Source organism: Pseudomonas sp. B28(2017) (assembly GCF_002113025.1).
Lineage (GTDB): Bacteria > Pseudomonadota > Gammaproteobacteria > Pseudomonadales > Pseudomonadaceae > Aquipseudomonas.
This window is the reverse complement of record NZ_NEJH01000001.1, coordinates 974,808-1,017,072: the sequence shown is the minus strand read 5'-3', so window position 1 is coordinate 1,017,072 and position 42,265 is coordinate 974,808. Positions and strand designations below refer to the sequence as shown.

Sequence of the window (42,265 nt, the reverse complement as noted above, 5' to 3'; positions counted from 1 at the left end):
TTTGCTTACTTTTTTTTCGACTGAAAAAAGTAAGGCGCCGTAAGGGCGCAAAGGTGATTCAGCGTCACCTCGGCAAATGGATAAGCTCACAACTCACAAAACCAACGCCAACGCCAACGCCAACGCCAACGCCAATCTTCCCCGGTAATCCGTGATGAACCAAAAAAAAGCCCTGCGACCGAATGAGACGCAGGGCAAGGAAATTGGTTGGTTGTGGCCAACCAAAGGAGCGCTTTAAAACATCGGGTCAGTTGCTCGCGATCGTCTCCGGTTGCCAGCCACCACCGAGGGCCTTGTAGATCGCGACGATGCCGCGATACAGGTCCACTTCGGCCTGGGCCTGGGTGTCTTCGGCCGCCAGGCGTTCCCGCTGGGCATCGAGCAGCACGAGGAAATCGGCCGTGCCTTCGCGGTAACGAATTTCCGCCAGGTCGGCAGCCGAGCGGCTGGACTCGCTCTGACGAATCAGCGAGATCAGGCGCTGTTGGCGTTTGCCGTAGTCGCTGAAGGCGTTTTCCGATTCTTCCAGGGCCAGCAACACCTGCTGCTCGTAGGTCGCCAGGGCGCCTTCGGCGTCGGCGTCGGCACCGCGTATGCGGGCTTTAACGCTGCCCAGGTCAAACGCGGCCCAAGTGATGCTAGGACCGAGAGCCCAGGCGTTGGCCGCCGAAGAACCGATCTGCGAACCACGTCCGGCGGTCCAGCCGAGGAAGCCGCTGAGGCTGACCCGCGGGAAAAGATCCGCCTTGGCCACGCCGATGCGTGCCGTGGCCGAAGCCAGTTTGCGTTCGGCACTGAGAATGTCCGGACGGCGTTGCAGCAGTTCACCCGGATCGCCGATCGGCAATGCCTTGGCAATCGCGGGCAGGTCTTTGGGGCTCAAGTCCACGGTCAGCTTGTCCGGACGTTCACCCAGCAGGGTGGCGATACGGTTTTTCTGCCGCACCTGTTCGGCCTGCAGTTGCGGCACGCTGGCTTCAACCGACGCCAGTCGCGCATCCGCACGCTCCACATCGAGCTGGTCACCGACGCCGGCATCACGCAGGCTGACCGTGATCTTGCGCGACTCCCGCTGGTTTTCCAGGTTGGCCAGGGCGATTTTCTCCCGCAGCTGCGCGCCGCGCAGTTGGCCGTAGGAATCCACCAGTTCGGCAATCATGGTGACTTGCAGTTGGTACAGATCAGCCTCAAGTGCCTGCTGCTCGGCATCGGCCGACTCCAGGTTGCGCTGGATGCGACCGAACAGATCAATCTCCCAGGCCATGTCCAGGCCCAGGTCATAGCGTTCGCTGTTGACCCGCTTGGTGGTCTGGCCCGGGATCTGCCCTTTGCCCAAATCACTGCTGACGCGGCTGGTGATGGTCGGCATGGCGTCATTGCTGACGTCATCGCGGATTGCCCGTGCGGCTTTCCAGCGGGCGAAGGCGACGCGCAGATCACGGTTGCCCTTGAGCGACTCGGTCACCAACTGGTTGAGAGTCGGATCTTCGAACTGTTGCCACCAGATGCCTTCGAAACGCGAACGGTCAAAGTTCTTCTGGCCGGCGGCGCCATCGGTGGCGGCCGTGATGTTGGCCGCCTCGGTGGTTGGGGTCTTGTAGTCAGGGCCCACGGCACAGGCACTCAGGGCCAGTGCCAGCAGGCTCGGCAGGAACGCTTTCAAACTCATCAGTGCGACTCCAGCTTCAGGTTGGCCTTGGCAGCTTTGCGTGCCTGGCCGCGCTCGACAAAGTTACGAATCAATACGTAGAACACTGGCGTCAGCAACAGACCGAAGAAGGTCACCCCGAGCATCCCGGAGAACACCGCCACACCCATGGCATGACGCATCTCGGCACCGGCACCGCTGGAGAACACCAGCGGCACCACACCCATGATGAACGCGAAGGAAGTCATCAGGATCGGCCGCAGACGCAGGCGGCATGCTTCCAGGACCGCAGCCAGCGGGTTGAGGCCTTCGAGCTGTTTGTCCTTGGCGAACTCGACGATCAGGATCGCGTTCTTGCAGGCCAGGCCCACCAGTACGATCAGGCCGATCTGGGTGAAGATGTTGTTGTCACCGCCGGAGGCAATCACACCGGTGATGGCCGACAGCAGGGTCATCGGTACGATCAGGATCACCGCCAGTGGCAGGCTCCAGCTTTCGTATTGCGCAGCGAGCACCAGGAACGCCAGCAGCACGCAGAGCGGGAACACGAACAGCGCGGTGTTGCCGGACAGGATCTGCTGGTAGGTCAGGTCGGTCCATTCATAGGTCATGCCGTTGGGCAGTTCTTCCTTGAGCAGTTTCTCGATGGCTTTTTCGGCCTGGCCGGAGCTGTAGCCAGGGGCTGCCGCACCGTTGATTTCAGCGGTGATGAAGCCGTTGTAGTGCATCACGCGGTCGGGACCTGAGGTGTCGCTGACCTTGATGAAGGTCGCCAGCGGGATCATCTCGCCCTTGTTGTTACGCACTTTCAGCTGGCCGATCTGGTCGGACTCCAGGCGGAACTGTTGCTCGGCCTGAACGTTGACCTGATAAGTGCGCCCGAAACGGTTGAAGTCGTTGGCATACAGCGAACCCAGATAGATCTGCAGGGTGTCGAAGATGTCGCTGACGGCCACGCCGTGGGTCTTGGCTTTCTCGCGGTCGATGGCGGCATCGACCTGCGGCACGTTCACGGTGTAGCTGGTGAACAGGTTGGCCAGTTCCGGAACGTTATGGCTCTTGGCGATGACGTTCATGGTCTGCTTGTACAGCTCGTCGTAGCCCAGGTTGCCCCGGTCTTCTATTTGCAGACGGAAACCACCGATGGTGCCCAGGCCTTGTACCGGCGGAGGCGGGAAGATCGCCATGTAGGCTTCCTGGATCCCGGCGTACTGGCCGTTCAAGGCACCGGCAATGGCGCCGGCGGACATGCTCGGGTCCTTGCGCTCGTCGAACGGTTTGAGGGTCACGAACACAATGCCGGCGTTCGGACTGTTGGTGAAACCGTTGATCGACAGGCCAGGGAAGGCTACGGCGCTTTCCACGCCCGGCTGTTTCAGGGCCAGGTCGGACATGCGCTTGATCACGTCTTCGGTACGATCCAGGCTTGCGGCGTCCGGCAGTTGCGCGAAGGCCACCAGGTATTGCTTGTCCTGGCCAGGTACGAAACCGGTCGGGGTGCTGGAGAAACCGAAGAAGGTCAGCACCATCAGGCCTGCGTACAGCAGCAAGGCAATGCCGCTGCTGCGGATGACCCGGCGCACGGTACCGACATAGCCATGGCTGGCCTTTTCAAAGAAACGGTTGAAAGGACGGAACAGCCAGCCACCGAAGATCTTGTCGAGGATATTCGAGAAACGGTCTTTCGGCGCGTCGTGGCCCTTGAGCAATACCGCAGCGAGTGCCGGCGACAGGGTCAGCGAGTTGAAGGCCGAGATCACGGTCGAAATCGCGATGGTCAAGGCGAACTGTTTGTAGAACTGACCGGTGAGGCCGGAAATGAACGCTGCAGGTACGAACACCGCACACAGCACCAGCGCCGTGGCAATGATCGGGCCGGTTACTTCACTCATGGCTTTCTTGGTGGCTTCGAACGGATCAAGCCCCAGTTCGATATTTCGCTCGACGTTCTCCACCACCACGATGGCGTCGTCCACCACGATACCGATCGCCAGTACCAAACCGAACAGCGACAGCGCGTTGAGCGAGAAGCCGAACAGGTGCATCACGGCGAAGGTACCGATCAGCGATACCGGCACCGCCACCAACGGAATGATCGAGGCGCGCCAGGTTTGCAGGAACAGGATCACCACCAGCACCACGAGGATCAGCGCTTCGAAGAGGGTGTGAACCACCGCCTCGATGGAGCCGCGCACGAAGATCGTCGGGTCATAGACGATGCTGTAGTCCATGCCTTGCGGGAAGTTCTTCTTCAGCTCTTCCATCTTGCCCCGAACCTCGTTGGAGATTTCGATGGCGTTGGAGCCTGGGCGCTGGAAGATCGGGATAGCCACGGCCGGCTGGTTGTTCAGCAGGGAGCGCAGGGCGTATTGGCTGGAACCCAGTTCGACGCGGGCGATGTCCTTCAGGCGGGTGATTTCACCGTTGTCGCCGGCACGAATGATGATGTTCTCGAACTCTTCCTCGGACACCAGACGGCCCTGAGTGTTGATCGACAACTGGAAGCTCTGGGCATTCGGAGCAGGCGGCGCACCCAGTTGACCGGCGGCCACCTGGCGGTTCTGTTCACGGATGGCGGTGACTACATCGGTGGCCGTCAGGTTGCGCGAAGCGGTCTTGTTCGGATCGAGCCAGACCCGCAGCGAATAATCGCCCATACCGAACAGTTGCACGTCACCGACACCGCCCAGGCGAGCGAGCTCGTCCTTGATGTTGAGGATCGCGTAGTTGGACAGGTACAGCATGTCGTAGCGTTTGTCCGGCGAGGTCAAGTGCACAACCATGGTCAGGTCGGGCGACGCCTTGTCGACGGTGATACCGATACGCGTCACTTCTTCGGGAAGCTTCGGCTCTGTCCGGGTGACACGGTTCTGCACCTGCACTTGCGCGTTGTCCAGGTCGGTGCCCAGCGCGAAGGTGATGGTCAGGGTGATTTTGCCGTCGGCGGTCGATTGCGAGGACATGTACAGCATGTTCTCGACGCCGGTGATGGCTTGCTCCAGCGGAGCGGCCACGGTTTCACCGATGACTTTCGGGTTGGCGCCGGGGAAGTTGGCACGGACCACTACGGTCGGCGGCACGACTTCCGGATATTCGCTGATCGGCAGCTGGAACAGCGAGATGGCGCCGGCGATCAGGATCAGCAGCGAGAGCACCGCTGCGAAGATCGGCCGCGTAATGAAGAATTTGGAAAAATTCATCGGATTCGTTATCCCTTAACCGCGTGGAGTCACGGCAGCCACTTTCACAGCCGTACCCGGCGCGACCTTGGCGGGCGCGACTTGGGGCAGGTTGCTGGCTTCCAGTGCTTGTCGTTGTTGTGCCAGAGCCGCGAGGGTCTGCTCGCTGGCCATCGGGATCACTTCAGGGGTCACCGGCGAGCCAGGACGTACCCGTTGCAGGCCCTTGACGATGATGGTGTCGTCCTTGTTCAGACCATTGCGCACGATGCGCAGCCCTTCGATTTTCGGACCCAGTTCGACGGCGCGGTAGGCGGTCTTGTTGTCACCATCCATCACGATCACGAACTTCTTGCCCAGGTCGGTGCCTACGGCTTCATCGTTGATCAGCATGGCGTTGTAGGTGCCGCTACCCACCAGTTTCAGGCGTGCATACAGGCCCGGGGTATAGCTGCCGTCGCTGTTGTCGAACACCGCGCGGCCACGAATGGTGCCGGTTTTCGGGTTGACTGCGTTGTCGACGAAATTCATCTGACCCAGGTGCGGGTTGCCGTCTTCGTTGGACAGTCCCATGTAAACCGGGGTAGTGGCGCCGCGCTTGCCCTGGCGAGCGAGCTCCGTGTACTTGAGGAACACACGCTCGTCCGCGTCGAAGTAGGCGTACACCTTGTCGGTGGAGACCACACTGGTCAGCGGGGTAGTATCGGCGGTCACCAGGTTGCCGGCGGTGATCTCCGCACGGCTGACGCGGCCGCTGATCGGTGCGGTGACACGGGTGAAGCTCAGGTTCAATTTAGCCAGATCAAGCTGCGCTTGCAGGGCACCGACGGCGGCGCGGGCTTCCTGGGCTGCGCTGGTACGCGAATCAGCCAGTTCGGCGGAAATGGCGTTGCTGGTGCGCAGGCGCTCACCGCGCTGGGCTTCATTTTCACTGCGGGTGGCATTGGCGCGCGATTGTGCAACCAGTGCTTCGAGGCGGCGGACCTCAGCCTGGAAGGGACGCGGATCGATCTGGAACAGCAGGTCACCCTTCTTGACCAGGGCACCTTCAGTGAATGCCACTTCATCGATCTGGCCGGAGACCCGTGGACGAATCTCGACGGTTTCCGGCGCTTCGAGGCGGCCGGTGAATTCGTCCCATTCGTTGACCGGTTGCTCCAGCACCTTGGCCACGCTGACCTTGGCTGCGGGCATGCTGGCGGCGGTTTCCGGGGCCTTGCCGCAAGCGCTGATCACCACTACGGCCAACAAAGCCAACGGGAAGCGCAAATGTTTGAGTGACTGTTCCATGGATGCATCCGCCAATGTGTTGAGATTGGCGAATGATGCGCGGAGGGTTTGTATCTCACGAATCGAATGGGGCGAAGGTAACTATCATTCGGAATGATATGAGACCCCAGCCAGCCCTCTAGCCTGCGCCTTGTGTTCGGTCGTCATCAACTGGATTGATGACAATTGTGTGTTGCATTGGATGCAATAGTCAGACTTGGAATCGTGTTGCGGCTTTCGCGAGCAGGCTCGCTCCTACAGGGATCTTCGTCGTTTCCAAATGCCTGTGGAAGCAGCGGTACGGCGATCCGACTTGCCTGCGCTGTGCCAATTTCGTCACCGCCAATGCCCAAACCCATCAAGCCATAACGCCTCGAATGGACCAGTCTGACCGGTCTGTCCAAGGAGATGACCATGATCCGACTGACCCTGATCGAAGCCCGTGAGTTGGCCGAATCGATCTTGTTGCACAACGGTTTTAATCTGGCCCATGCACAAGCGGTGGCGGCGACAGTGATTGCTGGCGAACGTGATGGCTGTGCCTCCCACGGTTTGTACCGGATTCTGGGGTGTGTGAATTCCCTGCGGGCCGGCAAGGTGTCAGCCGATGCCGAGCCACAGGTGTTCGACCAGGCACCGTCGATTGTGCGGGTGGATGCTGGCGGTGGGTTTTCGCAGTTGGCGTTTCAGGCGGGGTTGCCGTTGCTTGCGCAGAAAACCCGGGCCAACGGCATTGCGGCGTTGGCAATCAACCGCTGTGTACATTTCTCGGCTCTGTGGGTGGAGATCGAGCAGCTGACTGCTGCCGGTCTGGTGGCACTGGCGTGTAATCCGAGCCACGCCTGGGTGGCGCCGGCTGGAGGTCGACTGCCGGTGTTCGGCACCAATCCCATTGCCTTTGGTTGGCCGCGTGCGGGACAAGATCCGTTTGTGTTCGACTTCGCCACCAGCGCGATTGCCCGTGGTGATATCGAACTGCACCGGCGTGCCGGCAAGGCGATTCCAGAAGGTTGGGGTGTCGACGCCCAGGGCCAGCCGACCACCGACGCCAACGTGGTGCTCGACAGCGGTGCGATGCTGACGTTCGGCGGGCACAAGGGTTCGGCGCTGGCGGCGATGGTGGAGTTGATTGCCGGGCCGCTGATTGGTGACCTGACCAGTGCCGAGTCGTTGACTTACGACGGGGGCAGCAAGTCGTCGCCGTACCATGGTGAGTTGATCATCGCCCTGGACCCTCGGCGCTTTCTGGGGGACGCCACTGAAGAACATTTGGCCCGGGCCGAAACGTTGTTCCAGGGCATTGAAGGGCAGGGCGCACGCTTACCGTCGCAACGGCGTTACGCGGCGCGGGTACGCAGCCTGGTGGAAGGCGTGCAAATTCCCGAGGCGCTGTACAACGACCTCAAGGCCCTGCTTGCCTGATTGAATCAAAGTGCTCTGTGGGAGCAACTGTCTGAACCCTGCCATTCGTCACCGCCATTCGGTGCCGTCGCGCAGCATGGCATTCCGCCTGATCAGTAGTATCCGCATGCAGGCAAGAGCGCGACTTTCGCGCTCTTGCAAGGGTAAGGGCTGCGATCTTTCAGGGCCATCAAGCCAAAGAGCCACCCCGGCGCGGGGTGGCTGGCACGACTGCGTCCACGGCAGCAACCCGCGCCGCCGACTCGGCATCCACCTGGCGCAATGACTTGCCACGAGTCTCGCGGGTCAGGCCGACAGCCACCACGGAAATCAGCGCGGCGCCCACCAGATACCAGGAGATCGGAGTCGAGCTGTGGTACTTGTTGAGCAAGGTGATGGCGATCAGCGGTGCCAGGGAACCGGCGAAGATCGGCGCCACCTGGTAGCACAGGGACAGAGCGGTGTAGCGTACGTGGGTCGGGAACAGTTCAGCCATCAGCGCCGAGTAAGGCGCGTAAGTCATCGACTCGATGGCCAGGCCCAGAGTGATGGCGGCCATGATCAGCCAGTTGTTGCCGGTGTCCATCATCGGGAAACCGATGAAACCCCAGAACGCTGTGAGCACCGCGCCGGTCAGGTACACCGGTTTGCGCCCTACGATGTCCGACAGATAGCCCATCAGCGGGATCAGGAAAAAGTGCACCAGGTGCGCGCCGAACATCAGCAGCAGAATTTGCGAAGTGTCCTTGTGCACCACCAGTTTCAGATAGGTAATCGAGAACGTCACCACGGTGTAGTAGAGGATGTTCTCGGCAAAGCGCGCGCCGATTCCCACCAGCACCGAACGCCAGTGATGACGCAGCACTTCCACCACACCGAGCTGTTGCTGTTTGGTCTGTGCCTGACGGGCCTGGGCTTGCTTGAAGATCGGCGCGTCATCGACGCTGGTGCGAATCCAGTAACCGATCAACACTACTACCGCCGAGAACCAGAACGCCACGCGCCAGCCCCAGGCAAGGAACTGTTGCTCTGACAGGTTCGACGACAACAGCAGCAGGGCGACCGTGGCCACCAGGTTGCCGGCCGGCACCCCGGCTTGCGGCCAACTGGCCCAGAAACCCCGACGATTGTCCGGGCAGTGTTCGGACACCAGCAGAATCGCGCCGCCCCATTCGCCACCGAAAGCGAAGCCCTGGATCAACCGCAACAGCACCAGTAGCACCGGCGCTGCGTAACCGATCTGGTCGAAGCCAGGCAGGCAACCCATCAGGAAGGTGGTGATGCCGACCACTACCAGGCTCAGTTGCAGCAGGCGTTTGCGGCCGAATTTGTCACCGTAGTGACCGAATACCAAACCGCCCAACGGCCGGGCGAGAAAGCCGACCGCGTACAAGGCGAAGGCGGCGATGATGCCGTCGATGGGGCTGTCGGTCTGGCGGAAGAACAACTGACCGAAGACCAGTGCCGAGGCGGTGCCGTAGAGAAAGAATTCATACCATTCGGCGACGGTGCCAGCCATGGCGGCGGCCACTACGCGTTTGAGTCCCGAGGGTGTTGTTGCGCTTTGCGTGTGTTGAGGATTCGACATGCTGACGTACCTTGTTAAGGCGCAAAAAAACGGGCATCCGGGCGGGGCCAGTAAAGGCCCGTTCGGCAATCACTCAGAGACCGACGTCCGGTAGTTCCGGGCGGTTGGCCAACGCTTTGGCCATGATCTGCTCGACAAATACGCGGTCGGCTTCCGGCAGGGCCAGGCGTGGCGGACGGGTCAAGGCGCTGCCGCGACCGGCGATGGCTTCACACAGCTTGATGCACTGCACCAGGTCGGCACGGGCATCGAGGTGCAGGATCGGCATCAGCCATTCGTAGATCGGCATGGCTTCGGCGAAACGACCGGCCTTGGCCAGGCGGAAGATGGTTTCTCCTTCTTTCGGGAACACGTTGGACATGCCCGAGACCCAACCTTCGGCACCCACGGCGATGCTTTCCAGCACCACGTCGTCGAGGCCGGCGAACAGCACGAAACGGTCACCGACTTCGTTGCGCACGTCGATGAAGCGGCGGGTGTCGCCGGAAGAATCCTTGAAGCACACCACGTTGTCGCAGTCGGCCAGGGAAATCAGGATGTCCGGGGTGACGTCGTTCTTATAGATAGGTGGGTTGTTGTAGACCATCAGCGGCACGTCGGCGTTTTTCGCCACGTAGCGGTAATGCTCGGCGGTCTCGAACGGCTTGGAACCGTAGACCAGCGCCGGCATCAACATCACGCCATCGACGCCGACCCGGCGTACGGCATTGGCGACCTTGGCCGCTTGAATGCTGGTGAACTCGGCCACGCCGCAAATCACCGGTACGCGTCCACGAGCGGCATCGACAGCGACTTCAGTCACGGCGATTTTCTCTTCGGCGGTCAGCGAGGTGTTTTCACCCACCGAGCCGCAGACCACCAGGCCCGACACGCCGTCGCGAATCACGTTGGAAATCACCTGATGGGTTTTTTCCAGGTTGATAGAGTAGTCATCGTTGAATTGAGTGGTCACCGCTGGGAAGACGCCACTCCAGTTAATGCGTTTGCTCATTGTTGTCTCCGATTCGTTAATTGTATTTCGTATACGGTGTTTAAAATGACAATGCTCGGCTAGTGCTTCTTATGGTTTTCAGGAGGGGGTTACTGGCCGATGGTCTGGGGGCAGGGATTGCGTGATCAGGCGCCGGGCCAAGTGTCGGACAGGCGATAGCCTTGTGGCCACGGATCGCTTGGGTCGAGCAGCAATTGATGGGTGCCGGTGATCCACGCCCGGCCGGAAATGCACGGGTAAATCGCGGCGCGGCCGGCGACTTCGGTCAACGAATCAATGCGGCAGTGGAACTCGGAGCCGATGATCGAACGGCCGACAAAGCGCTCGCCAACCTGCATCAAGCCTTTGGCCTGCAACACCGCCATGCGCGCCGAGCAACCAGTGCCGGTGGGGGAGCGGTCGATCTTGCCCGGTTGAATCACCACCGCATTGGCGCCGGTGGCGATCCCGTTCTCATGGACGATCGGCGCGGCGATCTGGCAGAAGGAAATGTGCGACCACTCGGGATTCAGCGGATGCACGAAGCCCAGTTGTTCGTTGGCCGCTCGAGTGATCTTCAGCCCGACCGCCACCAGATCGGCCGCTTCATCCGGGCGGATGGAGAAACCCAGGCCTTTGGCATCGGCAATCACAAAACTGTCGCCACCATAAGCGGTGTCAACCTTCAGCGAGCCGATGCCTTCGACTTCAATCCACGCATCCAGTCGATCAGCGAAGGACGGCACGTTTTTCACTTCCACCCGTTGCACCTTGCCATCCCGGCAGTCGGCCACGGCTTCGATCAGGCCGCCGGGCGCTTCCAGCACCAGGCGGGTTTGCGGCTCGGTCATGGGCAGGATGCCGCTGTCGAGCAATACGGTGGCGACGCACAACGAGTTGGAGCCGGACATCGGCGGGGTGTCCGCCGGCTCCATGATGATCCAGGCCATCTGCGCCCGTGGGTCCTTGGCTGGAACCAGCAGGTTGACGTGGCGGAACACGCCGCCGCGGGGTTCGTTGAGGACGAAGTTGCGCAGGGTTTCGTCCCGGGCGATCCAGCGCGACTGTTCCCACACTGTGGCGCCGGGCGGCGGGGCGACACCGCCCACGATCACGTCGCCGACTTCGCCTTCGGCGTGGCAACTGACGACATGAATGACTTTTGATGAACGCATGGTTTGCTCCTTGTTTCGCCTGTGAAGGCCTCAGTCGCTATTTCACTGATTTCAGAAACTCTGCAGTTTCCGCACGCACCGGATTGCCAATCACCTGATCCGGGGAACCAATCTCATGCACCAGGCCATTGCGGAAGAACGCCACACGGTCGGACACGTCCCGGGCAAAGCGGATTTCGTGGGTCACCAACACCATGGTCATGCCGTCTTCGGCGAGCATGCGCATGGTGTCCAGCACTTCACCTACCAACTGCGGGTCGAGGGCTGAGGTGGCTTCGTCAAACAGCATGTAGTCCGGTGACATGGCCAGGGCGCGGGCGATGGCCATGCGTTGTTGCTGTCCACCGGACAGCTTGCCAGGGAAGGTCTTGAGCTTGTCGCCCAGACCGACGTGGGTCAGTTGCTTCACCGCTAGCTCTTCAGCTTCAGCCTTGCTTTTACCCAGCACTTTGCGCGGCGCGAGCATGACGTTTTCCAGCACCGTCAGGTGCGGGAAGGCATTCCATTGCTGGAATACAATGCCGATTTTCTGCCGCAGGCGATTGAGGTCGGTGGCGCTGTGATGGACCTCGACGCCGTCAACGCGGATGTTGCCTTTCTGGATCGGTTCCAGGCCGTTGATGCACATCAGCAAGGTCGATTTGCCGGAGCCGGAGCCGCCGATGATCGACACCACTTCGCCCTTGTTCACCGTCAGGTTGACGCCCTTGACCACTTCGAGGTTGCCGAAGGATTTATGTACGTTGTCGATCTCAATCATTTTCTTGCCACCTTCTTTCCAGACGAGCGCCCAGGCGTGCGACCACCAGGCTCATGACGTAGTAGATAAGGCCCGCGATGCACAGCACCAGCAACGGTTCCTGGATGCGGGTGACGATGGTTTGCGAGGCGCGCAGCAGTTCGACGATGCCGATCCACATCACCAGCGCGGTGTCTTTCATTACACCGAGCACCAGGTTCAGCCAGCCGGGGAACGCTATTCGGGTGGCCATCGGCAGGACGATCCAGCGCAAGTCCTGCAAGAAGCTCAACCCCAGCGAACGGCTGGCCCGGCGTACGGTGAACGGCACCGCCAGCACGCCGGCACGCACGATCTCGGTGAAGTACGCCGCAGCGTAAACCCCCAACACAATGCAGCCGACGCCAAAGGCGCTGATGTTCAAACCGATGATGCTTTTGAGTGAGTTGAACAGTACGAACTGGATCAGCAACGGCACGCTGCGAAACACGTCCAGCACCCAGGCCAACGGCCAGCTGGCCCGTGGCAACAAGGCCCGCAGCAGGCCGAAGAACAACCCGGCCAAGGAGCCGAGAATGATCGACCAGAACGTCAGTTGCATCGTGACCCACGCACCGTTGAGCAGGAACATCAGGTCATTCGAGGAAAAATCGGTGGAAAACATGGACAGCTCCTCAGTAACGGAACAACCGCCAGGCCATCAGCCGGGCTGCCGCGACGATCGCCTTGGCAATCAAGTAATACAGCACCGCTGCGATGGCGAAATACTCGAAGGTGCGGAAGGTTTTGACGTTGAATTCCTGGGTCACACCGGTCAGGTCATTGTTTAGCCCGACGATCACCCCCAGCGACGTCATCAACACCGCCCAGACCATCTGATTGGTCAGCGGGTAGAACACGATCCGCAGCAGTTGCGGGACGATGATCATGCGGTAGGCCTGGAAGGCACTCATGCCGAGGGAACGCGCCGCACGCACCTGCGTGTCTGGCACGGCCTTGAGGCCGCCGCGAAAATTCTCCGCCAGATACCCGGCATTGTTGAAGGTGATCCCGGCCAGCAGGGCGAACCAGGAACTGACGTGCAGGTTCAGTGAGCCGAGGCCGAAGTAGAGGATGTAGATCTGGAACAGCGATGGGGTGTTGCGGGCAATCGACACCCAACCGTTGCCAAACCCGCGCAGAAATGGGTGTTTGGCCTCGCGCATCACCGTCAGGGCCAGGGCGATCAGCACGCCGAAGATCATCGACAGTGCGGCGGTTTCGAAGGTGACGATGGCACCGGCAAGCATGTCCGGCAGGGCGCGCAAGGCGGAACGCCATTGGAAGCTGTAGTCAAACATGCGCAGGGCTCTCCAGTAGGGCAGCAGGTTGTAACCAGGCCGGCAAACGTCCGCTGGCCATTGCGGTACAGGCCGTGTCGACGCATTCGGCAAGGCTGGCGAAGTGCACCTTGCGGCCGACCAGGCCCGGTGCGTAGTGGGCGTATTTGCCCGAGTTGGTCATCAGGGTTTTAGCTGCCGGAGGGATTACGGGTTCGCCGAGCATGCACCAGCAGGTGTCGGTGACCAGGGTCGCGCCAAAAGCTTCGATCACGGCGATGTGCCCGGCCTCGCGGGCCTGCTCCAGAACGGCACGGCCGCAGGTGATGGCAAGCACCACATCCGGGTGTCTTTGTCGTCCGCGGCACAGTCGTGCCAGGTGAGCGAACTCGCTGAGGGAAAAGTGCGGGTTACCCAGCGACACCACATCCACCCGGTTATCGCGAGCACTGTTGAGTTCGCGCCAACTCGACAGCAGATCCTTCAGGCGGATTTTTTCCACGGGAATGGAAGTGTCCACATCCAGCACCTGCGCCGGGTCAATGGCTTCCGGGGTGACCCCGGCGATGTGGAACAGTGGCGCCGCAGAGGTGGTGGCGAAGGCCGCACCAAAGGCTTTGAGGTCGTCCAGGCTCGGCTTGCGGTTTTCCAGTCCCAGCACCAGCGGCACGCGACTGCCGGCCAGGGCACCAATGTGGTAACCCAGCAGCGGGTAGAAGGCATCGTCCAGTTCACCGAGGGAAGGCAACTCGAACTGCAACCGGGCCTTGCGTTGCGCGTCCAGGTGGCAGCCGATCAGCGGGGCGCGACCGGTGAGGGCGATGCTGATGTCCAGGTAATCCGGGTATTTCAGGGTGCGTGCACCGAGCACGCTGTTGGCGTAGACCACTGCGTTGGATTCCGCCCAGACGATTTGCTCGCCAGCCTTCGGTGCAGTGTCGAGCAGGTACGGCGCGCAAGTGAAACTGAGCTGTGCACCCATCGCCATATAGGCATCGCCCAAGGCACTGGCCGGTTCACCCAGTGCCGGGTCGATACCCAGTTCGCGCCAACGGCGCTGGTCGACGGAAATTGAATTGAGGGTGGTGGGCACTCGCACTTTTGCTCCCCATTGCACCAGTTGCCCGGCAAAGCGCAGGCTCGCCGGTCCGGTGTAAATGCAGCCGTCGATGTGTGCTTGAGTGACATCCACCAAGTGCTCGGCACCCTGCAGTTCGGCCATACGCAGGACGATCTGCATGGCCATTTGCGCGGCCTTGCCATGCCGACCATCGAGCAGCGCCCGATCGTGCTCGGTGAGCCTGATCGAGGCGGTGCTGTCAGTGTTTGGTAATGGGCTGTCGAGCGCCTGCCAGGCGTCGCCAGGCAGGTGATCGAACAGGCTCAGCGTTGTATTTTCGACCCGGGCGAAGGCCTGGCCGCGCAAGGCGGCGAAGGCCTCCCGACCGATGCACAGCACCGGCAGGGAACGGGCAAAAATGGTCTGCGCCACCAGCACGCCCAAGGTCAGGATCTCGTCGGCTTCGGCCAGCACCAATGCCGCCGGTGCATGGCCGTTGCTGATCAGTTCCATCAACACACTGCTGCCGGTGCACGAGCCGCGACCACTGGGAATCGCCAGCACGCGGCCGGCCAGGTGTTGGCCACTGAGCGGGTGATGGCGGTCGATGACTTCACCCGTGCAGGGATCGACCCCACCCCAGAAACTCAAGCCGACATCGGCGAACAGCAGGGCGCCTTGCGCGGCACCCGCCACCAGGCTGCGCCCGGTCAGAGAAATTGGCCTAGGCATGCCGGACATCTCAGTAATAGACCTGAGGCACGGTCAGGTTGGTCGGCGAGATCTCGGTGCCGACCCATTTAACGAACAGCTCCTTGTAGCGACCGGTGCGCACTTGTTGGTTGACGAACAGGTTGAGGTAGTTGAGCAGGCCGTACTCGCTGCGCTTGGCACCCAGGGACACGTAGTCGATGACGTACGGGGCGTTACCGGCGACTTTCAGGTTTTTGTATTTGCCCGACTTGAGGGTGGCGGCGGCCACGGTGTTGGTGACCACAGTGGCATCGATGTGGCCTTGGGCAACGGCTAGCAGGGTATCGCTCTGCGACTGGTAGGCTCGGAAACTGCCCGAGCCCCAGTTCTTCACGTCTTTCTCCAGGGCGATGGCCTCATAGGTGCCGCTGGTGTTGCCCACTGCTTTGCCCTTGAGGTCGTCGAAGCTGTTGATGCTGGTGTCGTCGCGGGTCAGTACCACCATCTGGAAGGCAAAGTAGGGCACGGTCAGGCCAACGGTCTTGGCGCGTTCGAGGGTGTCGGAGGTGGACGCGACGATCACGTCAGCCCGTCCGGAGACCAGTGCCGGAATGCGATCCGGGAACGGCGTTTCCACCACTTCGGCCTCGACCCCGAGGATCTTCGCCAGGTCGCGGCAATAGTCCACATCGAAGCCGGCCGGCGAGTTGCTGGCATCGCGAAAGCCCATGGGCGGGAAGTCCAGGGTCACGGCGCAGCGCAGCTTGCCCGAACCGATGATGTCGTCGAGCTTGTCGGCTTGGGCAGTGGCGATAAAGGAGGTACTGAGAACAGCGCTGAGGGCTACGGCAAATGCGGGGTTTTTCATAGAGGCCTCGTTGATGTGAAGTGCTGTTGAATATCGTATTGGGGATTTCGTATACGATATTAACAATAGCAATCAGCGTGCCTATTTCCAGTCCGAGGGGTGAATTAGTTGTCAGGCCTTGGCTTAGAGCTTTTGTAGCGCTGCAACCCGTAGCGCGGTGACGCCAAGGTAGTGAGGACAGGTGTTACATATGGGAGCAGCTGTAGCGCGGGCGCCCCTTTAAGGAACACTGGCAGGCGTTTTAATCGCGGGTGTACGCGGTCGGCGCAGGAGCTGGCGCAGCCTGCGATCTTTTGATCTTCAGCGCTGGTTATCGCGATACTGACTCGGCGACAAACGGGTCAGCACCCGAAACTGCCGGCTGAAGGCACTGTGGTCGGTGTAACCACAGCGCAAGGCAATCTCGGTAATCGGCAACTCGGTGTGCAGTAACAACCGCGAACCTTCTTCCAGGCGCGCCTTGTGAATCATTTGCCGTGGGGTGTGTTGGAACACCCGTTTGCAGTGCCGCTCCAATTGCGCTACGGAATAGCCAGCGATGGCAGTCAGTTCGGCGAGGCTGATGGAGCGGGCGAAGTGGCGGTGGATATGGGCATCCACGGTGGCGAGTTTCTGGAACGCCGGATGGTTGGACTGCGGCGATTGCAGGTCGCGGGAGATACTCCTGACAAATGCCCATGCCGCACAGCGGCGCACGGCGCTGACCGCTGACTGAGGTGCGCGTGCAGCCGTCACTGGCCAACGCCAGGGCAGCGGCAACGCTGGTGCCTTCGGCGACTTTCAGGGCGTGGCCGTCCAGCAACAATTCAGGCATAGACCGGTTCTCCGAGAAAACGCTGGGGCAGATAAGGTTGTGCGGCCAGTGGCGCGGTTTCGTTGAACAGTTGCGCCACCAGTTAATCGGCGGTGCCGGGGGGCGGTGGTTACACCCAGTCCTTCGTGACCGACTGCCAGCCACAAGCCTTGACGTTGTGGATGTTGGTCCACCAGCGGCAAGCCGTCGGGGTTGGCGGCACGCAAACCGGTCCAGGCACGGATGCCATTGGGCCGGGCCAGCCCTGGCATGTGCGAGCGGCACGCTTGAGCATTTTCGCGAGCATCCAGCCTTCGACCTGCGGGTCAGTGGTGCCGAAGTCAGTGGGTGTGGGGCAGGTGCTCGAACAGGGTCGTGCAGACGCCGGCAATGTGCTCGTCCAGAAGCTTCACTGCCAGGTCCACATCCCCGGCGCGGCAGGCCGCCAGGATCTCGCGGTGTTCGTGATCGGCCCGTTCCTTACCGGCCGACAAGCTCATCTGCATGCGTAGATAACGCTCCAGCTTGTCGTTGACCGAACGGATCAGACTGACCAGAAACGGTCGCTGCGCCGGCTCGTACAGGCAGGAATGCAGTTCCCAGTTGAGCTCGGCCCAGCGCCCCACATCATCCTCGCCGATGAACTCCTGACAGATGCGCTCGGCACGGGCGAAGGTCTCTTCGGTCATGTTCGGAATGGCCAGGCGCAGAATCTTGTCCTCCAGCAACATCCGCACTTCGAACATCTGCGCCAGTTCCGCATCGGAAACCCGCGTGACCATCGCCCCGCGATTGCGCTGGAACATCACCAACCCTTCGGCCTCCAGCCGCTTGAGAGCTTCGCGCACCGGGATCTTGCTGACATTGAACTGGCGGGCGATGTCGTCCTGGCGGATCGGCTCATCCTCGGCAAAATGCCCGGCGACAATCGCATCCCGCAGGTGGCGGGTGATGATTTCCGAGGTCGAAGGCGTGTTACCAAGGTCGGGGGCGTTAAGTTTGGGTAGGTTCACGGCGGCGGTCATTAGGAGTGAGATAGCGCTAGGGTATACGAAATTCTTTTGCTGATCTTCCCCGGTTCGACGTCGATGCACCCGATGTCGGTCATGCAACCCGCTACAGCAAAACAGGTCCCTGTTAAGGCGCGCGATTTCATTCAGGCCTGCGCCGCGCCCACTTCAAGATATAGCCCAGGTACCTCGCCATCGGTGTACTTGCCTGGCTCTGTCGGCGACCTTACGCGAGCGTCACTGAGTTCACGTCCAGGAGGTCTCTCAAGGTCCGCACTCATGGTTGAGGGCATCCTTTTTTGAGAAGGAGAAAGCTGCCCCAAATATGCCCCCGGATGCGGTGGAATAAAGCGGATTTTGACGGATGTCACTGGACGGCTGAAAGGCGTTAAGCGCAGTAAACCTGGTCCTCTTAGAGGTATTCTGCAAGCCTTCTCAGAGGCTATCCGGATCCCCGAAGAACATCTGAATCCGCGAGCGCAACCAGCGCTCACCCGGATCATTGTCCTGCGACCCGCGCCAGGCCATGTGCAGTTCAAAACTGCGTACTGGCAACGGCGGATCTTCCGCACGCACACCGCCCGCAGCAGTTAATGCATCAGCCGTGTAATCCGGCACTGTGGCGACGATATCGGTACCGGAGAGCAGGGTGCTCAGCCCGTTGAACTGCGGGACCGCAAGCACCACATGACGTTTGCGCCCGAGCTTTTCCAGTTCTTCATCTATGAAGCCGCTGAGGTCGCCGGCGAATGACACCAGTGCATGGGGGCGAGCGCAGTAGTCATCCAGGCTCAACGGCCCCGGCACGGTGTCGGCACGCAACAGCTTCGGCTGGCTGCGGCGCAGTACCTTGCGCTTGGCATTGGCCGGCAGGTCGGTGGTGTAGCTGACGCCGATGGAGATCTCACCGGATGCCAGCAACCCCGGCATCAGGATGTAGTTGACCCTGCGCACCACCAGTACAATCCCCGGCGATTCGGCGCGCAGGCGCTTGAGCAGCATTGGCAGCAAGGCGAACTCGACATCGTCCGACAGGCCGATACGAAACACCGCGGTGCTGGTGGCCGGGTCGAACTCGGCTGCGCGGCTGACCGCGGTGGAAATCGAGTCCAGTGCCGGCGACAGCAGGGCGAAAATTTCGATCGCCCGGGCGGACGGTTCCATGCTGCGGCCGGTACGCACGAACAAAGGATCATCGAACAACCCGCGCAGGCGCGAGAGCGCCGCACTGATGGCAGGCTGACCGAGGAACAGTTTTTCCGCGGCACGGGTCACGCTGCGTTCGTGCATCAATGTTTCGAAAACGATCAACAGGTTCAGGTCGACACGACGCAGGTCATTACGATTCATCTGGAGTCCTGGCAGAGTCAGCAAACTTGACGTGGGCGGCCATATGAGAACAATGGCCAGCAGGAATATTACGGGGAAAGGCTGGTACTCTGCACGGGTAATTCAGATTTCTTGCCAAGGAGGCCAGATTCCTGCGGCATTTGACGATGCTGTGGAATCAATGACAGGCATGTCGACTATTAATAGCCACTGATAGTGTTGGGTTGAAAGCCCAGCTAGAGTTCAAGGCATTAGAGGTTCATTTGGCGAGGTTTGCGATGTCCCGCACGATCCGTTTTCACAAGTTTGGTCCAGCCGAGGTGCTCAAATGCGAAGAGCATGTGGCGGCTCTGCCTGCACCGGGCGAAGTGCAGGTGCGCGTCGAAGCGATCGGCATCAGTTGGTATGACATTCTTTGGCGCCAAAACCTGGCCTCGTCCCATGCTCGCCTGCCTTCGGGCCTTGGTCATGAAATGGCCGGTATCGTCACCGCCGTCGGCGATGGCGTGGATGACCTGGCCGTCGGTGACAAGGTTGCCAGTTTCCCGGCCCAAAGCCCGAACGACTACCCCGTCTACGGCGAGCAGATCGTTCTGCCGCGCTCGGCACTGACCCGCTACCCGGATGTGCTCAGCCCGATTGAAGCCAGCGTGCACTACACACCGTTGCTGGTTGCCTATTTCGGCTATACGGATCTGGCGCGGGTCAAACCCGGGCAGTTTGCCCTGGTGACCGACGCCAGCCATTGCGCCGGCCCCTCGTTCGTACAACTGGGCAAGGCCTTGGGTGTTCGAGTGATCGCCGCGACCAAGAGCGCGGAGGAACGTGAATACCTGCTGTCGCTGGGTGCCGAGAAAGTCATCGTCACCGAGGAAGAGGATCTGCTGATACGGATCAATAAAATCACCGATAACCGCGGCGTGGATGTGGTGTTCGATGGTTTGGGCGGTCCTCAGATGTCGTTGCTTGGCGATGTGCTGGCGCCGCGCGGCAGCCTGGTGCTGTACGGCCTGCAAGGTGGCAACCAGACGCCGTTCCCGGCCTGCGCAGCGTTCCAGAAGAACATTCAGTTCTTCGTACACTGCATCGGCAACTTCACGGGCAAGCCGGAACTGGGCATCACCCAGGACCAGGCCGCACTGCAACGTGCCTTGCGCGACATCAATCAACTGACCGCCGACCGCGTTCTGCTGCCGCTCAAGACTCGGGTCTTCCCGTTTGCCGAGTTTGTCGAAGCACACCGCTACATGGACGAATGCCCGTGTCGCGAAAGGGTTGCGCTGCAGGTCGAACCGGCCTGATTTACCCCTGAAGATCACCCTCGAAGAGTCCGTGCGCCCACGGACTCTTTCGCTTTCTGCGCCTTGCTTCATGAGACGCCATTGACCTGTCGATGGGACTGTTCAGCAACTGAACCGGTTTTTGCTCTCGATCTGTAGCTTCTGATCGGCAACTAAGCCCTGATAATTGGATGATTACTTTCATCTAAAGGAATGTGTCATGGACGGCTGTCAGGTCGATACTTTTCAATGCGCTGCACGGCTGTCTATTGAAAAAGCGCACTCATACACAGTTGCAGAACAATCGTCGGCAACTTCTTTCTTAATTTTTTGTATTAAATGTCTGTGAGACTCTGTAGGGCGTTTCCTAGGATGTCGCGATCCGCTGCCAAAAACACTTGAAGCCAGGCTTTTCGGCTCCTTGCGTGTGCTCATGGGTGTCTCCATCCGTCCAGTATCTGAAATGCCGAGCTGAAAATTTCAGTGTTAGCATTCGGCCATAAATCCACTCATCAAATCATATCCAGGCACATTCCCAGCGCTGTGCGTGCAGTTGTTTGCGCAATATCGAACTTACGAACATCAGGTAAATAAAGATGACCAGTATCCATGATCAAGCGATGGCCTATGTCTACCAACAAGTGCTGCAGCGCTTGCTGAGTTTCTTTTCCCGTGCAGAACGCACGGCACTGCAGTTGTTGATTCAGCGCCTGGGGTTTGCCGCCGGGGGCATGAAGCGGATAGGTGACTTCAGGGTGCTGGTGATCCAGTCCGGTTCTCGTGACAGCTGCTACACCCTGGCGTTGCTGCGCGCAGCACAATTGTCCATCGCCAGCCGGGCGCCGGCGACGTTTCGCTTGCGAGTGGCGACATTGCGCTTGAACGGCAGCAATCCGACTGCGCTGGAGAACATCCATCGCACCTGCAGCGCGTTGTTCGTCTATGACGATCCACGGGTTGAAGTGCTGATGGTCGATAACCGGGAGGTCCTGGCGCTCGATCACTCGGCACCGATTTCCCCGGCCGGGCGCGAGTCCAACCGGACGAACCTGCTGATGCTGGGATATCGTCGGGTCTGGGACGGACCGCTTGATCTGTGGGATGACGGCTATTTGTCCACCGGTGAGTTCTACGGGCAAATAGCTCGCTGGAACCATGGCGTCGATGCCCTGGTCAGCAGCGACACACCTCGCCAGCAGAAACAGTTTATCGAGGGTTTGAAACGCGCGGCCGCCAAGGCCGGGCTTCAGGTCTCGGACCAGCATGAGCCAGGCTACGCCGGGTTGTTCGCGCTGCTCGACGAGCTGGGCAACCAAGGCTATGCGCGGTTTTACACCGAGGATGGCCTGGATCCGAGGCGCCCGGCCGAACAGTTTGACACCTGTCGTAGCGCAACGTTCATCGATATCCACGACATGCTGGTGAGCAATCAGGAGGAGCGTTGGCCATTGCTCACCGAATTTCTCGGATTCCAGGCAGACGAGCTGGCGGCGCAGCTCAGTGACAACGAATACGTCAGCTTTCCGGTTTCGGCGCACCTGCGGGGGCTGCAGGCCTGTTTCTTACAAGGTCGCAGTTATGAGGCAGGCGTCGTCGAGTACCTGCAACGGGCCTTGGTGATGATGCGCCCCAAGCAACTGCCGGACCGCTTGTGCGACTTGGCGCAGGAGGTATTTGGCAATCCGGCGATTCTGGCGGATTTGCGTGCACGGGCCACGGCCGAGGCACAGCGCAGTCTGGGTCTTAGCGAAGCGCAATTGGTGTGTCTGCTGTTTGCGCCTTTTGGTGACAATGCCGCGAACCTTGAACGTTTTCTGCGTCAGTGCCACCCCGGCATGTTGGTGGCTATGCCGGAGTTGCATCGGGCCATGCAGGGGCATCCGGTTGCGGATCAGGTCATGCAATGGATGGTCGACGTCAGCGGCTTGTCGGTCAATTTGATTGGCAAGCTCTATCGCATGGGGCCGGTGCCTGCGAGTCAGAGCAGGGCCGTTGAATTGCCGACCTGTGATCATGACGCGGAAGTCGGCAACGACAGAAGGGCTGTTCGGAGTTAATAACATTGCGCTTGTATCAAACCGGGATCGATAACGTCGCGCGGCGGTCAAACTGCCAGTAAACTGCGTTCCAATTCCTGAACCACTCTATTCCAGAGGTTTTGCATGACACTCAGTCATTTTGCGGGTAAACCGGCACCGGCAGAATTGTTGGTCGACATCCCGCGACTGGTAACGGCGTATTACACCGGCCAGCCTGATGCCGCCATTTCGACCCAACGCGTGGCTTTCGGCACGTCCGGGCACCGAGGCAGCTCCTTCGACCTGAGTTTCAATGAATGGCACGTGCTGGCGATCAGCCAGGCGATCTGCCTGTATCGCGAAGCCCAGGGCATTGATGGTCCGCTGTTCGTCGGCATCGACACCCATGCGCTGTCCACGCCGGCCGGCGCCAGCGCCCTGGAAGTGCTGTCCGCCAACGGCGTGACAGTGATGATCGCCGAAGGTGACGAATACACGCCGACGCCGGCCATTTCCCACGCGATTCTTTGCTACAACCGCGGACGCACCTCGGGCCTGGCGGACGGCATCGTCATTACGCCGTCCCACAACCCGCCGCAAAGCGGTGGCTACAAGTACAACCCTACCAACGGTGGCCCGGCCGATACCCACATCACCAAGTGGATCGAAGCCAAGGCCAACGAACTGTTGGGCAACAAGCTCGCCGGCGTCAAACGCATCAGCTACGAACAGGCGCTGAAGGCCAGCACCACCCATCGTCACGACTATGTGAACACCTACGTCGCCGACCTGATCAACGTGATCGATTTCGATGCGATCCGTGATGCCAAGCTGCGTCTGGGGGTCGATCCGTTGGGTGGAGCCGGGGTGCGCTACTGGTCGGCGATTGCCGAGCATTACCGCCTGGATCTCGATGTCGTGAACAAGCAGGTTGATTCGACCTTCCGTTTCATGACCGTCGATTGGGATGGCCAGATTCGCATGGACCCGTCGTCCACTCACGCCATGCAGGGTCTGATCGGTCTCAAAGAGCGTTTCGACGTGGCGTTTGCTTGCGATCCGGACCACGACCGTCATGGCATCGTCACCCCTTCCGGCGGCCTGCTGGCGCCGAACAACTACCTCGCGGTGTCCATCGATTATCTGTTCCAGAACCGTCCGCACTGGCGTGCCGATGCGGCCGTGGGCAAAACCGTGGTCAGCAGCGGCCTGATCGACCGCGTGGCCAAGCGCCTGGGCCGCCGTCTGTACGAAGTACCGGTCGGCTTCAAGTGGTTTGCCGATGGTCTGTTCGACGGCTCCCTGGGTTTTGGTGGAGAAGAAAGCGCTGGTGCATCGTTCCTGCGCAAGGATGGTGGCGTGTGGAGCACCGACAAGGACGGCTTGATCCCGGCGCTGCTGGCAGCCGAAATGACCGCCCGCACCGGGCGCGATCCAAGCCAGGCCTATCGTGCCTTGACCGACGAATTGGGCGAACCCTTCTCGGTGCGCGTCGACGCCAAGGCCAATCCGGAGCAGAAAGCCCTGCTGAGCAAGCTGTCGCCAGCGCAGGTCACGTCGACCGAGCTGGCTGGCGAAGCGATCCAGAGCATCCTCAGCCATGCACCGGGCAATGACCAGGCGATTGGCGGTCTGAAGGTCATGACCGAAAACGGCTGGTTCGCGGCGCGTCCATCTGGCACCGAGGACATCTACAAGATCTATGCGGAAAGCTTTGTCAGCGATGCGCATCTGAAGCAGTTGGTGGCCGAGGCCCAGACCCTGGTGGATGGCGCTATTTCTGCGAAGTGATTGAGTCCATTCGCGAGCAGGCTCGCTCCCGCAGGTTTGCGCAACCTTCTGTGGGAACGAGCCTGCTCGCGAAGACTGTGTCATGAACACTGCAAATTTGAATCAAAAAAAGGGCGACCATTGCGGTCGCCTTTTTTGTCTCTTACCGGATCAAGCCAGATCCACTAATACGATTTCGCTGTCCTCGACCGCCGTCACCCGCAAAACCTGCTCCTGGGCAACAGCAACACCGTCTCGAGCTTGTGCACGCAAGCCATTGACCTCAATGACACCCGTAGCCGGCACCAGGTAGGCACGACGGCCATGGTCCAGATGGTACTCGGCACTTTCACCGGCCTTGAGGTTCGCCGCCACCAGCCGCGCATCGGCTCGAATGCGCAGGCTCTGATCGTCGCCGGCCTTGCCGCTGGCCAGCGTCACGAAACCTTCGCGCTGGCCTTTGGGGAAGGGTTTTGCCCCCCAGGACGGCGCCAGGCCCGATTCATTGGGGATGATCCAGATCTGGAAGATCTTGGTCGGTTTCGCTTCCAGGTTGTATTCGCTGTGGGCGATGCCGGTTCCGGCGCTCATGACCTGCACGTCACCGGCCTCGGTACGGCCCTTGTTACCAAGGTTGTCCTGGTGGGTAATCGCACCTTCACGCACATAGGTGATGATTTCCATGTCCCGGTGCGGGTGCTGCGGGAAACCGGTGCCGGGGGCGATTACGTCATCGTTCCACACCCGCAGGTTGCCCCAGTTCATGCGCTTGGGGTCGTAGTACTCGGCGAACGAAAAGTGGTGATGGGCATCCAACCAGCCGTGGTGCGCGCCACCGAGCGAGTTGAAAGGTCTGAGTTCAAGCATGATCGTCTCCTGAAAAGGTTCGTCATGGGGCGGGGTGCGTGGGCCACGTGGCGAGACCGGTGGTTGATGACGGGCATCATCCTTCAGCCAACAATCGAGAAAAAGCGTAAAAAGTGCCTCATAACCATCGAATGATTTGATGTGAAACAACCTCGAAACGTTCTTATCCAACATTCAATTCAACGCATAAGCCAATGAACCGAAAGCATTTCACTAGAACTCAACGGCAAATGCAGACACCATAGCTCCCACTGCCTCGAACCCTGGAGTCCGTCCGCGTGTCGCAACACACCCCCGATCTTCCACCCGAACTTCGTCCACTGGCCGAGATGCCGCTGCTCAAGCGCCTGGCTGCGCGTTTTTTTGGTCACGGTCTGACGCGTCTGCGCGCACAACACCGTGCTTCCTGGCTGCACGGCCAGGCGGATGGCTTTCGCAGCGGTCACACCGCAGGCGTGGAATACGGTTACAAGGAAGGCAAGCTTGAGGGGTTGGAAGAGGGCCGGCAGGTCCTGCTGATCCGTGACTCGCGCTCGAGCGAGCATCGCCCGCCCAATATCGATGATCATCTGTTTGACGATTGGCGCCTGCCGCTGACCGCCGACATCAAGAAGCGCATGAAAGCCGACGTCGCTCGCCTGCTGCCGGCCCACGCGCAACCCAGTGCCGCCCAGTGGAAGATGATTTTCAGCGACACGCCGTCAACCTCGGTGATCGCCGGCGCCGGTGCCGGCAAGTCGACGACACTGGTGCTGCGCATCGTGTTGCTGACCCATTACCTGGGGTTCGAGCTGGACTCGATGACGGTGGTGACCTTCACCCGCGAGTCGCGCAAGGACTTCATCAACAAGCTGATCGAAGTGTTCGCGCTCTGGGGGCGGTCGCTCAGTTTCAAGGAGGCGCGGGATCTGGTGCGAACCTTCCATTCGCGGATCCTGCCGATGGTGCGCAGCCTGCCAGGCTTTGAACGCCTGCAGGCTTTCGAAAACCTCAGCCTGCGAGCACCCAGCGGCGATGAAGAGGTGGACAGCAATCCGTTCGACCTGCGTATCAACGACGCCCAGCGCCAGCAACTCAACGCCTGCTTTCACGCCTTGCATACCCGAGACGAGCGCTTCCGCGAATTGATCAAGCCATTGTCACGCCACGCCTTGCAACTCAAGGAGCTGGAGCGCGATCACCCGGATGTACAAAAGCGCATGGCGGTCACCGAACTGGCAGCCAAGCGCGATGAAGAACTGTGCGACACGATCGAGGATCTGTGGTTTCGCGCCGGCGCCTGGCCGATCAAAGGCATCGAGCCGAGTCGCCAGACTTTCGATATCAATGGCTCGGTATTCCATTGCCATGGCTACATCCCATCCCTGGATGCCTGGGTGGTACTGGGGTTCGATCCCCGGGAGAATGCTCAGGTCACTCGCCCCAACGCCAAGTTGACGGTGCGTGCCGAATGGGCGGTCAAGCGCACCCTGTTTCAAGCTTTCTGTCGTAAACCACTGATATGGCTGGATAGTTACGAGTCGTCACGGCGTGTACTGGCGTCACTCGCCGGCGACGCCAGCGCCGGGCCGGGTTTCGAATACAAGGTCAAGGGCGAGTTGGCCGCAGCACCGTTGCTGGACTGTTTTGTCGCGGCGGCCGGGTTTATCGAGAACCTTGGCCTGGACGTGCCCAACGCCGTGAGTCAGATGAGTTTCGCCAAGGATGACCCGGACCGGTTTTTCTTCGAGGCCCTGAGCCTGTACTGGCGCGCCCTGGAAGATCATCTGCTCGATCAGAAACCACCGATCATGACCTACAATCGGATGTTTGCCCTGTTCAGCGAGCACTCCCCGGAAAACTTCAAGCTGCTCAGCGATGAGCTGTTGCGGCCGCTTTCGCACCTGATGATCGACGAATTCCAGGATGTTTCGCCGCAGATCGTCTCCTGGATTCGCGCAAGCCTGGCGCAAATCCGCAGTCGTGGGCCGGCCATGCATGTCGGGCGCGGCGCCCAGCGTTCTTCGTTGCTGTGTGTCGGTGACGATTGGCAATCGATCTACGGTTGGCGTGGCAGTTCTCCCAGCTACTTCATGGAGTTCAACAAGGAGTTTTCATCGCCGAGCACCACAAAGGTGATGCTCAGCGACAACTATCGCAGCCACCAGCATATCATCGACGCCGCCGAACACATTGTGCGGGCCGCACCGGCGATTGCCGGCAAAAAGGCCAGGGCCAGCGGCAAGCCCAGGGAGTTGATGCCGGTCAACGTTCTTGATCGCGACGACCCGGGCATGGCCAGGCGCCTGATCGAGCACTATCGCCAAGGCGATTCAATCTTGATGCTTTATCGAAGAAGTAGCGATAAGTCATTGATAGAAGAGCATATTCAGCCTGTAGTTAATGTTGATTCTAGATTGCCCCAGGAAGCACGACGCCTTAAGCAACTGACCTATCACAGCGCAAAGGGGCTGCAGGCCGACGCGGTGTTCCTGCTTGGCGATTGCCAGCACCTGACCAGTTCGCCTTACAAGAATCAGGTGTACCGCATGGCGGGACTGGGCAAGCCCGGCGACAGCGAGCCGTATGACAATGCGCAGAAGGACGAAATCCTGCGTTTGGCCTATGTGGGCATTACCAGGGCTGTGAGTCATTGCTACTGGTATGTCGACGGCCAGGATACCCAGGCGGCGAACATGCCCAAGGCTTCCGACCGGATCGGCAAGGGCAAGGCGTTCTTCGTCGATCATCGCCAGGGCAAGACATCGGAGTAAATCGCAACGAGGCGGCGATCTTTTCTTGAACTCATGAAAAAGCCCACATTCAGTGGGCTTCAGGTTTGCTATCCGGCCGTCAGGCATAACTCCTGAGGGCCACCGGCGGAATGAACGCTTCCAGCTCATCCTCCACCGCTTCGATTATTCGCTCGACATCGGCGGCATTCATGACCGTCGCACAAGGAATACCTGCAATGGCGATCATGGTCTCGCCACTGGCCCGATCAAACAGACGGGCAATCATGCTGCCCGGGGCATCCATGCTCGCCTCGAATCCCATGGGATGAAAATGCCAGCGCATCAGCTGGCAGGCATTTGGAAATGTGACCTTGCTGAACCCCTTATTCATATGTTGCCCGCCTTCTTCATCGAGCGCTTCCTTTAGCTCACGTTAGGAGGGAAGAACCTTCATTGGCTCAACCAGTGACAAGATTTAAAAGTAGCATCCGGATGTGAAAAAAATGTGCCTTTTTCAGTTCGTTTAGCGATTGCATTATTTTTTTTGATTCAGGTCACTGTTCCAGCGCGGCTCGCCCAACCAGGCAGCCGTTGAAGCGGGCGGGAAACTTCGGCAAGCTCGGTTTTTTTTCGTCGAGACCCTTATGCACGCCGAGGATGATGGTCCGCAGCAAACCCAGGCCACGGGCGAGACGGTCATGCGGTATCACTTGTGCTGGAAACACCGCGATCTCGACGGAGTCATGGCGTTGTATCACCCCGAGATTCAGTACAGCGACTTTTTCCAGAACCGCGTGATGGGGCTGGACGAATTGCGTGACTATGTAGGCAACAGCATGCCCCGCGATCCGGATGAAGCACTGGAACACTCGGACCGTATTCGCCTGGACGGTAACACTGCGTTCATTCAGTACCGCCTAACCCTGCGCGGCGGGGAAGGCCTGGTGTCGTTTCGCGCCAGCGAGGCCATCACCGTGCGGGACGGACTGATCTGGCGGGTCAACGAATACGCCTCGCTGGTTCACGAGCAAGCAACCGGCAAAACCATCGGCAAGCAGCGTCCGGCGGTCAGTCGTCTCGGCTTGTCGCCGCGCCAGCTGAGCTTCATGGCCGACGATTTGCAGCAGTATTTCCAGCGTCAGCAACCTTATCTCGACCCTGAGCTCGACCTGCAACGGGTGGCCAGGGAATGCGGGTACAGCCGCAATCAAATTTCCTATCTGCTCAATCAGGTGCTTGGCCTGAGCTTCTATCGCTACGTCAACCAGGCCCGCCTGCAACACCTGCTGGCAGCGCTGGAAAACGCCACGCCACCGTGGCGCATCGATGAACTGGCATTCGCCGCCGGCTTCAATTCACTGTCGGCGTTCTACAGTTGTTTCCGCCAGCACACCGGTCAGTCGCCCAAGGCCTACGCCAAACAAATTTCTTTGCGTGCACGCGCGCAAGACAGCCTCTGAACCCACGCACTAGGATCAACGTCATCGAAGTTTGAGTGGCGGAGTCTTGCATGCCGGCGTGGCGCAGTATCAGTTTGTGGATGGACCAACTCGACGAGCCGCTATTGGCACGTCCGGCGCTGGAGCAGGATCTGGACATCGACGTGGCAATCATCGGTGCCGGTTATACCGGGCTGTGGACCGCGTACTACCTCAAGCGTCAGGCACCGGAGCTGAACATTGCCATCATCGAGGCGCAGACCGCCGGTTTTGGTGCCTCGGGCCGTAATGGCGGCTGGCTGATGGGTAATCTGTTGGGCGAAGACCGGCTGCTGGCCGGCCTGTCACCGGAGCAGCGCCGGGCGTCCTATGACTTGTTGCACAACATCCCCGACGAAGTGCGAGTTGTCCTCGAGCGCGAAGGTATCGACTGCGATTTGCGCAAAGGCGGGGCATTGTATTGCGCCGCCCGCTACCCGGAGCAGGAAGCCAGCCTTCGGCTATATCTGGACAAGCTATACCGCCAGGGCCTCAACGAAAACGATTACCGCTGGCTCGGCCCGGAACAACTGGCGCAACAGATTCGTATCGCAAAACCCTATGGCGGCATCCATGCGCCCCACGTCGCGACCCTGCACCCGGCGAAACTGGCGCGCGGCCTGGCACGCACGGTCGAGCGCATGGGGGTCAGGATCTACGAAAACAGCCCGGTCACCCAATGGCAGTCCGGCAGCCTGAGCACGACGCAAGCCTCGGTGCGCAGCCGCTGGGTGGTGCCGGCGGTGGAAGGTTATGCCGTCACGTTGCCACCACTGGGGCGTTATCAGTTACCGGTACAAAGCCTGATCGTCGCTACCGAACCGCTGTCCGCCGCCACCTGGGACGAAATCGGCCTCAGTCAGGGCCAGGCGTTCGGTGAAAGCAGCCGTCAGGTCACTTATGGCCAGCGTACCACCGACAACCGGCTGATCTTCGGCGCCCGGGGCGGCTACCAGTTTGCCGGTCGATTGCGCCATGACTTCGACCTGACCAGCAGCGAAATCGAGCTGCGCCGGTATCTGTTCGGCGAACTGTTCCCGCAACTCAAGAACGTGCGGATCACCCATGGCTGGGGCGGCAACCTGGGCATGTCCCGGCGCTTCAAGCCGCACATGCTGTGCGACCGGGTCAGCGGCATTGCCTTGTCCGGCGGTTATGGCGGGGAGGGCGTCGGTGCCAGCAACCTGGGCGGGCGAACCCTGGCGGACCTGATCCTGGAGCGCGATACCGAGCTGATCCGCCAGCCGTGGGTCATTCCCCAGGGCGGGCTCGACGCACTCAAGGCATGGGAACCCGAGCCGTGTCGCTGGCTCGGCTACAACGCGATCATCCGCAGCTTCGTCCACGAAGATCAGACCCTGGCCAATCCAGTCAGCGCGCCCTGGCGGCGCAAACTCGCCAGCGGGATCGCGGGGTTCATGGAAGGTTTCATGCAGTAAACGGCGCGCTCTTCAACTACAGGCTTTATCGACAGGTACTCCCATGAGCATCACGCAATTCAAGAACACCGCAACCATGACGCTTGAAGAATCGAACCCGGTCGCCGTACCACTGGGCACGCCCGTGGCCATGGCTTCGACCACCAGCGTGGAACGCGACGATGGCGTCGAAACCGGCGTCTGGGAATGCACGCCCGGTCGCTGGCGGCGGCAGATCGTCGCCCAGGAGTTCTGTCACTTCATCCAGGGCCGTTGCACCTTCACTGCGGATGACGGCGAAACCCTGCACATACAAGCCGGCGACGCACTGATGTTGCCTGCCAACACCCTCGGGATCTGGGATATCCATGAGACCGTGCGCAAGACATACGTTTTGATTTTTTGATTGCCTGCCAATAACAAAAATCCATACAGGAATCGACTCATGCTCAGAAAGACACTGACCCTGGCACCCCTGATGCTCGCCGCTTCAATCAGTCAGGCGGCGGAAACCGTCAAGATTTACAACTGGTCGGATTACATCGCGCCGGACACCACGAAGAACTTCCAGAAAGAAACCGGCATCGCCTTCACCTACGACGTCTACGACAGCAACGAAACCCTCGACGGCAAGTTGATGACCGGCAAATCCGGTTACGACGTGGTGTTCCCGTCCAACCATTTCATGGCGCGGCAGATTGAAGGCAAGGCGCTGTTGAAGCTCGACAAGAGCCAGTTGCCAAACTGGAAGAACCTCAACCCGGTGTTGCTCAAGGCCTTGCAGACCAACGATCCGGGCAACGAACACGGCTTCCCGTACCTGTGGGGCAGTACCGGCATCGGCTACAACATTGCCAAGGTCAAAGCGGTGCTGGGCGATAACGCCCCCGTGGATTCCTGGGACCTTATCTTCAAGCCGGAAAACATGCAAAAACTGCAGAAATGCGGTGTTGCCATCCTCGATAACGGTCCGGAACTCTTGCCCGCCGCACTGAACTACCTGGGGCTGGCGCACCACAGCAAGAACCCGGAAGACTACAAGAAGGCCGAAGCGCTGCTGATGAAAGTCCGGCCTTATGTCAGCTACTTCCACTCGTCCAAATACACCAGCGACCTGGCCAACGGCGATATCTGCGTGGCGGTCGGGTTCTCCGGCGACATCCTGCAAGCGGAAAATCGCGCCAAAGAAGCCAAAAACGGCATCGACATCGGCTATTCGATTCCCAGGGAAGGTGCTGCGATCTGGTTCGACATGGTCGCCATGCCCGCCGATGCCCCGGATGAGAAGGCCGGTTACGCCTTCATGGACTACCTGCTGCGCCCGGACGTGATGGCGAGCATCAGCAACCATGTGCACTACGCCAATGGCAACGAGCAGGCGGACGGCCTGATCGACCCGGCCATCAAGAACGATACCAAGGTTTACCCGAGCCCCGAGATGATGGGGAAATTGTTCGCGCTGGAAGCGATGCCATTGAACATCGACCGGATTCGTACCCGGGTGTGGAACAAGATTCGCACCGGCAGCTGAAAAGCGCTATCAGGCCATCGGGAAAGGGTATCCCGATGGCCATCAGCCGGCTGGCTCGAACGTACAACGCATTTGCCCCGAGCCCGGGATCTGTAACAGGGCCTCGTTATCGGTTTGCCAAAAGCGGTAGCTGCCCCGCAAATCCTTGCCGTTGTATTGACTTGCATAATCGTTCGGCACCTGGATAAGGGTGGCAGAGGTATTCGCCCATTTCAGGTACACCACACGCGGCTCGACATTGAAGAACGTGGCGGCAATCAACGCGTTCAATCCTGCGCAACGAAAGGCCACGGGGCCATCGGTGAGCCTGCTTGGATCCTTTGTCCTCGCAATGGCCGAACCCTGGCGAAGCTGGTGCGCGCGTTCGGCATAACTGCGGATCGTGCATGCCTTGGGCTCTGCCTTGGCAGCACATTGATTTCGCGCGTCGACCCAGAAGCGCTGTTCGATCTCGACCTTGTCGGGACGCGGTACCGAATGATCGTCCGTGAGCGCCAGGCGATAAAGGCGTGTCAGTTCAATCTCCATCTGCTTGAGCTGTGGGTCGCGACAGATCAGTTTCTCGACGGATGCGCTGGCCCTGGCGCAGTCGAAGCTGGTTGCCAGGACCGTAGTCGTCCCGGCATTCGCACAAATGCTCATTACCGCACCAGCGCTGGCGGCGATGAGAGCGGCCAAAAAGGGCGTGACCATTTTCATGTCGGCTTCACCCGGATCATTTCGTGAGGCCCGTGGTGCAAGGCAATCCATCGAGCCCTTGCACCGTCATTCGTTCATAGGCTGTATCGCAGTTTAAGGCAGTGTGCAAAACCTGCCACACCGGGGAGGGTTCCAAAGGGACGACAACGCCGGTTGTGTAGCCTTTCTGGAGCTGCAATCGCTCTTGCCTGATGGTCATTCGTTACCTGTAATGGCCTCTTCGCGCACAAGATTGGCGTAAATCCTGTGGGAGCGAGCCTGCTTGCAAAGAACGACGACTCGGTATTCAGAGGTGAACACTTCATTGAAATGTTTAACAGATTAAACATATATAGTCGGACGATTCAACGTTCCAGAAACTTATCTGTATTTAATAATTAAATTGCCGATTGTCCGACAATAACTCCCGCCCAATGTTTTTTAACTCAATACTTTTTCGGCACGCCCATTGTTTTCGGGCACATTCCTGAAATGCACAAATTTGACGTCAAAAAAGTAGTGGACGTTTGATTTCTGATTGTGTCAGTTTTCCTATGCCTTCAATGGGCGAGTGATAGGACGATCTCGCCAGGGATCGTCGTTATCTGACAAAAACTGTTCCATAGCTAAACAAGGAAGTGTGTTTATGTCGAAAGTAAAAGATCACGCTATTGACTCCGCCGAACAGGTGCTGCTGCCACTTTCAGCATTGGCGGCAAGCAGTACTGCATTCAATCAAATCTATAGTTTCAGCCATCAGTATGATCGGGGCGGCAACCTCACGGTCAATGGCAAACCCTCGTTCTCCGTCGACCAGGCAGCCAACCAGTTGCTGCGCGACGGCGCTGCTTACCAGGACAAGGACGGCAGCGGCAAAATCGAGCTGACCTATACCTTCCTGACTTCGGCATCGTCGAGCACGATGTACAAGCACGGGATTACCGGGTTCAGTCAATTCGGCGCGCAGCAGAAAACCCAGGCCGTGCTTGCCATGCAATCCTGGGCCGATGTGGCCAACGTCACCTTCACCGAGAAGGCCAGCGGCGGCGACGGTCACATGACCTTCGGCAACTACAGCGGCGGTCAGGATGGTGCGGCAGCGTTTGCTTACTTGCCTGGTACCGGGGCCGGTTACGACGGGACTTCCTGGTACCTGATCAACAGCAGCTACACGCCCAACAAGACCCCGGACTTGAACAACTATGGCCGGCAAACGCTGACCCACGAAATCGGCCACACCCTGGGCCTGTCCCACCCCGGCGACTACAACGCCGGCGAGGGCACACCGACCTACAATGACGCTTCCTACGGGCAAGACACCCGCGGCTACAGCGTCATGAGCTACTGGAGTGAAAGCAACACCAGCCAGAACTTCAGCAAGGGCGGCGTCGAAGCCTATTCGTCCGGCCCGCTGATGGACGATATTGCTGCGATTCAGCAGCTCTACGGCGCCAACACCACCACCCGCACCGGCGACACTACCTACGGTTTCAATTCCAACACCGGCCGCGACTTCCTGAGCGCGTATTCGTCGGCGGACAAGGTGGTGTTTTCGGTCTGGGATGCAGGCGGCAAGGACACCCTGGACTTCTCCGGGTTTACCCAGAACCAGAAGATCAACCTCAATGAAGCGTCGTTCTCTGATGTTGGCGGCCTGGTGGGTAACGTCTCCATCGCCAAGGGTGTCACCGTCGAGAACGCCATTGGCGGGTCGGGCAACGACCTGCTGATCGGCAATGACGTGTCCAACGAGCTGAAGGGCGGTGCCGGTAACGACATCCTTTACGGCGCTGGCGGCGCGGACAAACTGTGGGGCGGCACAGGTTCGGACACCTTCGTGTTTGCGGCCAGCAGTGACTCCAAGCCTGGTGCGGTCGACCAGATCCTCGACTTTGTCAGCGGTCTGGACAAGATCGACCTGACCGGCATCACCAACGGTACAGGCCTGCACTTCGTCAGCGCCTTCACCGGGGCGATGGGCGACGCGGTGCTCAGCACGTCGGGCGGCAACAGTTTGTTGTCGATCGACTTCTCCGGGCATGGCGTGGCTGATTTCCTGGTCAGTACCGTGGGTCAGGCGGTGTACTCGGACATCGTGGCTTGATGTGAGATGAACAAGGAGGGCGGCGCTCGATGCGCCGCTCTCTTACCGTAAGCAGGGTTGCGGCCCGGAGTACAAAAACCTATGAGGCACAGCGTCTTTTCCCGCAAGGCAAGCGCGTGGCTACTGGCAGCGCTGATGATGTTTTTTGGAGAGGAAACCATGGCAAACAGTCTGAAACTGGCGGATCCGTCAGAGTTGGCCGGCAATTGGCTGGCTACGTTGAAAGCCGCGCAAGACACTGACAAATCACCGCTCGTTGCTTCGAATGCATGCTTGATCGACCTTCAGCCAAACCAGACCCTGGGCGCTGGCGCGGACTGTTTCACTGCCTGGCTCGGGGAGCAGGCGATCGGCTGGTTTCCTGAACCGGACGGCATCGCAATCACCGGCAATGAGGGCTCGAAAATCCTGTTCCTCAGCCGCCAGTACGAAGGGCTTTATCAAGGCACTTTGCAGTCGGGTCGGATCATTACCCTCAAGCGGCCGATGCGTTTGCCGTAAGGCAGTCCATCGCCAGCCCCCGACACTTTATCGATCACAAAACTGTGCTCGTTACTTGTAAACGATACCGGGCAAACAATGTCTCGACCCTATGCGGACAGTTAACTGGAACCTCGCCCACGGGTGGCGATAAATATCAGCTCAGGAATAACCAATGAAGATGGCGAAGGACCCAGCCACTGCACCATTAATCAAGGCACTGGGGGACTATAAGAGCATCTTGATCAGCGTCGGCTGTTTTACCGCCCTGATCAATATTCTGATGTTGGCGCCCTCTATCTACATGCTGCAAGTCTATGACCGGGTACTGTCTTCGCAGAATGAAACAACACTGGTCATGTTGTCGCTGATGCTTGTCGGGTTCTTTGCCTTTATCGGTTTGCTGGAAGCTGTTCGCAGTTTCATCGTTATCCGTATCGGCAGTCAGTTGGAGCGACAATTCAATCTGCGGGTCTATCGGGCGGCGTTCGAGCGCAACCTGTTCAAAGGCGAAGGCAATGCGGGACAGGCGCTGGGGGATCTGACACATATTCGCCAGTTCGTCACCGGCCCTGCGTTGTTCGCGTTCTTCGATGCGCCGTGGTTCCCGGTGTACCTGTTGGTGATTTATTTGTTCAACATCTGGCTCGGCGTTTTTGCCACTGCGGGGGCTCTGTTGCTGATTGCACTGGCCTGGCTGAATGAGTCCATGACCAAAAAACCGCTGGGTGAAGCCGCCGCGTGTTCCCAGCATTCCAGCCAATTGGCCACCAGCCATTTGCATAACGCCGAAACCATTCAGGCCATGGGCATGCTGGGGGCGTTGCGCAACCGCTGGTTCCAGGTGCATTCACGCTTCCTCGGCCTGCAAAACCAGGCCAGCGACACGGGCGCCGTCATCAGTTCCTTGAGCAAAACCCTGCGCCTGTGCCTGCAATCGTTGGTGCTGGGCCTTGGTGCGCTGCTGGTGATCAAGGGTGACATGACCGCCGGGATGATGATTGCCGGTTCGATCCTGATGGGCCGCGTGCTGAGCCCTATCGATCAGTTGATCGCCGTATGGAAGCAGTGGAGCGGCGCCAAGCTGGCTTACCGCCGTCTCGACGCCTTGCTGCAGGCCTTCCCATCGGGCGACGCGGCCATGGCGTTGCCGGCGCCGAAGGGCCAGATCACCTTTGAGCAAGTCAGCGCGGCGCCTCCGGGGCAACGGGAGGCGTCCCTGCACCTGGTCAGCTTCAGCCTCGCTGCGGGTGAGGTGATGGGCGTACTCGGTGCTTCCGGTTCCGGTAAATCGACACTGGCACGGGTACTGGTGGGTGTCTGGCCGACGCTTGGCGGTACGGTGCGGCTCGACGGTGCGGACATCCATCGCTGGAACCGCGACGACCTCGGGCCTTACATCGGTTACCTGCCGCAGGATATCGAATTGTTCAGCGGCAGCATCGCGCAAAACATCGCGCGTTTCCGCGAGGCCGATCCACAGAGCGTCGTGGCCGCCGCGCAGCAGGCCGGGGTGCATGAACTGATCCTGCGCCTGCCGCAAGGGTACGACACCGTGCTCGGCGAAGACGGCAGTGGCCTTTCCGGTGGACAGAAACAACGGGTGGCCCTGGCCCGTGCGCTGTACGGTCAGCCGAGCCTGGTGGTGCTGGATGAACCGAACTCCAACCTCGACACCGCGGGTGAAGCGGCGTTGACCAGCGCGATTGCGCAAATGAAGGCCCAGGGCACCAGTGTGATTCTGGTGACCCATCGTTCTTCCGCATTGGCCCAGGCCGACAAGTTGCTGGTGCTCAACGACGGGCGCTTGCAGGCGTTCGGTTCGAGCCAGGACGTGCTCAAGGCACTCTCGGGGGCTCAGCAAGCACAACATGAAAAAACCGCGCAAGCGCCGGCCGGGCTCAGCATGAGCTGGCAGTCTCAGCCCGCGACAAGGAGTTCGGGCGTATGAGCCACAGCCAAGTAAAGCCTCAAAACGAAGCGAAGATGGAGCAGGACTGCCTGGCTGGGCAGCCTGAACGCGACGCGCGTTACTTCGCTCGCCTGGGCTGGATACTGGCGATTGTCGGCGCTGGCAGTTTCTTCACTTGGGCCAGCCTGGCACCCCTCGATCAGGGCATACCGGTACAGGGCACAGTGGTGGTTTCGGGTAAGCGCAAGGCTGTGCAGTCGATGAGCAACGGCGTGGTCAGCCAGATTCTGGTGAGCGAAGGCCAGCGGGTGAAACAGGGCCAGCCGCTGTTCCGGCTCGACCAGACTCAGGTCGCCGCGGACGTGCAATCGTTGCAAGCGCAGTACCGCATGGCCTGGGCCAGCCTTGCTCGTTGGCAAAGCGAGCGGGACAACCTCAAGCAGGTGAATTTCCCCGCCGAGCTGAGCAACGACCCAGACCCGCGTCTGGCGTTGGTACTGGAAGGCCAGCGCCAGCTGTTCAGCAGCCGCCGCGATGCATTCGCCCGCGAGCAGGCCGCTTTGCGCGCCAGCATCGAAGGCTCCGGCTCGCAACTGGCTGGCATGCGCCGTGCCCGCAGCGACTTGAGTGCTCAGGCCAATTCCCTGCAACAACAGCTAAGCAATCTGACGCCACTGGCGGAAAACGGCTACATCCCGCGCAATCGGTTGATGGAGTACCAGCGGCAACTGTCGCAAGTGCAACAACAGTTGGCAGAAAATCTCGGCGAAAGCGGCCGGGTGGAGCAGGGCATTGTCGAGTCCCGCTTGAAGCTGCAACAGCATATCGAGGAGTACCAGAAAGAAGTACGCACCCAATTGGCCGAAGCGCAGCTCAAAAGCGTGACGCTGGAAGAACAGTTGACCTCCGCCGGGTTCGACCTGCAGCACAGCGAGATCATCGCCACGGCGGACGGCATCGCGGTGAACCTGGGTGTTCACACCGTTGGTGCGGTGGTGCGTCAGGGTGAAAGCCTGCTGGAGATCGTGCCGCAGGACACACAGCTGGAAGTGGAAGGGCGCCTGCCGGTCAACCTTATCGACAAGGTGGGGCCGCATCTGCCGGTGGATATCCTGTTCACCGCCTTCAACCAGAGCCGTACCCCGCGTGTGCCGGGCGAAGTCAGCCTGGTCTCCGCCGACCAGATGGTCGACGAAAAAACCGGTGCACCGTACTACGTGCTGCGCAGCAGCGTCAGCGACCAGGCCATGGAAAAACTCAATGGCCTGGTGATCAAGCCCGGCATGCCGGCGGAAATGTTCGTGCGCACCGGTGAACGTTCGCTCCTCAATTATTTGTTCAAACCGCTGCTCGACCGGGCAGGCTCCGCGTTGACCGAGGAATAAGGATATTCGGCTGTATGAATAAGCTTTCGATGCTCGGGACGGCGTTGATGCTGCTCGCGGGCAACCCGGCCGTGGCGGCCATGGGACCGTTCGAGATCTATGAACAGGCATTACGCAATGATCCGGTATTCCTCGGCGCCATCAAGGAACGCGATGCAGGCCTTGAGAACCGTGCCATCGGCCGTGCCGGGCTGTTGCCAAGACTGGGTTACAACTACAACAAGGGCCGCAATAGCTCCAAGGTCACCTACCTCGACGAGCGCAGGCAAAACCAGAGCGATGACCGCAACTACAGCAGTTACGGTTCCAGCCTGACCTTGCAACAACCGTTGCTCGACTACGAGGCCTACGCGGCTTATCGCAAGGGCGTCGCGCAATCGCTGTTTGCCGACGAAAACTTTCGTGGCAAGAGCCAGCAATTGCTGGTACGGGTGTTGGAAAACTACACCAAGGCGTTGTTCGCCCAGGACCAGATCGATATCGCCCTGGCCAGGAAGAAAGCTTTCGAGCAGCAGTTCCAGCAGAACGAGCAGATGTTTCGCCAGGGCGAAGGTACTCGCACCGACATTCTTGAAGCCGAATCGCGCTACGAACTGGCTACCGCTGAAGAAATCGAAGCGCGTAATGAACAGGATGCATCTCTGCGCGAACTCGGTACGCTGATCGGTGTGCCGGCGATCGACATTGCCGACCTTGCACCACTGGATCAAAACTTCCAGACCTTCACCCTGCAGCCGGCCAATTACGACACCTGGCATGAGATGGCCGTGGCCAATAACCCTAACCTGGCTTCCCAGCGCCAGGCGCTTGAAGTGGCGCGCTACGAGGTCGAGCGCAACCGGGCCGGGCACCTGCCCAAGGTCAGCGCCTACGCCACGGTGCGTCAGAATGAATCGGAAAGCGGCAACACTTACAACCAGCGCTACGACACCAACACCATCGGCATCGAGGTCAATATGCCGCTGTACGCTGGCGGTGGTGTTTCGGCGTCGACCCGTCAGGCAAGCCGCGCGATGGAGCAGGCCGAGTACGAACTGGACGGCAAGACCCGGGAAACCTTGATCCAGTTGCGACGGCAGTTCAGCGCCTGCCTGTCGGGGGTGAGCAAGCTGCGGGCCTATCAGAAGGCCTTGGTCTCCGCAGAAGCGCTGGTGGTGTCGACCAGGCAAAGCATTCTTGGCGGTGAGCGGGTCAACCTCGATGCGCTGAATGCCGAACAACAGCTCTACACCACCCGTCGGGACCTGGCCCAGGCGCGCTACGACTATTTGATGGCCTGGACCAGGTTGCATTACTACGCCGGCACCTTGAGCGAGCAGGACCTGACCAAGGTAGATGAGGCCTTCGGCCAAGGCCCGAGGGTGCAGTAGCTATTAGAAACAGCGTGGCGAGGACTCAAGAAATGCCTGTCTGTTGATCAATTGAACGCCGCAGCCCCTGTAGTCGCGCGATTTGACCAAGAGGAATTGAGGCAAGGCTTCCAGCAACAAGGATTTTGGCAACACAACTAAGGACGGTAGCTCGATGAATAACAAGTACAACAACCTTGCCTTGCTCTGCGCGTTGGCCACACTGGGCACCGCACACGCGGCCCCCTTCGTGGAAAACGGCAGGACAGGCGATCCCGAAAGCTGGCGCAGCACGGAGTTCAACGCCGACTGGGGCCTGGGGGCGATCAACGCGCAGGATGCCTATGCGGCCGGTTACACCGGCAAAGGCGTGAAACTGGGGATCTTCGACCAGCCGGTGTACGCCCTGCACCCGGAATTTTCCGGCGCCAATAAGGTCATCACGCTGGTGACCAGCGGCATCCGTGAATACACCGATCCGTACATTCCAGTCAAAGCCGGGGACGCCTTTCTCTATGATGGTTCGCCCTCGATAGGCTCCAACGGCAAACTCGGTGCTCATGGTACCCACGTTGGCGGGATCGCCGCTGGCAGCCGCGATGGCGGGCCGATGCACGGCGTCGCCTTTGGTGCGCAGATTATCAGCGCCGACAACGGCGACCCGGGTCCGGAAGACGGTATCGTACGCGGCAACGACGGCGCGGTGTACAAGTCCGGTTGGGACGCCCTGATCGCCAGCGGCGCGCGGATCATCAACAACAGCTGGGGCATCGGCATCACCGACCGCTTCGACCTCGGCGGTCGAGACCCGGCGTACCCGCACTTCACCGTGCAGGATGCACAAGTGCAGTTCAACGAGATCCAGATGTTGCTGGGGACCAAACCCGGCGGTGCCTACGACGGCGCCATCGCGGCGGCCCGCAGCGGCATCGTTACGATTTTCGCCGCCGGCAACGACTACAATCTCAACAATCCGGACGCCATCGCCGGCCTCGGCTACTTCGTTCCCGAGATCGCGCCGAACTGGATGACCGTCGCGGCCTTGCAGAAGAACCCGGACACCAACAGCCCCGAGCTTTACAACATCAGCACCTTTTCGTCGCGCTGCGGCTACACCGCAAGCTTCTGCGTGTCTGCACCGGGCAGCCGGATCTACAGCTCGATCATCAGCGGCACCCATGCCGCCGATCTGACCACCGGTTACGCCAATTACAACGGCACCTCCATGGCGGCGCCCCACGTTGCCGGCGCCGCGGCGGTGTTGATGGAACGCTTCCCGTACATGACCGGCGCGCAGGTTGCCAGTGTGCTGCGCACCACCGCCACCGATCTCGGAGCATCGGGTGTCGACGAGCTGTATGGCTGGGGGATGATCAACCTGCACAAAGGCATCGATGGCCCGGCGATGTTCGTCACCGAGCAGGACATTCCCGAGCAATGGCGCATCGAAGGCGCTTATGGCTCCAGCCAGTTCGTCGCTGACTTGCCGGGTATCGGCGCGGTCATCGACGCCGGAAAACCCACAGAGCGTGTGTGCAATGACGTGCACTGCGGCCTCGACGTCTGGCGTAACGACATTTCCGGCCACGGCGGTCTGACCAAGCAGGGCATCGGTACGCTGGTGCTGACCGGTGCCAACACCTATGCCGGCCCGACGCTGGTCAATCAGGGCCGATTGGCCATCAACGGTTCGCTGCTGTCGGCCGTCACCGTCAATGACAATGGCATCCTCGGCGGTAACGGCAGCATCGCGGCACTGACTGCGAAAAGCGGCGGGACCGTGGCCCCCGGCAATTCCATCGGCACCTTGCAGGTGGCGGGCGACGTGACCTTCGAGCCTGGCTCGACTTACGCCGTAGAGCTGTCGCCCACCAGCAGCGACCAGATCATTGCCGACGGCAAGGCCACCATCGAGGGTGCAACGGTCAGCCTGTCGCTGGAAAACAGCCCGACTCTGCTGACCACCCGCGAGGTGAAAACCCTGTTGGGCAATCAGTACAACATCCTGCAAGCCGCTGGCGGGATCGAAGGGCGTTTCGGTGCGGTGTTGCCGGACTACCTGTTTATCGGCGGCACCCTCGGCTACACCGCGGGCGGCATTCAACTGGCGGTGGAGCGCAACGCGACCTCTTTCGCGAGCGCCGGACGAACCCCGAATCAACGAGCCGTGGCCGCTGCCGCCGAGCAACTGGGCGCAGGCAATCCGCTCTACGAAACCCTGCTGTTGTCGCCGACCGCCG

At 60.1% G+C, this 42,265-nt stretch carries 31 protein-coding genes and 3 pseudogenes (1 of these 34 running past the window's edge); 15 read left to right on the top strand and 19 right to left on the bottom strand.

Annotated elements, in window-relative coordinates; translation table 11 throughout:
* Nucleotides 1-247: 247 nt before the first annotated feature.
* Genes CAF65_RS04585 through mexE form a run of 3 tightly spaced genes read right to left on the bottom strand, consistent with a single transcriptional unit; the run spans nt 248 to nt 6,117 of the window.
* The gene (locus CAF65_RS04585) at nt 248-1,669 is read right to left on the bottom strand and encodes an efflux transporter outer membrane subunit (protein WP_085715212.1); all 1,422 of its coding nucleotides are present in this window, start codon (nt 1,667-1,669) and stop codon (nt 248-250) included.
* Nucleotides 1,669-4,848, bottom strand: a complete 3,180-nt coding sequence (locus CAF65_RS04580; protein WP_085715211.1) for an efflux RND transporter permease subunit — start codon at nt 4,846-4,848, stop codon at nt 1,669-1,671. The genes CAF65_RS04585 and CAF65_RS04580 overlap by 1 nt, the downstream gene beginning before the upstream one ends.
* 15 nt (nt 4,849-4,863) lie before the next feature.
* Nucleotides 4,864-6,117, bottom strand: coding sequence for a multidrug efflux RND transporter periplasmic adaptor subunit MexE (gene mexE, locus CAF65_RS04575; RefSeq protein ID WP_085715210.1), 1,254 nt, complete (start codon nt 6,115-6,117; stop codon nt 4,864-4,866).
* Between the two features lie 393 nt (nt 6,118-6,510).
* Here mexE and CAF65_RS04570 point away from each other — a divergent pair, with 393 nt between their 5' ends.
* A complete protein-coding gene (locus CAF65_RS04570) occupies nt 6,511-7,518 on the top strand; it encodes an Ldh family oxidoreductase (protein ID WP_085715209.1) in 1,008 nt (335 codons plus the stop codon).
* A gap of 169 nt (nt 7,519-7,687) precedes the next feature.
* Here the strand turns inward: CAF65_RS04570 and abaF are convergent, their stop codons facing one another.
* From abaF to CAF65_RS04505, 13 genes and pseudogenes are all read right to left on the bottom strand, one after another.
* A complete protein-coding gene (gene abaF, locus CAF65_RS04565) occupies nt 7,688-9,085 on the bottom strand; it encodes a fosfomycin efflux MFS transporter AbaF (RefSeq protein WP_085715208.1) in 1,398 nt (465 codons plus the stop codon).
* A 73-nt stretch (nt 9,086-9,158) separates the two neighbouring features.
* A complete protein-coding gene (locus tag CAF65_RS04560) occupies nt 9,159-10,076 on the bottom strand; it encodes a dihydrodipicolinate synthase family protein (protein WP_008018644.1) in 918 nt (305 codons plus the stop codon).
* Nucleotides 10,077-10,201: 125 nt separating this feature from the next.
* On the bottom strand, nt 10,202-11,230 hold the full coding sequence (locus CAF65_RS04555) for a proline racemase family protein (protein ID WP_008018645.1): 1,029 nt from the start codon (nt 11,228-11,230) through the stop codon (nt 10,202-10,204).
* 37 nt (nt 11,231-11,267) lie between these two features.
* Nucleotides 11,268-11,990: an amino acid ABC transporter ATP-binding protein gene (locus CAF65_RS04550; protein WP_008018646.1), complete on the bottom strand. Its 723-nt coding sequence runs from the start codon at nt 11,988-11,990 to the stop codon at nt 11,268-11,270.
* A complete protein-coding gene (locus tag CAF65_RS04545; RefSeq protein WP_085715207.1) occupies nt 11,983-12,633 on the bottom strand; it encodes an amino acid ABC transporter permease in 651 nt (216 codons plus the stop codon). The genes CAF65_RS04550 and CAF65_RS04545 overlap by 8 nt, the downstream gene beginning before the upstream one ends.
* 10 nt (nt 12,634-12,643) lie before the next feature.
* Nucleotides 12,644-13,309 carry an amino acid ABC transporter permease gene (locus CAF65_RS04540; RefSeq protein ID WP_085715206.1) on the bottom strand — a complete coding sequence of 222 codons (666 nt, stop codon included), beginning with the start codon at nt 13,307-13,309 and terminating at the stop codon, nt 12,644-12,646.
* Nucleotides 13,302-15,080, bottom strand: a complete 1,779-nt coding sequence (locus tag CAF65_RS04535) for an aconitase X (RefSeq protein ID WP_085715252.1) — start codon at nt 15,078-15,080, stop codon at nt 13,302-13,304. Before CAF65_RS04535 ends, CAF65_RS04540 begins: the two co-directional genes overlap by 8 nt.
* 10 nt (nt 15,081-15,090) lie before the next feature.
* A complete protein-coding gene (locus tag CAF65_RS04530) occupies nt 15,091-15,909 on the bottom strand; it encodes a transporter substrate-binding domain-containing protein (RefSeq protein ID WP_085715205.1) in 819 nt (272 codons plus the stop codon).
* 300 nt (nt 15,910-16,209) lie between these two features.
* Nucleotides 16,210-16,569, bottom strand: a pseudogene (locus tag CAF65_RS04525) (helix-turn-helix domain-containing protein); the annotation flags it as partial.
* A gap of 1 nt (nt 16,570) precedes the next feature.
* Nucleotides 16,571-16,723 (bottom strand): annotated as a pseudogene (locus tag CAF65_RS04520) (2Fe-2S iron-sulfur cluster-binding protein); the annotation flags it as partial.
* A pseudogene (locus CAF65_RS04515) lies at nt 16,716-17,042 on the bottom strand (NAD(P)/FAD-dependent oxidoreductase); the annotation flags it as partial. The pseudogenes CAF65_RS04520 and CAF65_RS04515, both read right to left, overlap by 8 nt.
* A gap of 1 nt (nt 17,043) precedes the next feature.
* Nucleotides 17,044-17,727, bottom strand: coding sequence for a GntR family transcriptional regulator (locus CAF65_RS04510; RefSeq protein WP_007994315.1), 684 nt, complete (start codon nt 17,725-17,727; stop codon nt 17,044-17,046).
* A gap of 420 nt (nt 17,728-18,147) precedes the next feature.
* Nucleotides 18,148-19,062, bottom strand: a complete 915-nt coding sequence (locus tag CAF65_RS04505; RefSeq protein ID WP_085715204.1) for a LysR family transcriptional regulator — start codon at nt 19,060-19,062, stop codon at nt 18,148-18,150.
* 257 nt (nt 19,063-19,319) lie between these two features.
* On the opposite strand from CAF65_RS04505, the gene CAF65_RS04500 reads away from it, so the two are divergent.
* The 3 genes from CAF65_RS04500 (at nt 19,320) to pgm (ending at nt 24,130) form a co-directional block, all read left to right on the top strand.
* Nucleotides 19,320-20,342 carry a zinc-dependent alcohol dehydrogenase family protein gene (locus tag CAF65_RS04500; RefSeq protein ID WP_085715203.1) on the top strand — a complete coding sequence of 341 codons (1,023 nt, stop codon included), beginning with the start codon at nt 19,320-19,322 and terminating at the stop codon, nt 20,340-20,342.
* Between the two features lie 575 nt (nt 20,343-20,917).
* A complete protein-coding gene (locus CAF65_RS04495) occupies nt 20,918-22,378 on the top strand; it encodes a hypothetical protein (protein WP_085715202.1) in 1,461 nt (486 codons plus the stop codon).
* A gap of 105 nt (nt 22,379-22,483) precedes the next feature.
* Nucleotides 22,484-24,130, top strand: a complete 1,647-nt coding sequence (pgm, locus tag CAF65_RS04490) for a phosphoglucomutase (alpha-D-glucose-1,6-bisphosphate-dependent) (protein WP_085715201.1) — start codon at nt 22,484-22,486, stop codon at nt 24,128-24,130.
* Between the two features lie 150 nt (nt 24,131-24,280).
* Here pgm and CAF65_RS04485 read toward each other — a convergent pair whose 3' ends face one another.
* The gene (locus CAF65_RS04485; RefSeq protein WP_085715200.1) at nt 24,281-24,976 is read right to left on the bottom strand and encodes a pirin family protein; all 696 of its coding nucleotides are present in this window, start codon (nt 24,974-24,976) and stop codon (nt 24,281-24,283) included.
* Nucleotides 24,977-25,254: 278 nt separating this feature from the next.
* Here CAF65_RS04485 and CAF65_RS04480 point away from each other — a divergent pair, with 278 nt between their 5' ends.
* Nucleotides 25,255-27,729: a UvrD-helicase domain-containing protein gene (locus CAF65_RS04480; RefSeq protein WP_085715199.1), complete on the top strand. Its 2,475-nt coding sequence runs from the start codon at nt 25,255-25,257 to the stop codon at nt 27,727-27,729.
* Nucleotides 27,730-27,808: 79 nt separating this feature from the next.
* On the opposite strand, the gene CAF65_RS04475 is transcribed toward CAF65_RS04480, so the two are convergent.
* Nucleotides 27,809-28,081 carry a DUF1652 domain-containing protein gene (locus CAF65_RS04475; protein ID WP_033054957.1) on the bottom strand — a complete coding sequence of 91 codons (273 nt, stop codon included), beginning with the start codon at nt 28,079-28,081 and terminating at the stop codon, nt 27,809-27,811.
* Nucleotides 28,082-28,334: 253 nt separating this feature from the next.
* On the opposite strand from CAF65_RS04475, the gene CAF65_RS04470 reads away from it, so the two are divergent.
* The 4 genes from CAF65_RS04470 to CAF65_RS04455 are packed head-to-tail and all read left to right on the top strand — an operon-like array spanning nt 28,335 to nt 32,117.
* A complete protein-coding gene (locus CAF65_RS04470) occupies nt 28,335-29,150 on the top strand; it encodes an AraC family transcriptional regulator (RefSeq protein ID WP_085715198.1) in 816 nt (271 codons plus the stop codon).
* A gap of 50 nt (nt 29,151-29,200) precedes the next feature.
* The gene (locus tag CAF65_RS04465; RefSeq protein WP_085715197.1) at nt 29,201-30,607 is read left to right on the top strand and encodes an FAD-binding oxidoreductase; all 1,407 of its coding nucleotides are present in this window, start codon (nt 29,201-29,203) and stop codon (nt 30,605-30,607) included.
* 43 nt (nt 30,608-30,650) lie between these two features.
* Nucleotides 30,651-30,992, top strand: a complete 342-nt coding sequence (locus tag CAF65_RS04460; RefSeq protein WP_085715196.1) for a cupin domain-containing protein — start codon at nt 30,651-30,653, stop codon at nt 30,990-30,992.
* A gap of 39 nt (nt 30,993-31,031) precedes the next feature.
* Nucleotides 31,032-32,117, top strand: a complete 1,086-nt coding sequence (locus CAF65_RS04455) for a polyamine ABC transporter substrate-binding protein (protein WP_085715195.1) — start codon at nt 31,032-31,034, stop codon at nt 32,115-32,117.
* 42 nt (nt 32,118-32,159) lie between these two features.
* Here the strand turns inward: CAF65_RS04455 and CAF65_RS04450 are convergent, their stop codons facing one another.
* Nucleotides 32,160-32,816 (bottom strand): hypothetical protein, encoded by a 657-nt coding sequence (locus tag CAF65_RS04450; protein WP_085715194.1) that lies wholly within the window; start codon nt 32,814-32,816, stop codon nt 32,160-32,162.
* 625 nt (nt 32,817-33,441) lie between these two features.
* Between CAF65_RS04450 and CAF65_RS04445 the strand changes: the two genes are divergently transcribed.
* From CAF65_RS04445 to CAF65_RS04420, 6 genes are all read left to right on the top strand, one after another.
* Nucleotides 33,442-34,899 carry a serralysin family metalloprotease gene (locus CAF65_RS04445; RefSeq protein WP_085715193.1) on the top strand — a complete coding sequence of 486 codons (1,458 nt, stop codon included), beginning with the start codon at nt 33,442-33,444 and terminating at the stop codon, nt 34,897-34,899.
* A gap of 81 nt (nt 34,900-34,980) precedes the next feature.
* Complete coding sequence (locus tag CAF65_RS04440) at nt 34,981-35,400, top strand: AprI/Inh family metalloprotease inhibitor (protein WP_085715192.1); 420 nt, start codon at nt 34,981-34,983, stop codon at nt 35,398-35,400.
* Nucleotides 35,401-35,554: 154 nt separating this feature from the next.
* Nucleotides 35,555-37,330: a type I secretion system permease/ATPase gene (locus CAF65_RS04435; protein WP_085715191.1), complete on the top strand. Its 1,776-nt coding sequence runs from the start codon at nt 35,555-35,557 to the stop codon at nt 37,328-37,330.
* Nucleotides 37,331-37,365: 35 nt separating this feature from the next.
* Nucleotides 37,366-38,676, top strand: coding sequence for an HlyD family type I secretion periplasmic adaptor subunit (locus tag CAF65_RS04430; protein WP_371918996.1), 1,311 nt, complete (start codon nt 37,366-37,368; stop codon nt 38,674-38,676).
* 2 nt (nt 38,677-38,678) lie between these two features.
* Nucleotides 38,679-40,046 (top strand): TolC family outer membrane protein, encoded by a 1,368-nt coding sequence (locus CAF65_RS04425; protein WP_085715189.1) that lies wholly within the window; start codon nt 38,679-38,681, stop codon nt 40,044-40,046.
* A 154-nt stretch (nt 40,047-40,200) separates the two neighbouring features.
* Nucleotides 40,201-42,265: the 5' portion of an autotransporter domain-containing protein gene (locus tag CAF65_RS04420; RefSeq protein WP_085715188.1), read on the top strand. The gene runs 983 nt beyond the window's last position; the window shows 2,065 of its 3,048 coding nt (coding positions 1-2,065); the start codon lies at nt 40,201-40,203; its stop codon lies off the right edge, out of view.

Bases quoted from the DNA above. Each gene is read 5' to 3' on its own strand.
- CAF65_RS04450 (WP_085715194.1), bottom strand. From the start codon at position 32,816: ATGAAAATGGTCACGCCCTTTTTGGCCGCTCTCATCGCCGCCAGCGCT.
- CAF65_RS04545 (WP_085715207.1), bottom strand. From the start codon at position 12,633: ATGTTTTCCACCGATTTTTCCTCGAATGACCTGATGTTCCTGCTCAAC.
- CAF65_RS04550 (WP_008018646.1), bottom strand. From the start codon at position 11,990: ATGATTGAGATCGACAACGTACATAAATCCTTCGGCAACCTCGAAGTG.
- CAF65_RS04505 (WP_085715204.1), bottom strand. From the start codon at position 19,062: ATGAATCGTAATGACCTGCGTCGTGTCGACCTGAACCTGTTGATCGTT.
- CAF65_RS04560 (WP_008018644.1), bottom strand. From the start codon at position 10,076: ATGAGCAAACGCATTAACTGGAGTGGCGTCTTCCCAGCGGTGACCACT.
- CAF65_RS04465 (WP_085715197.1), top strand. From the start codon at position 29,201: ATGCCGGCGTGGCGCAGTATCAGTTTGTGGATGGACCAACTCGACGAG.
- CAF65_RS04440 (WP_085715192.1), top strand. From the start codon at position 34,981: ATGAGGCACAGCGTCTTTTCCCGCAAGGCAAGCGCGTGGCTACTGGCA.
- CAF65_RS04435 (WP_085715191.1), top strand. From the start codon at position 35,555: ATGAAGATGGCGAAGGACCCAGCCACTGCACCATTAATCAAGGCACTG.
- CAF65_RS04500 (WP_085715203.1), top strand. From the start codon at position 19,320: ATGTCCCGCACGATCCGTTTTCACAAGTTTGGTCCAGCCGAGGTGCTC.
- CAF65_RS04530 (WP_085715205.1), bottom strand. From the start codon at position 15,909: ATGAAAAACCCCGCATTTGCCGTAGCCCTCAGCGCTGTTCTCAGTACC.
- CAF65_RS04430 (WP_371918996.1), top strand. From the start codon at position 37,366: ATGGAGCAGGACTGCCTGGCTGGGCAGCCTGAACGCGACGCGCGTTAC.
- CAF65_RS04510 (WP_007994315.1), bottom strand. From the start codon at position 17,727: ATGACCGCCGCCGTGAACCTACCCAAACTTAACGCCCCCGACCTTGGT.
- CAF65_RS04445 (WP_085715193.1), top strand. From the start codon at position 33,442: ATGTCGAAAGTAAAAGATCACGCTATTGACTCCGCCGAACAGGTGCTG.
- CAF65_RS04585 (WP_085715212.1), bottom strand. From the start codon at position 1,669: ATGAGTTTGAAAGCGTTCCTGCCGAGCCTGCTGGCACTGGCCCTGAGT.
- CAF65_RS04460 (WP_085715196.1), top strand. From the start codon at position 30,651: ATGAGCATCACGCAATTCAAGAACACCGCAACCATGACGCTTGAAGAA.
- CAF65_RS04535 (WP_085715252.1), bottom strand. From the start codon at position 15,080: ATGCCTAGGCCAATTTCTCTGACCGGGCGCAGCCTGGTGGCGGGTGCC.
- CAF65_RS04475 (WP_033054957.1), bottom strand. From the start codon at position 28,081: ATGAATAAGGGGTTCAGCAAGGTCACATTTCCAAATGCCTGCCAGCTG.
- CAF65_RS04495 (WP_085715202.1), top strand. From the start codon at position 20,918: ATGACCAGTATCCATGATCAAGCGATGGCCTATGTCTACCAACAAGTG.
- CAF65_RS04555 (WP_008018645.1), bottom strand. From the start codon at position 11,230: ATGCGTTCATCAAAAGTCATTCATGTCGTCAGTTGCCACGCCGAAGGC.
- abaF (WP_085715208.1), bottom strand. From the start codon at position 9,085: ATGTCGAATCCTCAACACACGCAAAGCGCAACAACACCCTCGGGACTC.
- CAF65_RS04455 (WP_085715195.1), top strand. From the start codon at position 31,032: ATGCTCAGAAAGACACTGACCCTGGCACCCCTGATGCTCGCCGCTTCA.
- CAF65_RS04485 (WP_085715200.1), bottom strand. From the start codon at position 24,976: ATGCTTGAACTCAGACCTTTCAACTCGCTCGGTGGCGCGCACCACGGC.
- CAF65_RS04540 (WP_085715206.1), bottom strand. From the start codon at position 13,309: ATGTTTGACTACAGCTTCCAATGGCGTTCCGCCTTGCGCGCCCTGCCG.
- CAF65_RS04580 (WP_085715211.1), bottom strand. From the start codon at position 4,848: ATGAATTTTTCCAAATTCTTCATTACGCGGCCGATCTTCGCAGCGGTG.
- CAF65_RS04570 (WP_085715209.1), top strand. From the start codon at position 6,511: ATGATCCGACTGACCCTGATCGAAGCCCGTGAGTTGGCCGAATCGATC.
- CAF65_RS04470 (WP_085715198.1), top strand. From the start codon at position 28,335: ATGCACGCCGAGGATGATGGTCCGCAGCAAACCCAGGCCACGGGCGAG.
- mexE (WP_085715210.1), bottom strand. From the start codon at position 6,117: ATGGAACAGTCACTCAAACATTTGCGCTTCCCGTTGGCTTTGTTGGCC.
- pgm (WP_085715201.1), top strand. From the start codon at position 22,484: ATGACACTCAGTCATTTTGCGGGTAAACCGGCACCGGCAGAATTGTTG.